Raw genomic sequence first — 57671 nt, forward strand, 5'->3', positions numbered from 1 at the left:
ACTGGTCAATCTCTTCGCGGTTGAGCTGGTCAAGGAACTCGTCGGTTGCGTGCTCGATGTCCTTGCTCGCGGTGATACCGCGGCCGACCACGAGGATATCTGCGCCTGCCTTGAGAGCGTCTTTCACGACTTCAACACGGATACCACCGGCAGTTGCAACCAGCAGTTTCCCGCCTGCTGCCTTCTTCATCGCCGCGATGTCTCCCCATGCGTGGGCGGTTTCTTCGGTGTCGATTGCACGGTGGAGCTCGACGATGTCAGGCTTCACTTTAAGCTTCTCGATGAGCTTTGCCGGGTTCTGCACGTTGAGCATATCGATGATCGAGTAGATGCCGACTTTGCGGGCTTCCGCAACCGCCTTCTCGATCGTGGAGGTCGGGGCGAGTCCCGATACAACGACCGCATCGGCGGTCGCATCGGCTGCCATCCGGGCTTCGAGGTTGCCGGTGTCGAGAATCTTCATGTCCGCGATGATGAACGCATTCGGGCGAAGCTTGCGGATCTCGCCGATGACACCGAGGCCGAACTTCTTGATGAGCGGGGTTCCCGCCTCGATGATCACGTGGTCGTTCTGCGGCACTTCCTTTAAGACCTGGGCGACCTTGCCCATGTCCACGAGGTCCATCGCGACCTGCAGGTACGGTGGGTCCCAGAGCCGGGTGACCTTGAATCCCATGATGCCGTGGGCTGCACGGTCTTTCTCGTACACGAGAGTCTTTTGGTCCGGGAACTTGTCGAGCGCCCGGTGGATGGCAAGCTTCGTCGCGCCGTAGTTGTACCGGTAGATCTTGTTGTAGTCCTTTGCGTCAGGGTGGACGAACGCGGACACCATGATGACCACGCTCTCGATGTCGAGCCCCTTGAACGCATCCTCCTCAACACAGTCTGCGACCGCCTTTGCGACCGCGGCCTGCACGGGGCCGAACATCTCGTTGACCTGGGTCATGTCCTTTAACGTGACCTTCGGGATAACGATCGTGGCCGGCTTCGTGAGCAGGTTCGGGCGGACAACCGCAAGAAGGGGCGTGTGCCCCATGGACAGCTGCGAGATTGAGTTTGCAAATGCTGAACCGACAGGACCTTCCTTATCTCCCATCAACAGGTCGATATGCGCCAGTTCCGCGCCATCGCCTATGAGTGCTTCTCCGACAAGATACATTCTAATCTTTTATCTCCTGTTAGATATGTGACCGTCAACCATGATAAGATTACGCGGGGCGCCCCGGCCGCCCGCCGTTCACACAAGCAGTTGTCCCGAGAAGACATGCACCGCGTGCCCGCCGATGTGCACCCGGTTGCCTTTGAGCGTGACCCTGACCGTCCCGCCCCGTAAAGAACACTGGAACCCGGAGAGTTCGGTCTTGTGGAGTTTCTCCCCCCAGAACGGCCCGAGGCAGCAGTGCGCGGAACCGGTCACCGGATCCTCCGGGACTCCCACGGACGGGGCAAAGAACCGGGAGACAAAATCAAAATCAGGAAGATCGGAAGCCGCAGTCACGATGATTCCCCGTGCAGGAATATCCGCGAGGGCGATCATATCGGGTTCGCAGTCGCAGACATCGGACGCGGCGGGAAGTTCCACGAGCAGGTCGAACCGGTTCTTCCCGGTAAAAACGGGCGTCGCCCCGAGCGCCCGGTCGAGGCCGGGGACCGGTGGGATGGCATGGGCAGGCTCGGCAGGAAAATCAAGGGTGATCAAGTCCCCGTGCTCGCGGGCGACAAGCGTCCCCGAGAGCGTCTCAAACGATACGGGCAAACCCTGGGGGACTCTCGCAGTCATCCAGAGCACAAATGCCGCGGCAAGTGTCGCGTGGCCGCAGAGTTCCACTTCTTTTGCCGGGGTAAACCAGCGCAGGTTCCAGACCCCTGCGGAACCGGGATGGAGAAACGCAGTTTCCGAATGGTTCAGTTCAGCAGCGACCTGCTGCATCCACCCGGGATCGGCCGGGCCATCCATAACGCAGACCCCGGCAGGGTTCCCCCGGAAGGGATGGCCGGTGAAGGCATCGACAACGTGCAGTTCGTGACCCATAAGAGTGGATTGGTATGCCGGTCGATAAAACATACGGGAGAACCGGGACCGACATAGATCAATCGGGCAACGCCGAGACTCTAAAAATTATGTGACAGGAAATTTTTTATGAGGGCTCGTGAGCCTCAGGGCCCCACACGGGGCACGGCGGGGCAGGAAGGTTTTTTTGATGAATCCAACGGTGTTCCTGTTGGCCGGCATCAGATCCGTTTCAAAGTATTTTTTGTCCCTTGCCCGCCGCGGGGGCGTCCCTTCGGGGGCGGCGGAATCCATCGTTCCTGTGAGGGAGATGCACGCATATTCATCATATCCCAGACAATTTTTCAGAAAACTACTCAAAAGTTAAGGTCTTGCCGGGACGCTCCGCTGCGGAGGGAAAATTCTTATGAGAAAACGTGGGGTTGGTGAGATTTGAACTCACGATCGACGGGTCTCTCCGACATGCGCATCAGTGCTCCAACGGGTCATCATCCAATTTCAGTCAGTAGACCCATTGTCATCATCTGCGAGCACGAAGAACGCAAAGACCGCTGGAGCCCGTCGCCATTCCGGGCTTGGCCACAACCCCGCTCGTCATGCTAACTGTGAATATGCCACAGCTGACTGTACAAGATCGTGCTGACGAAATTTAATTGTTTTCCTTTACCGGTCGTTTTTCCCCATGTTCCGCACGCCGGCGGCCGGGACTCCTCCGGTGCACAGGGCATCCCGCCCTTTCGCGTACAAAAATCCGCCCGGACTCCCGGTCATATCATCAGTAGTCATATATCCTGTGATTACTCCATACTTTACGATGGACAAGGGCAGTTATACGTGCGGGACTTCGGAATTCCCCCTGCTGGGAATGACGATGGGTGAGATGATCGACCACATCGCGGCAAAGTACCCTGAGAACGAGGCGATAGTCTCCGTCCACCAGAACATCCGCTGGACGTACCGGGAGTTCCAGGCAAAGGTTAACGAGGTCGCCCGGGCGCTCATGGGCCTTGGCGTGGAAAAAGGCGACCGGGTCGGCATCTGGGCGATGAACCACGCCGAGTGGATCGTGGTGCAGTTTGCGACCGCCAAGATCGGGGCGATCATGGTCAACATCAACCCCGCCTACCGCACGTACGAGCTCGAGTATGTCCTCAAGCAGGCTGAGATCCAGACCCTTCTCCTGCAGGGGCGGTTCAAGACCTCGGATTATGTCGGCATGTTCTACGAAGCCTGTCCCGAGGCCTACGAGCAGAAGCCGGGAAAAATTTCAAGCGAAAAGTTCCCTTTCCTAAAAAACGTCGTCTTCATTGGCAACATCCCGTACAACGGCATGTACACATGGGATGAATTTCTGGAAAAGGCTGAAGACATCACGATGGACGAGCTCATCGAACGGGGAGAAGCCCTCTCCTTTGACGACCCCATCAACATCCAGTACACGAGCGGCACGACGGGGTTCCCGAAGGGTGTTGTCCTCACCCACCATAGCGTGCTCAATAACGGGTATATCATCGGCGAGGGCATGGGCTTTACCGAGAAAGACCGGCTCTGTATCCCTGTCCCGTTCTACCACTGCTTCGGCATGGTCCTCTCCAACATGGCCTCCGCCACCCACGGGACGACCATGGTTTTGCCCTGTCCCACGTTCGATGCCGAGGAAGTCTTAAAGACCATCGAGAAGGAACGCTGCACCGCGGTCCACGGCGTCCCCACGATGTTTATCGCCGAACTCTCCCTCCCCAGCTTCCCCAGATACAACCTCACGTCCCTGCGGACCGGCATCATGGCCGGCTCGCCCTGCCCGATTGAAGTGATGAAACAGGTCAACCAGAAGATGAACATGCGGGACATCGTGATCGTGTACGGCCAGACCGAGACTTCGCCCGGCGTCACGATGACCACGACAAAAGACCCGCTTGAGCGGCGTGTCACCACCATCGGAAAGGCGTTTCCCCACACCGAACTCAAGATTGTCGACCCGAAAACCGGCAAGATCGTCCCGATGGGAGAGATCGGGGAGATCTGTGCCCGCGGTTACTGCGTGATGAAGTGCTATTACAACAACCCGTCGGCCACTCATGCAACGCTTGACAAGGACCACTGGAACCACACCGGCGACCTCGCCACGATGGACGAGGAGGGCTATTTCAGGGTCGTGGGCCGGTTAAAGGACATGGTGATCCGGGGCGGCGAAAACATCTACCCCCGTGAAATCGAGGAGTTCCTGCACCACCACGAGAAGATATCCGATGTGTACGTGGTCGGCGTGCCGGACATCAAGTACGGCGAGGAGCTCTGCGCATGGGTGAAGGTAAAGGATGGCCAGACGCTCACCGAGGACGAGGTAAAGAATTTCTGCAAAGGAAAGATCGCCCACTTCAAGATCCCCCGGTATGTCATGTTCGTGAACGAGTTCCCCATCAATATCTCCGGCAAGATCCAGAAGTACCTGATGCGGGAGGAATCGATAAAGAAGCTCGGGCTTGAAGCGGCGGAAAATATCAAGACTGCGTAATAGACCGGGCGGGTTTTTTACCCGGCATCGGAATCTTTTTTTGGCCTCTGTTCACGGTAACAAATCTTACCGTACTTCCGCACAAAAACCGGATAATTACAAAAGGGCGAAAGGGAAGTTACTCATGCACTATTCGTTGCGATGAGCCCGCCGCCTCCGAAGGGACGCCCCCGCGGCAGATTAATGACGATTTCATTTTGCGCTGATAAGCACTTGCCCCGCCGTGCCCCGGAGGGGCCCTGAGGCGGGGAGGCATCGCAATCAGGATGAATTGCCACTCTAGATTTCAAATTTAATGGACGCTCTTGTTACATTGCGATCTTAATTAAAAATGGAGCCGTTATCCCTCAACAGGCTTCTGCCCGCCCCGCTTCCCCCGGGCAAGGGATGCGAAAATCCCGATCACGCACATGATCGTGAAGAGGATAAACGCCCAGTGCAGGCTCTCTGTGAACTGCGGGTAATACGCGGGCGTGATCTCCACCTGGCCGATGATGATGGCAAAGAGCATCATCGCAATGCCCATGGAGAGCATCTGCCCCAGCAAGCGCATCGTCCCGTTAAGGCCGGACGCGACGCCGTAATACTTTTTCTCCACGGCGCTCATGATCGCGTTCGTGTTCGGGGACGAGAAGAGCCCAAAGCCGAGGCCGAGGATCATGAGCACCATGATGATGTACCAGAGCGGGGTCGTTTCAGTCAGGAAGATCAACAAAAAGAGCCCGAGTGCGGTAAATCCCATGCCGACCGACGATATGATCTGCGAGTCGTACCGGTCCGAGAGCCGGCCGGCAAACGGGGATACAATCATCTGGACAAACGGGGCCGCAACGATGATAAATCCTGCATATTCCGCCGAGAACCCCTTGGTGTACTGGAGATCAAGGCTGAGCAGGAAGGCAACCGCATAGGTGGCGGAATAGTTGATCAGCGCGGCGATATTCGAGAAAGCGAAGATACGACTCTTAAAGAAGAGCTGCATGTTCAGGACCGGATATGTCAGCCGCTGCTCGTACCAGATAAAAACGCCGATCAGAACGACCCCGGTAACCAGAAGGATGCCCCCCGTGATGTCAGGGAGTACGGAGAACCCGTACATGATCGCGACAAGCGCAACGCTGTAGAGGAGCGATCCCGGGATATCAAATTTCTCGCCGGTGCATTCCGCCCACTCGCCTTTGAGTTTCCAGAGGATGAGGATCGCAGCGGCGATCGCGATGGGCACGTTGATGTAGAAGATGCTCCGCCACCCGAAGACATCGGTGAGGATACCGCCGAAAAACGGCCCGAGAGTGAGCCCCAGGTACACGGCCGAGATATACAACCCGAGCGCTTTACCCCGCTCACCCGGGGGATACACCGCTGTCAGGATCGCAAGCGACGTACCGAAGATCATCGCAGCGCCTATTCCCTGTATTACCCGGACGCTGATCATCTGCTGTTCGGTCGCAACAAGGGTCATAACGAGCGATGCAGCGCCAAACAGGCAGATGCCGGAGAGGAAGATCTTTTTCCTCCCGTAAATGTCAGCAAGTTTCCCGAACGGGACAAGGAACAGGGCAGAAGCAAGGATATACGCGGTCGCGACCCAGGAAAGGGCGATCGCATCCATGTGGAACGCGGTGCCGATCGTGGGCAGCGCGATATTTACTGCTGATCCGTCAAACGGTGTAAGAAAACCGGCAAGGATCGCGATCAGGAGGACAATGCGTTTTTCCGTTGCGGTGACCGGCAGGGCAGGTACACGGCAGATCGCCGGATCCTGACGGCCGGCGTCAATAGTGGCAGGGACTTCCACAGGCATGATATACTCCCGGTGAAATCAGGGAACAAGTAAGTTTTTTTAGAAATTATGACGTGAACAGGTGGACCGGCAGGGCACCGGCACCCGTTGTTCCGGAGGTATCCGGCGGCGGGCTGTTCGTCCGCACCAGCCGGACCTGTTCCGTTATAACACGCCGAACCATGCGATATATGACATGACCACCATCACGACAACAAGTACGATCAGGATCTTATACCCGCACTTGTCGCAGATACCAAGATACGAGGGGTGGCAGTCGTGGCAGTACTCGGATTTGCAGACCTTACATGTCGTATTGTGGGTATGATCTGCGTGGTTCTCGCAAGTAGTCATAATTCAATTGTTCGGCGCGAAACGCTAAAGAAGTGTCGGATGAGGGATGGCCCGTTCAGGGGCGGTCTACTTCCGGATCAGGTCCGCGATGAGACGGGAGACCCGGGCCTGCGCTTCGTTAGTCGCAGCCTCATCCCGTTCGATGGAGATGGTGAGGATGTCACCCTCGCCGGACCCTGCCGGAAGGAGCGCAGAGGGGATATTGAGCCGGAGATTTTCCTTTTCCGGGATGACAATAACGGCGAAAGTCTCCCCGATACGATCGATAACGGCCTTCATGGACAACTGATCCGTTCACACGGGGGTCTGTGCCCGTCTGACAAGGCCGGTGGCTGCGTGTGCGGCATTTTTGAGGATATCAGCCTCACCCGGGATCTCATGGTCGAGCATCAGCACCCGGCCGTTGCAGATCGTGGTCTCCACAGCAGCCCCGTTACAGGCATACACAAGATTGGAGGCGGCGTTATGGAGCGGCGTGTTGCATGGCGTCCTGGTTGAGACAAGGATAATATCGGCAGGCGCCCCGGCAGTAAGGGTGCCGGTGCCAAAGCCCAGTGCCTTTGCACCGTTTGTGGTCGCCATCGCAAGCGCAGCCGGCGCCGGGAGCACGGTCGGATCGTTCCAGAAGAACTTCTGGAGGAGGGCGGCGATCTTCATCTCTTCGAACATGTCGAGGTTGTTGTTCGATGCACACCCGTCCGTCCCGAGGCAGATGTTTGCCCCGGCTGCCGCAAGCTGCGGGTACGGCATCGCCCGGTGGGTGGCAAGTTTCATGTTGCTTGCCGGGTTGTGGGCGACATGTGCACCCCTTTTGCCGAGAAGCGCACATTCCGCATCGTCCAGCCAGCACCCGTGTGCCGCGATGGTCCGGGGGGTCAGGATACCGCATTCATCCAGCAGGGCGGCCGGACGTTTCCCGTGCAGCGAGACGCAATCGTTCACTTCTTTTTCAGTCTCCGAGAGATGGATATGAATTGGGATCTGCTGGTCGCGGGCAAATTCGGCGCACCATTTCAGCCCTTCTGGTGAGACCGTGTAGGGGGCATGTGGGCCGGCCGCGGCGCGTATCCTCGGGTTGTCCATCTTTTTTATGTGGGCGGCAAGCGTTTCGGTCGCTTTGCACTCGTGCTCCCGTTTTTCTGCATCGCCAAGATCGATGAACCCGTAGCAGAGCAGGGCACGGATGCCGGCCTCGTCCACGGCCTTTGCGGCGGACTCCATCTGGAAGTACATGTCGTTAAAGGCCGTTGTCCCGGTCCGGATCATCTCAAGGCAGGCAAGTTTCGTGCCCCAGTAGACGTCATCAGCGGTCAGGTGGGCTTCGAGCGGCCAGATCTTCTGACTGAGCCAGTCCTGCAGGACCATATCGTCCGCGTAGCCCCGCAGGAGCGACATTGCCGCATGCGTATGTGTGTTTGAGAGGCCCGCGAGAGCGAGTGCGCCGTCGCCATCGATGATGAATTCGGCCTCGCCCCGGTGCCGTTTGCGGATATCCCGGCCGATATCAGTGATGGTCTCCGCCGCGTCGATGAAGATATCCACCGGCTTGTTGTCGGCGAGAACATTGGTGATGAGCACCGATTTTTTCTTCCCGAATATGTCTGCTGTCTCGTGTTTTTGTTCTGTCATGGTGGTATTCCCCGTGTTATCCCATCTGCTGAATAATCGCGCTGACAATCTCCTCGGTCCGGTGGCTGTAGGCTTTCGAGGTCGAGAGAATGTGGTCGTACGTGAGCACATCTTTTCCCAGACCGTTTGCGTAATTATCGATCGTGCAGAGCGCAGCAAAGTCCATACCGAGTTCGCAGGCAAGCGTCGCTTCCGAGGCGACCGTCATCCCCACGACATCGGCAACCTTTGCAAGCGCCGCCACTTCGGCGACGGTCTCGATCCGGGGCCCCCGGGTCTGAACGTAGACGCCCCCAAGCCGGGCTTCTGGCACCACCGAGGAAAGTTTCTCTGCAAGTGCCCGCGGGAGTTCCGGCCTGACATGCTCGATCTTGTGGTCGTGGATGGAGGGGATATCGGTCACGCTGATATAATCGGTCGGGATAAGGAGCATCCCCGGCGCGATCTCCGTTTTAAGCGAGCCCGAGGAACCGAACGCGATAATATGGTCGACACCGGCGATCGCCATCGCCGCGAGGTTTGCCCGGTAATTGATCCGGTGCGGCGGCCGGCCGTGCTGGTGACGCATCAGCATCACGATATCACCGCAGAGGAGGTCGGCGCTCCCAAAAGGCGTGGCGACACTCTCTTTTTTTAAGTCCGGCAGGGTCGAAAAGAGCAGGCTTGTCCCGCCGATGATACCAAGCATCAGGCAATGCCCCCTGCATCTTCGCAGGAAATCCTGCGGGAAAATGAATGCCACTCCATGGATCTTCGAAACAAAGGTTGTGTGCACCGGCACTAATACCTAGCGCACAGGAGACGTTGCGGGGCCTGGTATTTTCATACGACCACCATTAAACGTAAATTTGTCCCGGCACCAATAACATCCTATGGGCATGTTCGATACCGTCAGCGACGAGATGATAAAAAAGGGAGAGTGTACCGACATCTATTTTGTCCGCACCGAGGAGATCCTGGAAAAAGAGCAGGTCAACCCGGTCGTATCCATGGAGGTGACCGCGGTGGCGCTCCCGGATTCGTGGGGGATCGTCTGCGGTTTATCTGATGTGCTCGCGCTTCTCGAAGGTGTGCCCGTGACGGTCGATGCAATGCCGGAGGGGACGCTTTTTTACCCGGGTGAACCGGTCCTCCGCATCACCGGCCGATACCGGGACTTCTGCCGGTACGAGACCGCTATCCTCGGTTTCCTCTGCCATGCCTCCGGGATCGCATCGGCGACCGCCCACATTATGTGCGAGGCAAAGGGCAGGCCCGTGTATTCCTTTGGTTCCCGTCGGCAGCACCCGTCGATTGCTATGATGATCGAGCGGGCCGCGTGGATTGGTGGTGCTGACGGGGTATCGAACACCTGCGCCCCAAAGGGCATGCCGGTCGTCGGCACGATGCCGCACGCGATGGTGATGTGCTTTAAAAAACCGGAAGATGCCTGGCGCGCCTTTGACCGCGATGCCCCGACCGCAGTCCCCCGCATCATGCTCTGCGATACCTACTGCGATGAGAAGACGGAGTCACTGAATGCGGCCGAGTGTGGCGCGACGGCGGTCCGGCTCGATACGCCCCGCTCCCGGCGCGGAAATATGCGTGCGATCATCGAGGAGGTACGGTGGGAACTGGACTCACACGGGTATTCCCGGGTAAAGATTTTCCTCTCGGGCGGGGTGACAAAGGAGGATGTGATCGCCTACCGGGACTGCGTCGATGCATTCGGGATCGGGGGGGCAATCGCAAACGCCCCCGTGGTCGACTTTGCGCTGGATATTGTGGAGATCGAAGGAAAACCCAAGGCGAAAAGGGGAAAGCGGAGCGGGATCAAGCAGGTCTACCAGCTCGTGTGTGAAAAACACCGGACCCTGCCCGTGGGGCAGACCCCGCCCGCAAATGCCGCTCCGCTGATCCGCCAGTATATCGTGGATGGAAGGATCGTGAAGCAATCGGATATGCAGGAGGCACGTGAGCGGGTGCTCAAATGGATCCGCAGATCAACCGAAACAACCGAGGAGAAAAAGGAGCCGGGAAAAAAGAATGGGAAAAACGGCTCGCAGAAGAAGCCAACCGCCGTTCCGAAAGCCTGATGAGGCCCTCACGTGTTTTTCGTTTTTATGCTCCGGACCTTCCCCATGCCCGGGGGTATGGGCAGGAGCACCCAATTCTTTTAACCTATGCCGTGCAACAATGTTAGAGCGGGCCGGTAGATCAGTGGTAGATCGCTTCCTTGGCATGGAAGAGGCCGCGGGTTCAATTCCCGCCCGGTCCATTCGTTCATTCCCGTTTTTGCACATGTTTTTATATTCCCGGACAGACGATTAAGTCCTGATACCATGCGCATCCGCGACCTGATCCTGCCCGAAGACCAGATCTTCTTTACCCTCTTTAAGGACATGGCCGGTAAGATCAAAGAAGCCGCGACGACCTTAAACGAGATCACTCACGAGCTTCCCGAAGGAACGGAAAAATCCCACAAGGTGCGCCAGATCGAGCACCTCGGGGACGAGACGACCCGCCATATTTACGAGCGCCTCAACGAGTCGCTTATCACGCCACTTGAACCGGACGAGATCGCCCGGCTTGCCCCCGCATTTGACGACGTGCTGGACAAACTCGACTGGGTGACCCACCAGATCGCCACCTACGAGCTCCCGAAGTCAAACGACGTCTTAAAAGAATATTCATATCTGATTGTCATGACCTCAAATGAGATCGGCGATGCGCTGGATGCCCTTGCGACCTTAAGCCATCCGGCCGATGTCAGCAGCCACGTGGTCGAGATCAGCCGGCTCTACAACCTGTCAGGAGAACTGCTCTCACGGGCCGTGCTCGACCTCTTCAAGACCGAGGACCTGCTGCTGATCATCAAACTCAAGGATATCTACGAGAGCATGGCAAAGGTAATGGAAAAATGCAACGATGTGGGCCATGCCCTCTCTGATATTTCGATGAGTCACGCATGACCGGCTATGATCCTGTCATCCTGTTCGGCATCGTCCTTGCGCTCGCCCTGAATTTTTTTAACGGGCTTGCCGACGCCGCACAGGGTGTCGCAACGGTTGTCGCAACACGGGCCCTCTCCCCCGCAAAAGCTGTTTTCCTGACCGGGGTCTGTAATATGGCCGGGCCCTTTATCTTTACGACCGCGGTTGCCGCAACGATCGGGACCGCCATCGTCCATGCCGATGCGCTGACCCCGGAGACCATCATTGTTGCCATGCTTGCGTCAACGACGCTCGTGTTCTGTGCAACAAAACTCGGCTTCCCGGTTTCAAGCAGCCATGCGCTCATCGGCGGCCTTGTCGGGTCAAGTATCGCCGCATTCGGGCTTGCTGCGGTCATTTACCCCACCTGGAGCGTGATCGGGCAGATCGTTGTCTGGGGACTGCTCGGAGCCGTGATCGGGGCCGCTGCGGTCGGGGCTGTTGCCGCTGCATTTGAAGGTGACATACGGCTTGCTCTCATTATCGGGGCCATCGGCGGGGCTGCATTTGCCATTCCGGTCATGATGGTCATTGGCGTGCTCAAGATTACCGGGCTGCTTGTAGTTATCCTCTTCATCTTTATCTCGCCCGTCCTTGGCGCGGTCACCGCATTTCTTTTTGATGTGCTCATCTCGCACCTGTTCAAGAACTCCCGCCAGAACCGGATGAAGCGGATCTTTTCGCCGCTCCAGATCGTTGCCTGCCTCTTCCAGGCCACCAGCCACGGCGCAAACGACGGGATGCACGCGGTGGGTGTGATTACCGCACTTCTTGTCGCGGGCGGCATCCTTACCGTTTTTGCGGTCCCGACATGGGTGCTCCTGCTCTCCGCCATCGCCATCGGGCTTGGCACCTGTTTTGGCGGCTGGAAGGTCGTGGACCGGATGGCAAAAGGCATTACGAAGATCCGCCCCTACCAGGGGTTCTGCGCAGGGACGGCCGGCAGTACTACCCTTGCCCTCGTCACGATGCAGGGTATCCCGGTCTCGTCCAACCACGTGATCAGCGGCGCGATCGTCGGCGTTGGCGCGACCCGGGGCAAAAATGCAGTCCGGTGGAAGGTCGTACAGGAGATGATGACCGCCTGGGTTATCACGATCCCGCTCGCGGCGCTCTCTGCATTTGTCGGGTACCTTCTCTTTGCAACAGTATCTACAGTTCTCCTGTGAGTACTGTATTTCGCTATATTTTTCAGGTTGCTCGACTGATTACCAGTAGGTTTAGTGTATGGGACTCCGTGAATTGCTGATACCACAGGACAAGATATTCTTCGAGATGTTCGAACGCCAGGCTGCAACAGTACGGGAAGCGGCGTACCAGCTGGTGGCATTGAGCGAGGACTTCACTAATGTCAGGGACAAGAGGCATGCGATCGAGCTGCTCGAACACCAGGGCGACCAGATCACCCATGGCATCTATGAGCAGCTCAACCGTACCTTTATTACACCCCTTGACCCGGAAGAGATCTCCCGTCTCGCATCGGCACTCGACGATGTACTGGACTACATCGACAGCTCGGCAGAGAAGATGTTCTATTACGGCATCGACAACACGGATTCACACATGGTGGAACTCTCAAAGCTGATCCACCTCTCCACCATCGAGATCGAAGGGGCAGTAAAAGGCATCCGTTCGATCAAGGATCCGCGGTACATCGAGGAGCGCTGTATCGAGGTCAACCGGCTGGAGAACCTTGCAGACGATGTGCTTGCCCATGCGGTGACCGATCTCTTCAAGACCACTGACGCAATCTCGATCATCAAGCTCAAGGACATCTATGAAAATCTCGAAACGGCGACCGATTACTGCGAGGATGTGGCAAACATTCTCTCAGACATCGCCATCCGGCACTCCTGAGGCGATTCTTTTGAAGCAGAGGTGTAGTGGAGAAGGATACCCATGATTGCGGCGCCGCTGATCCTCATTATCGCGATCATTATCATAGCGCTCGTTTTCGATTTCACGAACGGGTTCCATGATTCGGCCAATTCGATCTCGACTGTGGTATCCACAAAAGTGCTCTCGCCCCGGAATGCCGTGGTGTTTGCGGCGTTTTTTAATTTCCTCGCGGCGTTCGGTTTCGGGGTGGCGGTGGCAGACACCATCAGCAATATCGTGGAACTCAACGTCGTTGCGACCGCGGTTATCCCCTATATCATCCTTGGTGCATTGACCGGCGCCATCAGCTGGAACCTGATCACCTGGTTCTTTGGCCTCCCGACATCGTCGTCCCACGCGCTTATCGGGGGTCTCGCCGGTGCCGGTATCTCTGCGGCGGGACTAGCCGCCATCAAATGGTCGACCGTTGGTCAGGTCGCGCTCTTTATGGTGCTCTCACCGATGATTGGCCTTACCTGTGGCTTTTTATTTATGGCTGCGATCCTCTGGCTCACCCGCAAATCCAACAAACCGACGGCAGAAGTGCATTTCAGGAGGCTTCAGCTCTGTTCTGCTGCCGCATACAGTTTCAGCCACGGGACAAACGATGCACAGAAGACGATGGGGATCATCGTCCCGCTCCTCTTTTCTATCGGGTACTTCAGCGCGGGTGTCAATACCAGCCACCTTCCAGTGCCGTTCTGGGTGATCATCATCTGTTATACGACGATTGCTCTTGGGACCCTCTCCGGCGGGTGGCGGATTGTCAGGACCATGGGGTACAAGATCACGAAGCTCCGCCCGGTGAACGGTTTTGCCGCAGAGACTGCCGGGGCTGCAACGATCCTCGGTGCATCTGCGGCCGGTATCCCGGTGAGCACGACGCACGTGATCTGTTCATCCATTATGGGCGTTGGTTCCACGATGGGCACGAGTACGGTAAAATGGGGTGTTGCGCGAAGCATCATGATCGCATGGATCCTTACCATCCCCATCAGTGCGCTGATCGGTTTTGCCTCATTCCAGCTGATCCGGATCTTCATCGGGTACTAACTTCTCTGGTTAGAATGGGATCTAAAAGAATAAACGAAAAAAACAATTTTTGTAATTTCTGATTTTTTTTTAGTTTTCCGGTTTTGTCTGATAATACCGGCAGAACGTGCGGATCACGCATGACGGGCACTGCGGCTTTTTTGCCGTGCAGCATGTCCTGCCGTGGGCGATAAACACATCCGTGAGGTCGCCCCACTCCGTTTTGGGGAACAGGGCCATGAGATCGCGTTCGATCACCGTAACGTCATCGGTATCCGAGAACCCGATCCTCTGCGCGAGCCGGCGCACATGGGTATCCACGGCGATCCCGTGATTCTTCCCAAAGCCATGGTAGAGTACGATATTTGCGGTCTTCCTGCCGACGCCGGGAATAGAGAGCAGCGCTTCCATGGTATCCGGCACGTTTCCGCCAAAATCAGACATCAGGGTCTGCGCGGCTGCGATGATGTGCCGGGCCTTTGCATGGTAGAAGCCGAGGCTGTGGATGATGGGCTCCAGTTTAAGGATATCAGCCCGGGAAAGGGCTTCGGGAGTCGGGTAGGCTGAAAAGAGCGGCTCCTTTACCATGAGCACGGCCCGGTCGGTGGTCTGTGCGGAAAGGATGGTCAGGATGAGCACTTCAAACGGCGTACCCCGGCAGACCGTTGTCGGGGATTCACGGGCATGCGGGTACTGTACGGAAAGCAAAGAATAGATCCGGGCCGCATCCTGTTTTTTCATAATGTATGGGGTAGGGCGGATTCGAACCGCCGTCAAAGCGTCCCAAACGCTCTAGGATGGACCAGGCTACCCTACTACCCCACGCGCTTTACAGTATTGTCCGTGGACGCTAAAAATACCTGCCGTTTGCCGGCCCATAAAAAAAATTTAGAGCGGGAGAATTTTTTTTCTTGTCTCGCTGACGATCGAACAGTCGCACTTCCCCTGAAGAATGGCGTCGGAAAGATTTTTTGGTGTTGTTCCATCGAGAACCACGAGCGGGATGTGACTGCGCTCCACCACCCGGGCGGCGATAATATCAAGGACATTGTGCGATCCGGCCCCAAGCCCGCCTTTTCCCACGATCCCGATCAGTTCTGACGGCGTGAGCGTTTTGAAATGCTTCGCACCGGTGAACCTGTTGGGGTCCTTATCATAGATGCCATTCACTGAAGTCACGTTGACAAAAACGTCTGCACGCACCCTCTCGGCAAGGACGGCGGCAACCGCGTCCGTCGTCTGACCCGGGGTGATCCCGCCCATGACCACGATCTTTTTTGACTCGGCAAATTTCTTTGCATCCGAGTGGCTCTCGGCAACCTTCGGGTAGGCCGACTCGCCGAGCGCGGAAATTAAGAGTGTCGCGTTGAGCCGGGTCACGAGAATCCCGATCTCGTCAGCGGTACCCTCATCGATGCCAAGACTTCGGGCGACCCCGATATAGTCCCGTGCGCCGCCCCCGCCTCCGACCACGACAAAGAGCCGGTGCTTTGCGGCAATCTTTTCAAGCACCGGAAGATAGGCCTGGATCCGGTTTTCCTTGAGTTTCGGGATCAGGATCGAGCCGCCAAGCGAGATAACGACCGTCTTCATTGCACTAGTTTTTGTACAGGATGCTCATATAGAGTTGTTCTAAGGAAGTCCCGACCATGTTGTGCTGTCCGGTCTGCAAGAGCCGCGATATCTTCCCGGTTGCCGGGGGATATATGGGCCAGGTGTATCTCTGCAAGAACTGTAAGTACCGGGGATCGTTTGTCCTTGAAGTGGATGACGATGCGGTTGATGGCGGGGGCAAAAAGGAACCGGAGAAATAATGGTATAAAGCGGCCACACCGGGAGAACAGGATATGCACGAGGCGCGCCAGTACGCAAAAAAAGAGAAAAATGCGGTGCAGTGCTCGCTGTGCAGCCACCGCTGCATAATTACCGATGGAAAACACGGGATCTGCGGGGTGCGGCAGAACGAGGGGGGGACCCTCTATGCCACCACGTACGGCCTCGTGAGTGCCGAAGCGGTCGATCCAATCGAGAAAAAACCGCTCTTTCATTACCTGCCCGGAACCCTGTCGTATTCGCTGGGTGGGATCGGGTGCAACTTCCGGTGCGAACACTGCCAGAACTACCAGATCTCGCAGGCGGATCTCACGAGCGCCCGCCTCTTCCCCCTCTCACCGGAAGAGGGCGTGGCCCGGGCCCTTGAAAGCGGGAGCGCGAGCATCTCGTGGACGTACAACGAGCCGACCATCTGGCACGAATACTCGCTTGATATGGGGACGCTCGCCCGGTCCCGGGGGCTTGGCACATGCTACGTGACAAACGGCTACATCACGGAGGAAGCCCTGCAGGACCTGGCCCCGATGCTCGGGGCATTCCGGGTCGACCTCAAGGCATTTTCTGACGATTTCTACCGGAAAATCTGCGGGGCGCACCTCCAGCCGGTGCTGGATGCAGCGGTACGTGCCCGCGAACTGGGTATGCACATCGAGACTGTGACTCTCGTCATCCCCGGGCTTAACGACAGCATGGAGGAGCAGGAGGCTCTCATCCGGTGGGTGATCGAACACCTGGGCCCTGAAACGCCGATGCATTTCTCCGCGTTCCACCCGGATTACCGGATGACGGATCGCGGTTCAACCCCCGTCGCGCTGCTTGAGAAGATCTGTACCCGGGCAAAAGAACTCGGGCTCCGGTTCCCGTACCTGGGAAATGTGGCCCACCACCGGTACGAAAACACGTACTGCCCTGCCTGCGGTGCGATGCTCATCGAGCGGCGGGGATTTTCGAGCCTTATTACCGGCCTTGACGACAGGAAGTGCACGAACTGCGGCGAGACCATTGAGATCGTGCGCTATGTCCCCTGAACCCTGCCCTCCTGAAACCCGGTTTATCGCGGACCGGATGCTCGGCACGCTCACCCGGTACCTCAGGTTCATGGGCTACGATACGATCAGCGCAAACGGGTTCCGGGAGGGAAATTCAAACGAAGATACCCTGCTGCTCGAACTTGCAAAAAACGAGCACCGGATCCTGCTGACAAAGGACCACGAGCTTGCCCGGAGAGGAAACGACCTCGCGGTGCTGGTGACTGACGGAGATGTGCTCACACAGGTGCAGCAGCTTGTCGGTCTGGGTCTCATCGAACGGCGGCTCCTCATGAGCCGGTGCTCTCTCTGCAACACGGTGCTGCGGGAGGCCCGGGAGGAGGAGATCGGTGCTGCCACCTATGCACCCCTTGACCGGACCGGCTATACATTCTTCTGGTGTGAGCAGTGCGGGAAACTGTACTGGAACGGCTCGCATGGGAAAAGCCTGTTGCAGAGGATCGATGCCGGGCTCAAATCCTGATCGGTCCCGAATATCAGCCCCCTTTTTTTAGCACGGGAAATATTTCGGGAGTATCCGGTACTATATCCCGTAGTACCCGGTTGTACCCTTCTTGATACCCGGACTTTTCCGGCGATCCTTTCCTGATCACTCCCTCAATGCAGGAACTGATATTTTTCTATTAAGGTCTGGTGCCGGGCGTACTGCATGCTGCCAGAACCGCCGCGAATTGTGGTGCTGATACACCCTGAATGACCCCTACCGGGGGTGCAGGAGGTCCGGATATAGTGAACTGCCCGGTTAAGGATATGCCGGTTATGGTACATAATTCGCCGGCTGTTATGGGGTGAATATAATATCTTCAACAGGAAGGGTGGTAGACATGACCTCTCCGTGAGGAATTATCGAACCGGAATACACGATCCTGTCATGTACGGGGATACCCCCAGAAAATGTTTGCAGGACGTGTATCCCCATGACATAATCCCGCAAACATGCGGTCAGGAATTGCACAAAAGTGACGGAGAATCTATGAAAATAAAAATGATGATTGGTAGTTTTATCCTGGTACTTCTGATGGTATCAGCGGTCTATGCTGACAGCACTACATCCGGCAGCACGACAAGTACCTCGACAAGCACTTCGACCAGTTCTTCTACGAGCAGTACTGCCTCGATCGATGCCGCGGCACTGGTCTATGTCTCAAACGTGACTATGGACCCGGAAACATTCTTCCCCGGGGATGAAGGCACCGTAACCGTGACCCTCACAAACGGCGGCACCACGGCGATAGGGCTTTCTCATCCGGATCTCATCAGTACCCACCTCAACGTTCAGGCAAATGACTGGGATGGCATGAGTTTTGTCGGTGCCGGATCAACCATCACGTACTCGGTCAGGTTCACCGTAAAACAAACCGAGGGGACCTATCCTGCGCTGTTTACCATTGGAACACAAAGCGGCAATGCCATCCATTACCCGGTAGAGATTGTGATAAGTTCGAACAGTCTCAAGGCCGCTGTCACGTCAAAGCCGACCTCGTTTGCACCGGAAGCAGAGCAGAACGTGACTCTCACCCTGATGAATACCCGTGACGGGGAGATAAAAAATGTCGTGATTACTCCTGAAGGTGCTGGTATCGAATCCGATCCGACCACGGACCTCATTTCCACCATAGATCCCTGCAGTTCCACCGATGTAACCTTCGGTATTACTCCTCACCAGGCATCGAACCTCACGTTTGTCATCAGTTACCAGAACGGCGATAACACCCATGCCACAAACGTCGTCCTGCCCATTGATATCGGCCAGGACAAAACAGCAGCTGTTCCCGTTCTCAACGACGTTGCCCTCACGACATCAGGCTCAGCGTACGACATCACCGGCGATATCACAAATGCCGGTATCTCGGATGCCTATGGCGTGGTTGTGACCGTGGGATCGCCGGCAGCCGGTACGGGGACATACCCTGAGTATGCGATCGGGAGTATTGCCTCTGACGATTCCGGCAGTTTCGAACTGACCTTTACCAGCAGTGATCTCTCGGCAGTCCCGGTCATTATCAGCTGGAAGGACGCTGACGGGAATGATTATAGTATTACAAAGACGCTCGATCTTTCCACCAGCTCAGGAACAGGCAGCTCAACTGCCACCAGCAGTTCAAAGACCTCAACCTCATCTGCGAGTTCCATGAGTGGCGGTCCCGGCGGGATGAGCGGTGGCCCTGGTGGCGATATGGGAGGCCCCGGTGGCAGCAGTAGCAGTACAACGTCGCTGTTCACGGGTGGCAAAGGCGCTGGTATCAGCTCGTTCTACCCGATCATCGGAGCAGTGATCATCCTCATCGCTGGCATTGTCCTGTGGAAAAAGCGGAAATGGATCTCACTTAAACTGAAAAAACAGCAGTGAGGGAGCGGATATGACCGATATCCCCCTTATCCAGCTTGTTGACGTGACAAAGACGTATCATCTGGAGAGCGGAGATTTTACCGCTCTCGATCACGTCTCCCTTGACATCATGGACAACGATTTCGTCGCGATTATGGGACCGTCAGGTTCCGGCAAATCGACCATGATGAACCAGCTGGGAATTCTCGATGTCCCCACATCGGGAAAACTGTCTATCTCCGGGAGAGATGTGGCTGAAATGTCAGCACTTGAGCGGACACATATGCGCAGGGATACGATCGGGTATATTTTTCAGAAATTCTACCTGATCCCCCTTCTCTCTGCGTACGAGAACGTGGAGTACCCGCTCATCCTGAAGTACAAAAAACGGGATACTACCGACAGGGCCCATATCCTCCTGGAACAGGTGGGCATTGACAAGGACATGGGTGAACACCGGCCCACCCAGTTATCAGGCGGGCAGCAGCAGCGGGTGGCCATCGCCCGGGCACTCGTCAACGAACCGAAGATCCTTCTCTGTGATGAACCGACCGGGAACCTCGACAGCAGGACCGGGTACCAGATCATGGACATCCTCTGCGGCCTGCACCGGGAAGGAAAAACGGTCATTCTCGTGACCCATGACCCGAAGATCGCAGAGTATGCCCGCCGCACCATCCGGCTCGTTGACGGGAGGATTGCAGAATCATGATCAAAGGAGATATATTCTTTAACCTCTCGGTCAGGAGCGTCCGGCTGAATTTCCTGCGGTCGATGCTTGCTGCAATCGGCATTGTGATCGGTGTTGTCGCCATTGCGTCAATGGGCATGCTTGGCACCAACATGCAGCTGGAAGTAAAGGACCAGCTCTCCTCAAGCGCAAACACGATTGTCATATCATCCGATTCTGTCAGGATGGGCCCGCCCGGATTCACCCCCTCCTCATCGACGGCTTCAGGAGTGACGAAAACTGAACTCACGAAGATTACCTCGGTCGTAGGAACAAACGGCACCGTCATTCCCGTTTACTCAACAAACGGCGAGTTTACGATCAATTCAGTCGCCGGGAGGGGCTCGATCTATGGTCTCGACCCGGGAGATATCTCCAAGTTCCTTGCCCTGAACCAGTCATATGGTAACGGAACAATGGACTTAGGGGTAAACGAGGTACTGGTAGGAGCGACTATCGCCGAAGAATTTAATCTTAAGGTGGGGACCCGCATCAAGATCGGGTCGTTCTCATCGACATCCCGGCCCGAGCTGCGTATTGCCGGGGTCCTCAAGGCACGGGGAACGGTTGCCGATGGTATTTCGACCGATAACGGGATCGTAGTGAACAGCAAGTGGTATACCAACCAGTACGGGGGGGAAAACAAGTTCACACAGGTAAATGTCATCGTCAAGGATGTTGACAACATCAGCGATATCGAAACCGCTCTCGATGCGAAGATCAACACGAATGCAAAAGTCCCCTCTGTCAGGATCACGGATGCCACATCGCAGCTGGAAACAGAAACATCCACGCTGAGTACCGTGACAACGTTCATTATGGCAATCGGCGGGATTTCCCTTCTGGTTGCAGCCGTGAGCATCTTCAATGTGATGATGATGTCGGTGAGTGAACGGATACAGGAGATCGGTATCCTGCTCTCCATCGGGACAGAGAAGGGCGAAGTACGCCGGATGTTCATCTATGAAGCATTTATCCTCGGTCTCCTGGGAGCAGGAATCGGGGGGATCAGCAGTGTGATTATAGGATACTCTGTCGTGGATGCGATGATTGGTACAACGGCGTATTTCTTCCAGCCGGCAAGTATCCTATACGTCCCGGCAGCCATGCTCATCGGTGTGGTGGTCTGCGTTATATCCGGAGTATATCCGGCATGGCGGGCATCGAATATGGATCCGATCGATGCACTGAGGAGTGAATAAGAAAATGGCCTGGCTGATTCGAGGTGGCCACATGCGGGGAAGACCTTGTCCGTGCTGCTGAAGTATTATGTCCAGCGGGTCATTTCAAAAATCGTCGTGCCAAACCTGGCACGGATAAACCGGGCAAAAGTGCGAAAAGAGCACCGCTCCCGTTAATTTTTTTTCATGGCAGGCATTTGTTGTCACCGCACTCTTTTTTAAGACGATCGATTATTAACCGGATATCTTACACCCCGAGGTTTAACCAATCCCCACAAAGGGTACATAATTTCACTCCATCGATGAGGGCAATATAAGACCGTCCACATCCATCGGCATGCTGGTGAGTACCGGTAAAGGTAGTCACCGGTGGGGGTGAACCGTACAAGACGAAAAACAACCACATACATGAACCGTTTACGATAGTACCCCAACGTGAGGACTTCTCGTGTTTGGGAAAGGAACACAGGAAACACCGGGATATCCGGTAACACTTCGCGTCCGGCACTGCGGGTGATTCATGGACTTTGAGCAGGTAAAAAAGTCCGGTTGATGGAATACAGTTGAGAGCACACAATCAGGAAAGGCACAGATAACCGGTACCACAAAAGGGTATCACTATCCAGGCAGCGATGATATACCAGAACAGTGAGACCTTACCCGAGGATCTCATTCACGTTCCGACAGTTAAACGACCGGTTACCGGTTTTTTACCCGGTGGGGGCAAAACCTGCAGTGCCCACCGGGTTTCCCGGACCTCAAAAGGATCTTAAATCCCTCATCTACCTTTTTTATATAGTTGTATACAGGATGCGGGTCACGCAGGTTACACAGATATCATTCACCCGCCGGTTCAAATAATCATTTTTTAATTCAGGGTATCACGTTCCCCATGCAGCGAATATAATACCCCGAATGATCAGGAGAATAGAGAATGCTTTCCACCTTTTAAGGGGAGGTATCCGGAGATTAAGGAGATTTATTCCATGAAAAAAAGCAGCATAGTCATGTTGATTGCATCCGCAATCCTCATCGCAGGGATCATGATCGCGGGTTGTACGCAAAGTTCCACAAGTACAGCTACGCCATCCAGTGACAACTCGGTTTCGTCAACCACTCAGGCCCCGACGGACACCCAGCAATCCGGCGGGAGCAGTGCGGCGCCGTCCGGCACGCCACAGTCGGGTGCACAGACAAACAGCACCGCACCTTCAGGTACGCCACCGGGTGGACAGATGAATGGTACAGCGCCATCCGGTGCTGCACCCTCGGGAACAATGCCATCAGGTACGCCCCCATCTGGTGGCACCCCCCCGGCACAACAGTAACGAAGACAGGAATGAAACAGTGGCAGATGGCGGTAGGGAAAAATCAATTCCCTTTTTATTGAACCTTGCCGGTCACCCTGCCAAATCCAATCCTTCGAGATCTTTGAGAAGTTCTGCGACCGAGGTGTACCGGTCCTGCGGCCGTTTCCGGAGGCATTTTTCGATGATCGCATTAACAGCGTCCGCATTCCTTCCTTCCGATATCGCCGGTGCCGGTTCATCGTGCAGGATCGCATGTGTGACCTCACCCATGCCGTCCCCGGCAAACGGTACATGCCCGGCCAGCATCTCGTAGAAGAGAACACCCATCTGGTAGATATCTGTCCACGGCCCCGGCTCACCGTAGATGTTGGGGGCCAGCTGTTCCGGCGCGGCATACTCTAATGAGAACCCGATGAGGCCGGACTGCTTGGTCCCCTGTGCCTTGGAGAGCCCCCAGTCGGTAATTTTCGGCATCCCTTCAGGAGTAAGAAGGATATTTCCGGGTTTGATATCCCGGTGGACGATCCCCTGGTCATGGGCATACCGGAGGCCCTCTGCAATACCGGTAATGATCACCGCCGCCTTCTTTTCATCGATGGGAAAATGCATCTCCGCCAGGGATGATGCAACATATTCCATCTCGATATACGGACGGGGGAAGATATTTGCTCCATAGAGTTCGACAATATTTTTGTGATGGAGCCCTTCCCAGATCGTGAGTTCTTTTGTGAACTGGGTTCCGGTCACCTCGTCGAACCTGATCGGGACTTTTACCGCGACATAGCGGTTGTTTGTCTCGTCCCATACCCGGAATACGCGGGAAACTCCGCCCTCGGCGATATATTCCGCATCCGGGTATTTTCTCTCAAGCGCTGCTGGCAGGTGAATGGCATAGTCCTGACCGTGTTCACCGGTAAGTGATGCATCAGCCGGTTTTTTTACAACTGTCGCATTCCGTGACTCATACGGGTTTTGATCGGCAAGGGGATGATCCTGCCCTTTTCTGCGGTACCGTTCAAACCAGATCCCGCCTGCTGCAGAGATCAAAAGGGCGACCGGGATCAGCCACCAGAACTGGATCAGGAAACCCACCAACGGGTTGGGTGGTTGTCCCTGCGGATTTTTTCCTGACTGGAGCGCACCGGTGAACGGTGACTGGGATGAGCCGGAAGTGACGGATGCCTGCGCGTTATCCGGCTGGAGGGAGGATTGAAATCCTGCAGGGGGTTCAAGACCGCCCAGCGGAGATGCGTTGACTGCCAGTGCAGATTTTGTGAGTTTATATGACAAAGGAGGACTGACAAGCGGTGCCGGATCCGTTATCCCCACGGCACCACCGGGACTATTCTTGCCGGCCGATGCGATGGTAAATAGCTCATCTCCGACTCCGTCGCCGGTACTGTCAGTCTCACCGGCTCCGGCCCAGAAGTTCCCCAACGGGCCGGAGAAATCCTTGCCCTGGTACTGGTAATCCTGCCGGGCCGAGAACCAGGCAGTACCTGCAGACTGGCTGATGGCATCGACCGAATTATTGAATGAATTAAGGAAAAATGTATTGGACTGGGACATGCGGTCCACATCGACGCCAACGCTGTTACCGGTGATGGTGTTGTCAGAGAAGATATTATTGGATGCAGATTTCAGTTCGAGGCCATGGTCATGTCCCACCACCGTGGTAGAACTGATCCGGTTGTTGTTCGACAATACGAGGATGCCGTAGGATGCATTGCCGGCGATGGTCACGCCATTTATGGTGATTCCGTCAGCGGAAAGAGTGAGACCCGCACCGGACCCGCTGGATACCATAATGGGGGGATCGTCTGAATCAAGCGCGCCAAATACGAGGGATCGGTCAATGACGAAATTCCCGTAATAGGTTCCCCCGGCAAGGAAGATGCTGTCGCCGTTCGTTGCGTTATTGATCACGTCCTGGATCGTCCCTGCAGAACCTTTTCCGTCGTACGTAACCACTTTTGCCGAAACCGGTGAAACGACGATGACAAGCGCAAAGAGTATGCATAAAAAAACAGCGATACATCGTGCCTCCGGCATCTTACTCCTCCACATGTCAGAACGGGCATCCCCGGACCCGTGAACTATTCATTACTTATCTGCGATAAAAAGGAACCGGGCTGCGCTCTCTCCCAGAGCACAGTCAATGATATCCCCGTCTTTGAGGCCGGTCTTGTGCATGGGGGCGATGAGATCTGAGTTCACGTACGTACCCCCGGAACTACCACGATCCTCGACCTGCCAGCCATCTGCGGACCGGGAGATGATCGCGTGGGGTTTTGTAATTCGGGTAACCATCATATACTCTTCGGGAAGGACAATATCACTCTCACCGCTCCGTGAAGGGATATCTGGATCGATCCGGCCTACAGCGATATGATCTTTTTTCAGGAGAAACGTCTGGCCTGCCTTGCTCCCGTTCATAAGGTGAAGTGCCGGGCAATTCGTGCCCGATTCTTTTATGACCGCCGCCCGCACCGATTCGAGTTTTTGCTGTATTTCGCCAAACCCAATCGGGATGTTCACCCGGGAAAAGACACCGAGATTCCTGATCAGCATCTCGAGGCTGCCCTCGGCAAGGGAAAATTTCCAGACCGGGTGGATGCCCTTTACGGTTTCCCTCCCAAAGCCAGCCTCTTTTTTTACAAGGCCGATATGGACGAGCTGATCGATGTGCTTTTTGGTATTTGCGTAGCTGGTGTCGATACGAGAGGAGATCTCGCTTATCTCCTTTGGTTCCCGTTCAATTACCTTGAGAATTTTGAGCCGCACCGGGTTGGAGAGGACTTCAAGGTATTCGGATAATTCCTGGATAAACTCCGGATCTGTTGAAACACTCACCGTCTTTTTCTCTGCCATGCCAGATTACCCCGGATATTTGTATGACGTACACAGGAACGACAGGTACGCTTTAGCATACTATCATTTCGTGGAATAAAATAGGTTGGCATTTTTGTTGCCTTGGGTGCAACTCAAGGGAAATCCCCTTCTGACTCTCTTCAACTGGGGTGGGAAATACGGGACGGCCCGTTACAGAGCGTGATGGATGATCCCGAGGAGTTCAATATATATCTTTCAGGGAGGTTGCTTCTACCGGCGCCATCTCATCAATATATCCATCGCAATGCGAAGGAATCTGCAACAGAACAGAGATCCCGGGAACGTACCTGCAGGAATTGTCCCGGTATGCCGGCCCTGCAATTCCGTTGCCGAAGGGGGTAAAATTCCGCGATGCCGAAAAGGAGATGAACTCCTTTTCCGGCCCGGATGCAGGAGCGAATAGCCATGACAGGTGCCGGATGTTCTGTCCGGATAAATACCAGAGGGAGCCACAGAAAATGACGCCCGGACACGAGTGGTTTATTAAATCATTCACGTTCCAGGATTCGGGCCGGAAGACGGCCACCCAGTTTGCGACCTTTGTGGCGATCTCCGTTTCCTGTCTCATCGTCAACCTCGGGATCGTCTGGCTGGCGGTCACCTTCCTCTCATTAGCCCCTCTCGTGGCAAAGGTCATTGCCACCTGCTGTGCGTTCCTCAGGAACTACCACGGGCAGAGCAGGTTCACGTTCCGGTCCGGAGAGGGAACATGAAGGGCGACACAAATCCAGAAGGTGACGGGAATGCTGCACAGGCTCCCGGGCCTGAAAAGAGAAGCCTTGCATCGAAGGAGAACCTGCCTTCAATCCGGGAGCTTATGCAGAGCATCAGAAAAGAGAAGGAACATGAGGCCATCGTTCAGGGAGTCATCATTATGAGATTGCAGGCACTCTTTTTCCCGGGTTCAGGTGCACCTTTTGGGCGTTCAGATTTTTTTTGCGATCCACCTTGAGTGCATACTATCATTTTTAACCGTGATCTACCCGGTCATTGTTTCCCGATAAGATTCTCGATAAGAGGAAGATCCGTTTGCAGAATAAAAAAATCCGGACACGTTGTTGAACATTTTAAAAAAGTACAACAAGGCTATCGAAATTTTATAAAAAAATCCGGTAAGGTTGGTGACATTTTCAAAAAAATCCAAACCGTGAGGGGGCGCCCACAATCCCTGCGTGAGGGCTCAAGGGAAACCACTAGTTTTTGCGTACAATGTCGCGGGGATCATGGTTTCCCGGCAGGGTTCGATCCATTCAATCTGGAAACTAATCCCGGGAGAAATTATCACCGATCACCACCAACCCGGTACTCCCATGATTCTTGTGGACTGGCAGCTCCGTGACCGCATCGCCCGGGGCCATATCAAAATCGATCCCTACGATCCAAACCTGGTACAGCCCAACTCAGTTGACATCCGGCTCGGGAACCACTTTGTCTGGTACAACCCGGGCACGCAGGTTATCGACCCGTACGACAAGGCGAGCGTAACCGCCGATGTGGGCGAAACTCACGCCGACTCTTTTGTCCTCGTACCGGGTCAGTTCGTACTCGCTGAGACCCTTGAATGCATTAGTCTCCCGGATAACATTGTTGCCACCATCGAGGGCAAGTCAAGCATCGCCCGGCTCGGTGTCACCCTGCACCAGACCGGCGGTTGGATCGATGCCGGGTTCCGGGGCACGATTACCCTTGAGATGGCGAACGTAAATGCACGGCCGGTCAAGGTCTACACCGGTATGCCGATCGGCCAGCTTGTTTTTTACACGACCGAGCGGGCAGAAAACCCGTACGACAAAAAGACCGATGCAAAGTACCTCGACCAGCGTCAGGCAACTCTTTCCCGGTATCCCGGGAATAAACAATCGGGTGAATCCTTATGGAAAAGCCCGGAGTCAGCAGGGTGCCGGGGGCAATGAGGGTATATACCTTAAGATCCCATTTTATACGAATAACCGTTCCGGATTGGAGATGAAGCAATGCGACTTCTTCTGATACATTCAGATTACATCGAATACGAAGCAAAAAAGAAGACAAAGATGGCAGAGGAGGGAGCCGTCCTCGCGGATCGCGAAGAAGACGCGCTTACGGTCTTTTCTGCGGTTGAGTCCATCGATGAAGAGGACATGGAGGGCGTCATCCTCCAGGCCATCGAAGAGGTAAAGAAGACCGCCGGGCAGGTGCACACGGACAAGATCGTCATCTACCCGTACGCCCACCTCTCAAGCGACCTTGCACGGCCCGACGTGGCAGTACCGGCCTTAAACGCTCTTAAGGAAGGCCTTGCCGCTGAAGGCTTTGCCGTGAAGCGTGCGCCGTTTGGCTGGTACAAGTCCTTCAAGATTTCCTGCAAGGGTCACCCGCTCTCTGAGCTCTCAAAGACCATTGTGCCCGGCGGAGAAGAAGGTGAAGCGGTCTCGAAGAAGCCGGGCAAAAAAGAGGTCACCCACGACTGGTTTGTCCTGACCCCTGACGGAAAGTCCCACGACTACCACCAGTACCTCGACAACACACCGTTTGGCTGCCTCGTGAAAAAGGAGCTCGGCGTCGCAGAACCGACCGGCGGCGAACCGGCCCACGTCGACCTGATGCGCTCAAAGGAACTCGTCGACTACGAACCGGCAAGCGATGTCGGCTGCCTGCGCTGGCTGCCTAAAGGCAAGCTCGTCCGTGATCTTCTCGCCGATTATGTCCTTGCCCTCGTGCTCCCCTATGGGGCGACCCCGGTTGAGACCCCGGTCATGTACGACCTTGGCGATAAGGCGATCTGCGAGCACGCGGCAAAGTTCGGCGAGAGGCAGTACCGGTTCAAGAGCAACAACCGGGACATGATGCTCAGGTTTGCCGCCTGCTTTGGCATGTTCTCGATCATGCGGGACATGCACATCTCGAAAAACACCCTCCCCATGAAGATGTACGAGCTCTCCACCTACTCCTTCCGGCACGAACAGAAGGGTGAAGTGATCGGGTTAAAGCGCCTGCGCTGTTTCACGATGCCCGACATGCACTCGCTCTGTACTGATATGCCCGAGGCGATGAAGTGCTTCGAGGAGCAGCTTGCCATAGGCTGGCAGACCGGCCGGGACTTCGAGACGAAGCTCGTCGCCGCGTTCCGGTGCACGAAGAAGTTCTACGATGAGAACGAGGCATGGGTTAAGAAGATCGTAAAGGAGTCCGACTGCCCGATGCTCATTGAGATTTTATCCGAACGTGTCCATTACTGGGAGGCCAAGATCGACCTTGCGGCCATCGATGGCCAGAACCGCCCGATCGAGAACCCGACCGTCCAGATCGATGTCGAGAGCTCGACCCGGTTTAACATCAAGTACTTCAAGGATGACGGCACGCCCGTTTTCCCGCCCATCCTCCACTGCTCCCCGACTGGGAGTGTCGAGCGGGTGATCTGTGCGATCCTCGAGAACATCTCGACCCAGAAAGTTCCGGCCCTGCCGACCTGGCTCTCGCCGACCCAGGTACGTGTCGTGCCGGTTGCCGAGCGGCACACCGCGTATGCACAGGAAGTCTGCGACGCTCTCAACGTGCAGAGCATACGGTGCGATATCGATGACCGCGAAGAGAGCGTCGGAAAGAAAGTCCGTGAGGCAGGTATGGACTGGGTGCCCTACGTGATTGTTATCGGTGACGAGGAAATGGCAAATAAGAAACTCACCGTTACCATCCGCCGGAAATCTGAGCCAAACAAGCCCTTCAAGGAGCAGATGACCGCAGACGCCCTTGCCGCTGACGTAAGAAAAGAGATCGCAGGTAAGCCGTTCCGTCCGCTCTATACCCCGCGCAAGCTCTCCTTAAAAGCGCGGTATATCTGAATTCCTTTTTCATTTTTTATTGAAGCAATGTCCTGAAGCGATCATCAGTCTTTTATCAGGTGCAGTGATCCGGATCGTAAAGGATCACGTGGGATGAATCAGTCTTACCCCCGCAATCACCAAAAACGGAGGTATCAGTATCATGGAAAAACGGGTTCTCCATTCAGGATTCCTTTGTGTAAAAATAAGCCTGTGGTTACTCCGCCGGCCCGCATCTCCACTTCCCCCGGGGAATAACCATCTCGAACCGCGAGCCTGCCCCGGGCACACCGGTCTCTTTTATGGAGATGCCGGTGATGGCAAGAATGTCCCGGACCAGAAACAGGCCAAGGCCGGACGACTTTGCAGAACCGGATGACGTGGTAAACCCGCGCTCGAAAATTAGTTCCTTCTTGTCCTGCGGGATTCCTACGCCGTCATCCTCATAAATGAGGGTGCATCCGGTATCGGCAGGTGTGCACCGTATCCGTATGTGCCGGACATGCACACCGTGACGCAGCGAATTGTCGCAGAGGTTGTACAGCACTTTCCCGAACATCGGGTCGGCAAAAACGGCAAAACCCGGTGCCGGTTCCTCAAATGCGATCTCCCCCACATCAAAGTGCGATCTCACATTCGCAAGTATGGGTGTGATCTCCTGCCAGACCGGGGCTGTACCCCCGAGAGACTCATAATCTTTGGTAAAATCGATGTGGTGCCGGATGGCGTTTGCCGACGTTTCTGCCTTGTCAAGGAATCCGATCAGCTGGGGGTCACGCAGGGAACTCCGTATTAGGTCGAGATATCCGAGCACACCGGTAAGTTTGTTCTGGATGTCGTGGCGGGTGATACTCGTGAGGATGCCCAGTTTATGGTTGGCATACGCAAGCGCTTCCATTGCCTGTATCCGGTCGGTAATATCATAGGCATAGATCCTGAGGGAATTGGGTCCCGGGGCAAAGGAGATCGATTCGTTAAACGAGCGCTCCTTGAGGTGCACGATGCGATTGATCATGATCGGCTCCGCCGGATTGAGTGTTTTTACAACTGCATCGAAGTCCGCCGGCAGGAACGCAGCCGGGTCATCCGGGAGCCCGAGAGATGAGAGCACCGCAGCGGTTGCCGGGTTGGTATAGGTTATGGTCCGGTCCGGCCGGACCTCGATGACCGGGTTCGGGTTCATCTCCGGGTAGGAGACAAGCCTCTGGATCTCGTGTTCTGCCTGTTTTTTTCCCGTCAGATCCACGAAGACGACAAGTACCTGCTCTTCTCCATGGATCGAGAGCGTGGTCAGGGTGACATGGGTCTCGCGGGTCGTCCCATCAGTTCTCAGGGAGACCCAGGGAAATGTCTGCGGCGTTTCCCGTGCTGCCTCAAGATACTCCCGTGCGGCATAGGCAGATGCCCTGCCGTCCGGCTGGTACCGGGGAAAGAAGTCCTTTATGTCGTGCCCGATGAGATCCTCGCGGGTGCCGGCAAACAGCCGCATCGCCGCTGCGTTACAGTCAAGGATCCTGTCGCTTACAAGGAGGATGGCATCGGCAGTGTTTTCAGACACGGCCCGGTACAGCCCCCTTTCTTCCTCAAGGGCCTCTTCTGCCAGCCGGCATTCGTGGATATCGAAGCAGGAGTACGTGATCCCGGTCTCCGTCCCATCCGGTGCAGGGCCGGGTATACGGACTTCGCGGATCCACCGGTATTCGCCGGCATTGTTCCGGAGACGGTACTCCACTTCTGATGGCCCCTGGTGATTGTCCTGCGTCCTCGCGATTTCCCGGTAACGGTCGCGATCGTCGGGATGGATGCCCTCCATCCAGCCATCACCTGTTTCATCTGCAGGAACTCTTCCGGTGAACGCGAGCCATGCTTTGTTGAAAAAGATACATTCACCATCAGGATTGGACCTCCTGACAGGATTTGGCAGGCTGTCGAGGATGGAAACAACACAGTTCCGGTCATGCTTCAGTGCGGCCCCGGCCTTTTTTTGTCCGGTTATATCCCACAGGGTAAGGTTCATGGCACCCTGACCGTCCCGGTTTTTGATCCACACAGCCCGGACCGCCGCATCGAACTGTATCCCCTCCTCACGGATGAGCCGCAGTTCTCCCTGTGCGGTCCCGTTCTCTTTGCATGTCCGCGCGAGCTCGACAAACCGGGGATCTCCTGTGCCGGCAAGACCGCCGCCCTCTGCTGAGCGCAACGCCTCTTCTGTCCGGCCGAACAGCCGGCATGCCGCCGGGTTTGCGGCAAGGACCGATCCCTCTGGCGTTGTTACCACGATCGCTGCGCTTGCCGTCTCAAAGAATACCAGGTACTGCTGCCGTTCTTCTTCGAGGCGGTCCATCCGCCGCTTGCGGTCTGCGACATCGGTGATAAACGCGTAAGTGCAGGGCTGTCCGCTGGTCTCATCGGTCATGGCCTGAAGGAAGCACTCGACCGGCAGGATGGTGCCGTCTTTTGTGCGGATGGTGCTCTCGTAACGCTCCGGTATTTTTGTGGTCATTACCCGCAGGAACCGTTTCTCATCAGCAGTTGTACCGCCAAAAAAGAGGCTGGTCAACGGGAGCGCAAGCAGTTCATCCTCAGTGTATCCGAGCATGGCGCAGAGGCTTGAGTTTACCGCTCCGGTGCTCCCGTCAGGGAAGACCGCGGCAAAGGGAACAGATGAGGACTCTATCCCCCCGGCAAGGAACCGTGTGCGTTCCCAACTGCCGTGGGAGCCCTTCCCCGCCCTGCGCTGGAGCGTTTTTTTGTCAAGCTGGTCGAGCGCCGATGAGAGCGTGGTGCCAAGGAGCGCGAGCTGCTCCGACTCATCATCAGAAAATGCATACGGCTCACCGGAACAGAGGGTGAGGACCCCAACGATCTGGCCTTTGAGCCGGAACGGTACGGCAGCCAGTGACCGGTACCCCTGACGGTGTGCCTCTTCCATCCATGGTTTTGGATCCGTTGTGGTATCGTGGCATGTTACCGGTATTCCCGAACGGATGGCGTCACCGACAAGTCCTGTGCCCTGATCTGCGTCGGCGATCCGGAATCCCTCTTTTGGCAGGCATTCCCCGTCCCCGGCGTGCGCTACCGGCCTGATGATGCCGGCGGCGTGATCGAAAAGTCCAATCCACGCCATCCCGATCGCATCTTCATCAGCAGCGATCCGGCAGGTGCCGGCGAGCAGTGATTCAAGATCCCGGGCTTGTGCGACGGCTGCACTGACCCGTGAACTGATTGCATAGAGCCGGTTTGCCGCCCGTATCCGCCGGGCGGCAGTTGTGCGGAGGGTGACCTCCTGCACCACTCCGATGATCCCTTCCACCTCACCGCGTGCGTCCCGCAGAGGGGAGAAGATCGCCCGTGCCCAGCCGCATTTCCCGGAGACGGGATACTCGTACCGGGAATCCGGGGTGGCAACGATCTCACCGGCCATCGCCCGAACCGGTGGGGAATCCGGTCCTGTCCCGTGCAGGAATGGCAGCATGTCGGCAAGCGGTTTTCCGCAAGCGTCCCGGCTCGCAATCCCGGTGATATCCTCCATTGCCGGGTTCCACCGGGAAAGAACCAGTGCCGGGGTGCAGACAAGGATCCCTTCCCGGGCACCGGCAAGTATGCCCTCTGCGGATGCGCTTGTTGCCTGCAGCATCGTGGCCTCCCGTACCTGTTCGGTGATGTCGGTCAGCGTGACAAACAGCAGACTGGAATTTCTCCCGGGATCCTGGACAACCGAGCCGTCCAGTGAGACAACCGTTGTGCAGCCCCCGTTTCGGGCGAGGGCAAATCGCTCTGCATGGATACTGCCGGAGTGTTTAAGTTCCAGGAGACCGGCAGAAAACCGCGCCTGATCTTCCCCGATGATAAACCCGGCAAGGTCTCTCCCGGTTACCGTGTCTTCGGGACAGCCAAGCAGCACCAGGGCGGCCCGGTTGATGTCTGTAATAAGTCCGTCTTTGGAGAGCGTCAGGCAGGCAAGCGGTGCCTGTCTGAATGTCTCCTCAAAGAGGGCAGCACGTCTGGTATGGGTTTGATGAGTTTCGTTTTTTTCTGCGACCTCGTGCCCCCCTGACGTATCACCCTCCTTTTTGTCGTCCGGGATTTCGGTCAGCAGGCCCTGCACACCTGTGCACATTGCCTGATCCATCTGCGGGCGGCACGAGGCACACACCCGGCAGGACTGCCTGCTCTTACTGGTCAGCCTGAACTCAAACCGGGAGGTCATGCCTTGTTTTACCCGTGCAAAATGGTGGGCGACGAGTGGGATATCTTCTGCACAGACCAAGATGGCAAAGTCCTTTCCTGTCACATCTTTTGGATCGTACCCGAAACGGCTTATACGGGAACTGGCATAGGTGAGGATCCCTTCATCGTTGACGGTAAAAACGATACCGGTGAGATTTTCAACGAGCGAACGGTATGCCTTTTCAGACTGGCGGAGTGCCTGCTCGCTCTGCCGCCGTGCAACGGCAGATCGTATTTTTGTCTCGAGCTCCGCAAACCGGGCCCGGGGCAACTCCCCTTTCTGGACGTAAAAGTCCGCGCCGGCATTGAGAGCCTCGATCGCAACATCTTCCCCGCCTTTGCCGGTAAAGAGGATAAATGGCATCCCTTTACAGCGGGGACGGAGGTATTTTAAGAACCCGATACCGTCCATCCCCGGCATCTGGTAATCGGAGACCAGCGCCTCATATCTCTCTTTTTTAAGTTTCCCGATTGCCTCCTCTGCCGATGCAGCGGTTTCGACCCTGAACTCACCGCCCCGCTCCAGAAAAATTTTGGTTACTTCAAGGAGTGCAGGTTCATCGTCAACCAATAAAACCGGGATCATGGCTACCTCCAGCGGCACCAGGTCAGAAACTTAGTATATTCCCATCGTTTTTCAGAATAAATAATGGTATATGTCTCATCCTGCCTGCCCGACAGCATAGCAACCTGAAACTATGATAAACAGTGCACAGATAATCAAATTTAAAAAAATCGTCGGATCTCACGCCAGTGTCCGATACATTATCCAAGAAATTGTTGTATGGCGGTTTTGAGTTCGTTGAAGGTGACCGGTTTCTGGAGGATGCCCAGTTTCGGGTCATGAAGTTCTGCCATCTTCCCGGGCACCGTGGGCGATGCGGTAAAGAGGATCACCGGGATCTCCCGCTGGTTATATTCCGTCCGCAGCCGATCCAGAAATTCCCAGCCTGAAAGGGGTGACATCATGATATCAAGCAGGATCAGGGCAGGCGGCTGGGATCTGACATAGTTCAGTGCATCGAGTCCGTTGGGGATAAGTACTGGCTCGTATCCCAGTTTTTTCAACAGGATCTCCATAAGGTCGAGGATAGGCTGGTCATCTTCGACAACTACAATCTTACGCGTCATGGTTATCACCTTTGTCTGGCCGTTTTTTGGGGATATGAATGGTAAATGTGCTCCCAATGTTCATGATACTGTCAACGCTGATGTATCCTCCGTGCAGCTGGACATATTTTTTTGCAATCGCAAGGGACCGCCCGGGCACACCGGTGCTCTGCCCAAGAGACCCGGTGCCCCCATCGTTTTTGGGTTTGAATATCTCATCGAGCTGGGTCTCGGTGATACCCACACCGTTGTCCTGTATGGCAAGCCGGTGGAACGGGAGGGTGGGCGAGCCCCGGTACGTAATCCAGATCTTTTTTGGCGGTTTGGAGTAGGTCATCCCGTTTGTAAGCAGCACATCGAGGACATAGGATAGTTTCTGGCGATCGGCCTCAAAAACAAGGTCAGGCGGGATATCGATTGCAACCTCTGCCTTAATCGCATACCCACCGTTTGCGATGACGGCATTGACCATTCCCCGCACGGAGAAAACAGAATAGTCAAGGCCGGTCTCCTCGACCTCAAGGACCGAGAGTTCCAGCATCTGGTTGATGATCTGGCGCTCCTGGTCGACACTTTTGGCGCACCGCTCAAGGATCTGCCGGGTCTCCTCGGTCACTCCAAAAGACTTCGGGTCCTGGAGAAGCAGGTTGAGGTACCCAAGGACCGGCTGGAGCGGCGTCCTGAGTTCGTGGGCAACGGCACGCATCATCTCGCGCCGGCGTTCTTTGGTCTGCTCCACCCGTTCACGGTATTCCTCCCATTCGGTATTATCGATGACATTGATGAGTCCGGCGGGCCGGTTGTTGCGGGTGATGGGAGTAAAATAGAGAACTGCCCGCCGGATCTCACCACTCTTTGTGATAAACCGGAACTCCGCCCGGTCCGGGACCGGTGCCACTGTATCCCATCGGCCGGCAAAAGCCGCGAACCGTTCCCTGTCCTCAACAATGACACTGTCCGCAAGATCCTTTCCGGTGCATTCGTCCGGTGTGTACCCGGAGAAGATGGAGAATGCAGGGTTCGCAAAGAGGATTCTCGTGCGATCGGTGATCACCATGCCGGTGGGCGAGTTCTCGGTCACCTGCCTGTACTGGGTTGAACTGTCGACTGCCTCCTGTCGGACAAGTTTTTCGGTATTGATATCGATAACCGAACAGCTGACAACGGTGTCGTCGATCCGGCTCCAGGAGAGGTTGACCCAGTGGGGTTCCTTTGTTTTTGTGGCAAAGCAGGTCTCGAAATTCCTGATGTCCTCCCCGGATCCGAGGTGTTCAAAGAACCGGCGCTGGAAATCGTGGGAGGAGAAGAGTTCAGCAAAGGTCATCCCGCTGAGTTCTTCAACGTTATAGCCGAGCATCCCTGCGACCTGCTGGTTGGCAAGCCGGATTTTAAAATTGTTCTTCTCAAAAAGGATGACTCCGAGAAGTGAGTTCTCAAAGATGCTGCGGTACCGGGCCTCTGAGACCCGGATGAGGTTCGTGAAGTACACAACTGCGAGCGCGACGCAGACAAAGAGCACTGCCTGGCCGGTGGCCGACCAGAGAGCGAATGTATCCGGGAAGAGCGAGAAGTACACGAGACACTCATACACGATCCCGCAGATGCCGGCGAGGATGATCCCGCGCCGGGGATAGAAATAGGTCGCATACAGGATGGGGAAGTAGAAGAGCTGGGGATAGAGTGCACCGATATTCTGGGCGAGAGTGATCGCCGTAATCAGGATGGAGGAGAGTGTCAGGGACGCAATAACCGTGAAGCGGACAATATCCGTATGAGTGAACCTGTGTCCCCAAAGGGCGATCTGCCGTTCCATTACCAGTGTGAATTAACCCTGGTAACGTATAAATCTGTCATTATTGTTCCCCCTCTTCTTTATAAAATAAAGTACGGGGATTACAGGACAAGGGGTCTTAATTTCTCAATTACCCGGTTGACCTGCGCAACTGAGGTGCCGATGTAGGCATCCGGTGCGAGGAGAGTAACGAGATCGTCCCGCGAACAGAACCGGATCACTTCGGGGTCAGCTCCAAGCACATCGGCAAGCGGCCGGCTCTCGGCAAGTGCCTGCATGCTTGCCATCCGCACGCGTTCATGGGCATCCTGACGGTTCATGCCGCGCCGGGTGAGTTCGATCATAACGGATTCTGCCATGTTGATCCCGTGGAGGAACGCGAGGTTGCGCCGGATCGCGGCACGGTTGATCACCAGTTTGTCGAGCACGGTTGTCATGAGCCGGAGACAGTGATCGGTAAGGATGGATGCTTCCGGGAAAATCACCCGCTCGCAGGAAGAGTTGGTGAGGTCCCGCTCGTCCCAGAGCGTGTTGTTGAGGAGCGCCGGCTCAACTGAGGAACGGATAATCCGGGCAAGGCCGCAGACCTGTTCGGATTTTATGGGATTTCTTTTATGCGGCATCGTGGACGAGCCCACCTGCTTTGCGCCGAATGCCTCCTCAACCTCCCCGATCTCGGTGCGCTGGAGCGAGCGGATCTCAATCCCGATCTTGTCGAGCGTTGTTGCGACATTGGCAAGGAACATGAAGTACTCCGCATACCGGTCGCGCGAGATCACCTGGTTTGAGACATCCACGGAAGAGAGGTGGAGCCGCTGCATCATCGTGGCCTGAACGTCCATCCCCATTGGCCCGATCGCTGCCTGCGTCCCCACCGCACCGGTCATCTGCCCGACCGCGACCCGGGGGCGCAGCTGTTCCAGCCGTTCGATATGCCGGCCCACCTCGCTTGCCCAGATGGCGAACCTGAGGCCGTACGTGATCGGCACTCCCTGCTGCCCGTGCGTCCTCCCCACTGCCACAAGGGTCGTTGTCTCTTCGGCCCTGTGTATCAGCACCCGGAGGAGGTTGCGCAGCTTTGTATCGATAAGGTCCATTGCCTGCGCCAGCTGGAGGCCGGTCGCTGTATCGAGGATATCGTTTGAGGTGGCGCCGTAGTGCACCCACCTTCCGGAATCGCCGCAGACCTCGGTGATGGATTTTACGATCGCCATCATGTCGTGGCTGATCTCTGCTTCGATCTCTTTTGCCCGGGCAAGGGACGCCGTCTGTGCGTTCTGTGCGATCTCCCCGGCCGCAGCCTCGGGGATCAGGCCATGCGCTGCCTCTGCCTGTGCGAGCGCGACTTCCGCGGCAACAACACAGGAGAAGCGGTTCTCCTCGCTCCAGATGGCTCGCATCTCCGGTGTGCCGTACCGGTACTCGATGGGGTGGACTGCCATAGGAACAGATGGGTTGTGCGGGAATATTAGCATTGAGCCTGTTTGCCTGCGGAACCATGCAGGTCCTATCCGACGCCCATAAAACCCTATAGCGCCAAACGTATTCCGACAATGGAAAGTTTCGATCCCTTCTTCCCGTATGCGGAATACCGCCCCCACCAGCGCGAGATGCTCGCATTTGCCGCAGAGGTCGCCCGCGAGGGGGGTATCGGTATGATTGACGCTCCGACCGGGAGCGGGAAGTCGAGCGTGGTTGCATCCCTTCTTGCCGAACGCAAAGACCGGAAACTTGTGATCGCTGTCCGCACGGTCAGCCAGCTCACCACCTTTATACGGGAACTCGCGCTTGTCAAAAAGAAGCAGCCGAAGTTAAAGACCGTGTACCTTGTCGGAAAAAAGAGCATGTGTCCCCTGGGCGGCGAAGGAGACGTGTACCGGCGCTGCGAGGGTGTCAAGACATTTTCATCCTCGCTCATGCGCGACCGGGCTGAGAAAGGTGCCCTTGTCCCGATAAAAGATCCGTTTATTGTCCAGCAGATCCGGAGAATGGACCGTGAGCACCCGCTTCTCTGCCCGTATTTTATCGCGAGCAAAATGTTCGTGTCCGGGGATACCGGCGGCCTCAAGATGGTGCCTTCGACTACGGTGCGCTCGAAATCAGATCGGGTGCTCACCGATCCCGTCCGGCCGCAGGAACTGGCCGGTTTTGCCGGTGACATCTGCCCGTACGAACTGATGATGCACGCGGCAAAGAACGCGGACGTGATCATCCTCAATTACCACCACCTCTTCGACCGTGAGATCCGGGAGCAGCTGTACGCGAACCTCAATGTCGAGTCACAGGATGTAATGCTCCTGATCGACGAGGCCCACAACTGCGGGGACACGATCCAGTCGATCGAGAGTGTCGGGCTTGCACAAAAGGATCTTGAGCAGGCAATCCGCGAACTCTCGGGCATGAAACGCCACCACAAGGGGGCAGAGGCAGTGCAGCACGTCCTTCCCCGGCTCACCGAGTTTATCCGTGGCCTCGCAAACTCGACCGAACCCGAGGACTGGTTCGATCCAGGTATCTTCGACCGGATGGTAGTCAAAGGTTCGCTCTGGAAGGACATGGATGATATCGTCGACGAACTCATGGGCCTTGCCGAGACGATCCGGGACAGGAACCAGAAGGCCGGCGAGTTCCGCGAAACTGCAATCGAGCGCCTGACCGTTTTCCTGTACCGGCTCTCGCAGTCCTCCCATAACCCCGCGTACCTTACGATCTACAAAAAAACCGAGGAGGGGATCCTCCTTGAAGTGCGAAATATCGACCCGTCCGCCCCGCTCACCGAGATCTGTTCCCAGCATGCCTGCTGCATCCTGATATCAGGTACGCTCTCGCCGGTCGAAAGTTACCGGCGCCTCTATTTCAACAACGCGAAGGTCGCCACCCTCGCGCTGCCTAATTCTTTCCCAAAGGAGAACCGGCTCATCTGCTGTGCGACCGACATCACCACGGCCTATTCCCTCAGGCAGAACAAGGAGAATACGGATCGGGTTGTGCGGTACATCACCTCGTTTGCTGCACTCAAAAAGAACCGGGCGATCTACTTTCCCAGTTACCAGATCCTCGAAACCTACGCTTCGCTTGCCGCCGATGCGATCAGCAGGCGCAAAATATATGTCGAGCCCCGGGACGCGGCAGGAGCCGGCGCCGCGCTCAACGAGTTCCTCTCGCTTCCTTCGCAGGGTGAGTCCGGGATCATGTTTGCCGTGTGCGGTGGGAAGTGGAGCGAGGGACTGGACTACCGTGGCGAGATGCTTTCCGGGGCGATGGTGATCGGCCTCCCGCTTGCCCCCTTTAACCGGGTACGAAAGATGGTCATCGAGTACTTCCGGCATAAGTATGGCGAGGAGGGTGAGTTCCTCTGCTACACGCTGCCGGCGATAAATAAAGCACTCCAGGCGCTCGGCCGCGTGCTGCGCACTCCCGAGGATCGCGGTGTGCTGGTGCTCGGGGAGCGCAGGTTCCTTGAAAAACGGGTGAAATCGGCGCTGCCGGCATGGATTCAGGAAGAGATGTTCGAGTGCGACATCACGCAGTTCCGCGAGGTGATCGCGGGATGGAAGTGACCGGGGGATCGTGCCGGCTCGGTCTCTGGTATGTCCATGTCTGGTGGAGCGGGGAGACGATCCGCCGGGTCAGGTTTGCGCAGACGGGCATCCCCGGTCCGGTCCCGGCTCCGATCCTGAAATACTGTGCCGGCCACATGGTCGATCTTTCGGAGCTCGCCACCATTGCATGCGAAGGAGAGAGTGTCTCCTCCCGGATCTACCGGGCCGTGCGGGAAGTGCCGTACGGCAGCACCGCGACGTACGGGCAGATCGCGGCGCTGGTCGGCACATCGCCACGCGTAGTGGGGCGTGCGATGGCACACAATCCGACGCCGCTTGTCGTGCCCTGCCACCGGATCGTGGCAGCACATGGCATTGGCGGTTTTTCCCCGGCACTCGAAATCAAGGAACAACTTCTCGCGCTGGAACAGAAAGGCAAAAAACGGGCGGGGAAATGAACGGTATGTGCGTCCATCAGCCGGCATCTTTCGGTATCTCTAATTGCCATCCGGAAAAATACAGTACTGGTTCCGGAGATATGCGATGAAGATACTCGTGCTTGGAGCAGGAGCGGTCGGCCTCGCGGTCACCGCAAAACTCTCCAGCGTCTGCGACGTCCATGCGGTCACCCGGAAGCGGACCGCCGATGCCATCAATGCCGGGGGATTACGGCTTACCGGCATCTGGGGTACGGGCACATTCCGTTTCAGCGTTTCTGAGGGCATCCCGGAGGGTGCCCGTTATGACTATATCCTCATCACCTCCAAGTCCCGCGATACCGAAGCGATCTGCCGGCAGTACGCGGATACCCTCCTTGGAACCGAAACTGTCAGTCTCCAGAACGGGATCGGGAACGAGGAGATCATCAGCCGGTTTTCCGACAAGGTGATCGGCGGGATGATCATCACCGGTTTTGAATGGCAGGGGGATGCCGGGGTGCACGTCTCGGTCGAGGCCGGGCCGGCAAAACTCGGCAGGTTCCCGGCAGGTCTCGATGCGCCGGTGAAAATGCTTGTGGACTGCATGAATCAGGCAGGTATCCGGACCGGGGGAAGTGCAGAGATACGTGCGGATCTCTGGGGAAAGACCCTCTATAACTGTGCCCTGAATCCTCTTGGTGCCGTGATGGGAGTGCCGTACGGGAAACTCGCGCAGCCGGCAGCCTGGCGGATCATCGACCAGATCGTCCGCGAGGGTTTTTTGGTCATCCATGCCGAAGGGGTCGGCCTGCCGTGGGAGAGCGCCGATGAGTACCTCACGTACCTCCGCGATGTCCAGCTGCCGGCCACCGCCCTCCACCACTCCTCGATGCTCCAGGACATCACCCGGGGACGACTTACCGAAATTGATTTTTTGAACGGCGCCATCGTGGCAAAAGGAACGGCCCATGGTATCCCGACACCGGTCAATGCCTGTATCGCTGACCTTGTAAAATTCCGTGAATCCTTAAACCGGACCGGGGTGCCGTGATGAGGTCCGCGGTCATCCTTGCGGGCGGCGAGGCACGGCGGGCAAATGGCAAGGAAAAATACTTCTTTACGTACAAGGGAACGACCTTCATTGAACGGCTGGTTGGATCGCTCTCCGGGGTTGTTGATGAAATTGTTATCGTCGCCCGCGATACAGCGCAGTGTACCCGTTTCCGGGAGCTGCAGGGCGTTACTTGTATCAGCGACATCCGTCAGGGACTTGGCCCGGTCGGCGGGCTTCATGCCGGGTCCCTTGCAGCAGGTGGGGATTTTATCTTTGTATCGGCCTGCGATATGCCCTGCATTAATGCCGCGGTGGTCTCGTATCTCTTTGATGCTGTAGGTTCATACGATGCGGTCATCCCCCTGTGGAACGAGCGGATGCTTGAACCCCTGCATGCGGTCTACCGGCGGCCCGCCCTCCTCGCCTATCTTGAAAGTCACACATCCCTCTCGCTGCGAGCTATGGTCCAGTCCCTCAACACCCGGTACGTTCCAGTAGATGAACTGCGTGCATTCGACCCTCAACTCAGGACATTTACGAATATCAACAATCTCGAAGAACTGGAGCACATAAATCGCTTATGAATCAGAAGAGTACAGACAATCGGGCCCTTAAAATGCCCAAAAGTGGCCGGGCGGAACCCTGCAAATTTTTTGGTGTTCCCGGATTTTTCCCCCTATCATTATATGCATTAAGATCCACTGTAAAATAATGAATATGCGAGTGGCAGGGATGTACCACCCTTGTCATTCGGGAGCATACCTGTAACATGGGCCAGTTGTCGTGTGATATGGAGGAGATGCTCCGTCTTTTAATTGTAACCGTGGCATCGGTCAGTGCGATCCTTGGCACAATCTTCTCCCTCACCCACGGGATTTCGGCAGTCTTCCCGTTCCTGTATATCCTTCCCATCATCTGTGTCGTCTATTTCTATCCACGGCATGCGGTCCTTTTCGCGCTTGCTATCAGTGTCATCTATATCGCTCTTGTGTACGTGCTCGGGGCGTTTGATCCCATGCTCGTCGCCGTATCGACCGCATGGTTTGCCATATTTATTGCTCTCGCCGTTGTTGCGTCATCCTATGCAAACGGGATCCTTGAGGAAAAAGCGCGGATCCGGCATATCATGGACAATACCCGTGATGGCATTTTCTGTTTTACTCCCGGCACCATGCGCATCAGGATGGTTAACCAGAAATGTGCAGATTGGCTCCTGTATTCCCGGGATGAACTGGAAGGAGCTCCGGTCAGTACGGTATGGGCTGACGCAGATGCACAAAAACGGTTTATGGACGAGATAAAAACGGGAAAAATCGGCGTGATGTCCGAAGCCATTTTCCGTCAGAAAACGGGGGGTATGCTTCGGTTCATCATCTCTCCACTCTTCCCATCGAAAGATATGATACTCTGTTCGGTCGCGAACGTTACTGATGCACATATCGCCGACGAAGAGATCCGCCAGACTCTTGAAGATCTTGAACGGCAGGTACGGGAACGCACCGCACACCTCGAAAAGATAAATGAGGAACTCAGGGCCGAAATCCTGGAGCGCCGCAAACTTGAACATAACCTCCTGTCCGGTGAACTCAAGGATGAGTACGGGCATAAAGAGGAGAAATAACCATGATCGCGCAGATATCTCCGGTAAAAAAACAGCAGATATACTGGACGGTTACGATCCTCGTCGCGATCATTATCACCCTTTCATCAACCATTTATTCCCTCTCCCACGGTATTTACGAGGTCTTCCCGTTCATCTATTTCCTCCCCATCATCCTTTTTGTCTATTTCTACCCGAACCGGGGCGTCCTCTTCTCGCTTGGGATCAGCGCGGTGTACATCCTGCTCGTTTACCTGTACAGCAATTTCGATCCTCAGGCCGTGGCAGTCTCGACTGCATGGTTTGTGGTTTTTGTCACCATCGGCGTTGTCACGTCATCGTTTGCTACCGGATTACGGGAAGAGGAACGGAAATACCGGGGTATCTTTGAGAACTCGCAGGCCGGAATCTTTACGTTCGAGCTGGATACCCTGCGACTCACCGAGATCAATGGAAAATGCATCCAGATGCTCAGGTACGAGCGTTCCGAACTTATCGGTGTGAACCTGTCGCTAATCATACCCGATGCAGAAAGTCGTGACCGTTTCATCCGGCAGGTCCGCGAGAGCAGGGAGACCGGGGATCTCGAACTGCTTTTTACCGCCCGTGACCGATCGATACGCCAGTTCCTTATCTCTGCATCAGTTACCCCGGGGAATGTGGTGATTTGTTCTGCCATTGATATTACCGCCCGCAAACTGGCAGAACAGGTTATCGAGAGAGCAAATGAGGACCTGGAGCGCCGGGTTCACGAACGGACTGAGGAGCTTATGCGCGCAAACAAGGAGCTCATGGCCGAGATCCAGGAACGTAAACGTTTCGAAGCAGCGATCAGGCTTGCCAACCATAAGCTCAACACCCTTTCTGGCATCACCCGCCACGATATCCTCAACCAGATTACCGCAGTCGTCATGTATCTCTCGCTTATTCAGGAGTCGGAGACGGATCCGGTCATCAATGGATACCTCAAAAAGATTGAGGATGTCACCCAGATGATCCAGAAACAGATAAGGTTCACGCACGATTACCAGGACATCGGTGTGAACGAGCCGCGCTGGCATAACATCACTGCAGCAGTGAACGACGCGGTTGCCGGGCTTGTTCTTGAAAATGTGGGGATCAAACTGCAGGTGGATGATCTGGAGATCTTTGCAGATGCGAATTTTTCGAAAGTATTTTCTAACCTGCTCGAAAACGCGCTTGTTCACGGGAAATACGTAACAGAAATCCGGTTCTTTTATTCGGAAACCGAAAACGATCTCGTGCTCTCATGTGAAGACAACGGGGTTGGCATTCCCGAAGAATCAAAGGAGCGTATATTCCGGCGCGAATATTTCCGCAATACGGGGTACGGATTGTTTTTGATCGTGGAGATCCTTGGTATTACCGGTCTTTCAATCAGGGAGACCGGCACACCCGGGAAAGGGGCCCGGTTCGAGATCCATGTTCCCAAAGGAAGTTACCGGTTCGTTAAACCGACGGGCGATCATGTCCCGATGCATTAAACCGATGAAAATTCTTCGGGACCGTTTATACTGAATTTAAAATAACATACTATGTTGGGCCTGGGTTTTTCGTATACCGGGCATGAGATGAATCCCTGTATCAGATATTCTTCTTCCTGCCGCTTGCGTCCCGCAGGTAGTGCCCGAACTCGCTTTTTTTCAGTTGATCCCCGGAAAAGACCGGGCCGTCCCGACAGACCCGCAGACCATCCGGGTCGATACAGCAGGAACCACAGACTCCGACGCCGCATTTCATGTACCGGTGGAGTGAGAATTCTGTTCTCGAAGCAAACCCAAGGCCATCGATCTTTGCAAGTACCGCCCGCATCATCGGTTCCGGCCCGCAGACCGCGATCCGGTCGTAGGTTGCAAGGCTGATGTCGTTTGTGAGGTCCGTAACAAACCCCTTCTGTCCCAGCGTCCCGTCGTCGGTTGCGATCAGGACATCGGTGCTTTCGTCCAGCTGGTCAATAAAGAGGAGTTCTTTCTCGGTCCGTGCGCCAAGGAGCATCGTCATTACACAATCTCCGCGGGCGAGCGGCAGGAGGGGAGCTGCTCCGACTCCCCCGGCGATGGCAAGCATCTTCTCGCCTTTGGTAAACCCGTTCCCGAACGGACCCCGGATACCAAGTGCTGCACCCGCTGCCAGATCAAACATGGCCCCGGTCGCGTCGCCGACTCTCTGGACCGTGATGCTGTTTGCCGAAGAGAGTGCCATGGGCACTTCGTCCACACCCGGCACCCAGACCATGACAAACTGCCCGGGCTCAAAGGCGAATTCGCGGTCAAAGAAGAATGTTTTCACCGAGGGCGTCTCGTTTTTGATCTCTGTGATGGAAACCTGCACCGGTAACTGGTCACTCATGGGCACACCCCACGATCTCTCCGGGTTCGATGCCCTTTTTTGCGTATAACTCGTTTGTTATGGTCTCAAAGATCCCGATATCCCGCTGCACCGCGCTGCCGATCTCGACAGCCTGAGCGCCTGCCATCATCATCTCTACTACTTTATCGGCAGTCGAGACTCCCCCGCACCCGATAATGGGGATTTTGCAGGACTCGAAGAGCTCATAGACGCAGCGGACTGCGACCGGGAAAATTGCGTCTCCCGAGAGCCCGCCATACCGGTTGCCAAGAACAGGGCGCCGTAGTGCTGTCGAAATGCGCATGGCTTTTACCGTGTTAATGGCGACGATCGCGGTTGCCCCGCCGCGTTCCGCTGCCTTTCCGATCGCGGTAATGTCAGTCACGTTCGGGGTAAGTTTCACCCATGTCGGCATCCCGAGCGTACTTACCGCCCGAGTACATGCCTCTACGAGCACGGGATCGACTCCGATTGCCGCCCCGTACCCTTCTGCGTGGGGGCAGGAGAGGTTAAGTTCAAAACCGGCAGCCGTCCCTTTAAACCACCCGGCGACTTCGGCAAACTCCTCCGGTGTCCCTCCAAAGATGCTGACGATCACGGGTTTCTGGCCAAGTGATCCCAGTTCCCCGGTAAAATCCTGTGACGGGTTCGGGAGCCCCATGGCGTTTAAGATCCCGTTGTCGAGCACCGCAACGCAGGGGCCGGCATGTCCGTTCTTTGGCTCGGGGCCGATCGATTTGGTCACCACGCCACCGGCGCCCCGGGCAAGCATCCGTGAAAGAGACGCCCCGGTTGTCCCGAGAACCCCGGCGGCAAGGATAAGGTGGTTGCCGAGTGTCACGCCACCGACCGCTACCGGGCCCGTCCTGAGTACGACCATCCATCACAAGATGGACGCGATGAATAATAAAGAGCATCTTTTTTCAGGTATACCCTCTGCTGGTCGGCATCCACTTAAATTCAGGAGATTCATACCTACTACTGGAAGAGAAATGGTCAGGCTTGCGGTGCTTGGTGTCGGAAGGATCGGCGGGGAAGTGGCATACCTTGCCGCTGCCCTGGGTCTTGTCGATGAGCTTACCCTGTATGACCAGAACACGAGCCTGCTTGAGGCGCAGGTGCTTGATATCCGGCATACCGGCCTCCCGGTCACCGTCAGTACTGAGATCCGCGACATTCCAAACGCCGATATCTGCATCTTTGCGGCCGGCAATCCCCGGACACCGGACGTGAAGACGCGGGCTGATCTCCTTGGTGTCAACTTTCCCGTGACACGGACATGTGCCCGGCTGCTCGATGGATTTTCCGGTCTCTTAATTACCGTGACAAACCCCATGGACGTGAACAATTTCCTTCTGCACCATCTCACCGGCATTCCCCGGGAGCGGTGTATCGGATTTGGCGGCCAGCTGGACAGTGCACGCTTTGCACTTGCCCTCAAAAAACATGATATGGGTGGCCCGGCGTTTGTCCTCGGCGAGCACGGGGAATACCAGGTGCCGGTATTTTCCCGGCTCCCAAAGCCGGTTACCGCCACACAGCGCGATGGGATCCTTCAGGAGCTCCGTGGCGCAAGCATGGAAGTGATCAAGGGAAAAGGCGGGACGGTCTTTGGCCCTTCATATCACATCATCTCCCTCATACGGATGCTGCTTTCCGATACACGTGATACCCTGCCCTGCTCCGCTGTTCTTGATGGTGAATACGGGCTTACCGGGTGCTCGCTTGGCGTGCCGGTCCGGGTCGGGCATGCCGGCATCTGCGGTATCGAAGAGTGGAAACTCGATGATTCGGAAGAAGCAGGGATCGCACAGGCCGGGGCATTTGTCCGGGACCTGTGCCAGACGGTGGTGCCATAGACCATGCCCGCACAGGTTATGAGATCCCCGGAAACACTGACCGTCATCCGCACCCTTGAAGAGTCCGCCACTCTGACAATCGCTATCAACCAGGTGGAGTACAGCAACAGTCCCGACGGGCCGATCATTCACATCTTCGGGCGGGATGTCGGGGGCTCGGCGCACCGGATTGATGTGACCGGCTTTCTGCCGTATTTCTATGTGCCCGAAGAACAGGTCGGGCAGTCTCACCCACCTCAGGTAACGATCGAACCCGACACAATATACCGTTCGATCCGGGGCGAGAAACTCAAACGGCTGTATACTGTCCGTCCGGGCGATGTGCGGGAGATGAGAGAACGATACCGGCATTTCGAGGCAGATATCCCCTTTGCGACCCGGTTCATGATCGACTGCGGACTTACCGGGGCCGTTTCAGTACCCGGGACGACCGTGGAATATCATTCACTTGTGCCTGCTGAGGTCGATGCACCGGCCCGGGTCTGTATGATCGATATCGAGTGTGAAGACGAACGGGGCTTCCCGGATACCCAGCGGGACGCGATCACCTGTATCACCTGCCATGACTCGTTCGATGACGATTACATCACCTTTTTGTTCGGGGGTGCATCGATGCCGGCCGGGATTGCGGATAAGGAGACTGCCGGCGGTCTTGTAAACGGCTGCTTCCGGAAAGGCACCCATACGATCTGCACGTATGCCGATGAGGTTTCTCTGCTCAAAGCGTTTGGTGCCTATATTGTCGAGCGCGATCCCGATGTCCTTTCCGGGTGGAACTTTGTCGATTTCGATATGCCGTATATCACCGGGAGGATGGAGAAACTGGGTCTCTCACCGGTCATGCTCGCCCGCCTGCCCGGTATGACCGAGAGAAACGCGCTCCGCGGCCGGGCACTCTTCGACCTTCTCACCGGCTACAAGAAGATGCATTCGACCCAGAAAGAGTCTTACCGTCTCGATGCGATTGCGCAGGATGAGGTGGGGGATAGTAAGGTACGGTACACCGGCACGGTCTCCGATCTCTGGAAGAAGCAGCCGGAACTTCTTGTCGAATATAACTTCAAGGATGTAGAGCTCTGCGTTGCGATCAACAAGAAGGATAACATCATCGGGTTTTACCGGGAGATTGCCCGCTATGTCGGCTGTCCTCTCGATAAGACGCTGAATTCCTCAAGCGTGATCGATGTTTACATTTTAAGGAAAGCACACGGGAAGTATGTCCTGCCTTCAAAGGGCTTTGCGAATGCCGAGGAGTTCGAAGGCGCGACGGTCTTTGAGCCGAGCCGGGGGGTGCGGGAGAACGTGGTGGTGCTCGACTTAAAATCGCTCTACCCGATGGCGATGATGACGATCAACGCCTCGCCCGAGACAAAAGATCCTGAAGGCGAACTGGTGGCCCCGAATGGAATACGGTTTAAAAAACAACCAGACGGGCTGACCCGGAGTATCCTCTCGGAACTGTTAAAAGAGCGCGACGCCCGAAAAAATCTCCGTAATACGTTCCCTTACGGCTCACCGCAGTACCTCCTCTATGACATGCAGCAGAATGTGCTCAAGGTGATCATGAACACGTACTATGGTGTCTCGGGATATACCCGGTTCCGGCTCTTCGACCGGGAGATCGGTGCTGCGGTCACCTCGGTGGGTCGGGCGATCATCGAGCACACCAGGCGCGTCATCGAGGAGCATGGCTATAAGGTGATTTACGGGGATACTGATTCCTGCATGGTGCAGATCCCGCCGCTCGACCGGGAAAAGACCATCGAAACTGCCCGGATGCTGGAAAAACAGCTCAATGCGAGTTACCAGGCATTCGCAAAGCGTGAACTTAACGCTGACACCCATTACTTCTCGATCAAGTTCGAAAAAATCTATGCCCGGTTCTTCCAGGCCGGAAAGAAGAAACGGTACGCGGGACGACTCGTCTGGAAGGAAGGAAAAGACGCCGACCAGATCGATATTGTCGGGTTCGAGATCCGGCGCAGCGACACGCCGCAGATCACAAAAACCGTCCAGTCGAAAGTGATGGAGATGATCCTTGCTGGTACAGACTATTCCGAGATTAAGGAATATCTCGGAGGTATCATTACCAGGTACCGGGCCGGGAAGTTCACGCTTGACGAGACCGGAATACCGGGTGGGATAGGCAAATCGCTCGACGATTACGAGACCGATGATGTCCAGGTGCGGGGCGCCCGGTACGCCAACCAGTACCTGCACACGGAGTTTGGCAAGGGCAGTAAGCCAAAGCGCATCTACATAAAAGCCGTGACCGGGAAATATCCCAAGACCGATGTGCTCTGTTTCGAGTACGCCGATCAGGTACCAAAGGAGTTTGTTCCCGACTGGGAACTCATGCTTGAAAAGACCATCGAGCAGCCGATCGCCCGGATCATCGAAGCACTCGGCTGGAACTGGAAAGATGTCGATCCATCTCATACGACGCTTGCCCAGTGGGGCTTTGGGTAATCTCGTAACAGCGAATGAACGGATCGGTACCCTTTTTTAAGATGCTTGTAGAGTGACCGGCCAAATGGCGCTGTGAACCGCTGAAACGGCCGGTCTCGTCCGACAATCAGGCAAAAATCCAAAAATACCGCATTTTATCAATCCCCTGTCCAAATACCGCTCTCAACATTTGTTGTTGAGAATCATCAGACCAAAACTTATTAATGTCAATTTGTGCAATGTGGAATCATAGACGGGGTGGGAACGGGAGAATCATACGGAGTGGTTCCCACGTCAGAATTCTTATCCAAGGATGCAGATCAATGACAGGACCGATAAATCTCTCTGGGGAACGTGAAGAAAGTTTTGTGGATCTCTGGCTGTTTATTATTGTCACCACAACTGTTCTCGCGATTCTCGTCAACATTCTTGCGCTCCATTTTGGCACCGCGGCAGTTGCCACGAACCTCCTGTATATCCCGATCGTGATCGCGGCCTACTGGTATCCCCGCTGGGGCATCTCCTATGCGGCGGCGGTTGCAGCCTTTTATATCGGCATGGTGGCGGTTATCACGGGGGGAGCTCTGGAAGAGCTTGCTGCCGCATTTGTCACCTGCATTGTCGTTATCGGTGTTGCTGCTGTTGTCGCAAGCCTTGCCATCCATATGCGCAGGAATGAAGTAAAATACCGGGGCATCTTCAACCACTCTGAAGCCGGGATCGGTCTTGTGAACAATTCCGATCGCATGATAAAGGAAGTAAACCGGCGATTCGCGGACACCTTGGGCTATACTCCCGCAGAGATTGCAGTTATACCCTTTACTCAAATCTGGACCGACACTGCAGCTCGTGACCGGTTTTTCGAAATCCTCACCACGCAGGGGAATGTGGAAAATTTTGAGACCCGTTTTGTGACAAAGTCCGGTGCATCCCTGTGGGTACTGCTCTCTGCGGGAATGCTCCCTGATGACCAGTTTGTCTGTACTATCATTGATATTACGAAAAGAAAACAGGCAGAGGAAGCACTCATTATAAAAGATCATGCAATCAGTTCCTCTATCAATGCGATCGCCATCATGGATCTCGATTTTGCGATCACCTACGTGAATACCTCCCTTTTGACGATGATGGATTACCATGACCAGCAGGAGTTTTCTCATAAAGGCCTCTGGGAATATGTGGCCTCAAGTGATGGAATTGATAAGATTAAGGACGCCCTCCACAGGAAAGGGAGCTGGTTCGGGGAAATCCCCCTCTTTAAAGCCAACAAAACTCAGTTTTATGTCCTGCTCTGGATTAATCTCGTGAAAAATGAACAGAACAATCCCGTCTGCATCATGGCCTCGTTTATTGATATTACCGACAGGAAGCAGATGGAGGCAGTGAAGAGATCGGCACTCGAGCAGATAGAAAAAAATATCGAGCAGTTTGCTGTTCTCGGTGACCATATAAGAAATCCCCTTGCCGTGATCGTGGGCCTCTCAAGCCTCGCCCCCGGTGAAGTGACCGACAAGATAATCCTGCAGGCCCGGGAGATCGACCGGATCGTGACACAGCTTGATATGGGGTGGATCGAATCGGAGAAAGTCCGGGAATTTATCAAGCGGTACTACATGGTCGGGGCTCTGGACGGCAGCGAAAACGGGGTTGTCGGGAGTATGGCCCGATAGCGCCATGCTGTCTTTTTTGGGATTTTATCAGTGCTTCACGAACCCTGAATCCGGGTGAGTCCCGCCGTGTTTCAGCCGTTCGTGGAGTTTTTTTACCTGGTCGCGGAGTGCGATCGCCCGCTCGAAGTCCAGGTTATCAGCCGCGTCCCGCATCTGCTTTTCAAGTTCGATGACAACATTCGGGATCTCGGCCCTGGGCACGTGTTTTGTATCCTTGATTTCGACCTCTTTTTCTTTAACCGGTTTTATAATCGTCTGCGGGACGATGTGGTGCTCCTCGTTATACGCGATCTGCATCTCGCGCCTGCGTTTTGTTTCGGAGATCGCGGCCTTCATGGAATCGGTCATTGAATCTGCGTAGAGCACCACTTTTGCGTTCACATTTCGTGCCGCCCTTCCGATGATCTGGATCAGGCTCCGTGTATCCCGGAGGAACCCTTCCTTGTCTGCGTCGAGGATGCCAATGAACCCTACCTCAGGAATATCCAGTCCCTCCCGCAGGAGGTTGATCCCGACCAGCACATCGAATTTCCCCAGCCTGAGTTCCCGGATGATCTCCGTGCGTTCCAGCGTCTGGATCTCCGAGTGGAGGTACCGGGTCCGGATACCATGGTCGGCAAGGTAATCTGAAAGTTCCTCGGCGAGTTTTTTCGTGAGGGTGGTCACGAGCACCCGGTCGCCGCGTGCGATGGTTTTATTGACCTCGCTTATCACATCGAGTGTCTGTCCCTCGATCGGCCGGACTTCGACTGCCGGGTCGATAAGGCCGGTCGGCCGGATGATCTGCTCAACGAGCTGTGTTGAGTGTTTTAATTCGTAGGGCCCGGGAGTTGCCGAGACAAAGATGACCTGGCTCATGTACTGCTCGAATTCGTGGAATTTCAGGGGTCGGTTGTCGAGTGCCGAAGGGAGCCGGAACCCGTAACTGACAAGCGTCTCCTTCCTAGACCGGTCTCCGTTGTACATCCCGTGGAGCTGTGGGATTGTCTGGTGGCTCTCATCGATAATCATCAGGAAATCCTCCGGGAAGTAGTCGAGCAGGCAGTACGGTTTCTCGCCCGCTTTCCTGCCGTCGAAATGCCGCGAGTAGTTCTCGATTCCCTTGCAGGAGCCGGTCTCCTGGATCATTTCGAGGTCGAAGTTTGTCCGCTGCCGGAGCCGGTGCGCTTCGACGAGTCCGAGCGTGGGAAGTGTCTCGTCGAGTTCCTCTTTTATGGTTGCAATGGCTGCTTTCTGTGCACTCTCCGTAGTGACAAAGTGACGTGCAGGGTAGACATAGAAATATTTCATCGCCTCTTTTCTTGCCCCGGTGTTCTTGTCGACCTCAGTGATACGTTCGATCTCGTTTCCGAAAAGTTCGATCCTGATGATGTCGTTATAGTACCCCGGCACAATATCGATGGTGTCTCCCTTGACCCGGAACCGTCCCGGGGAGAGATCGATATCGTTTCTCTCGAACTGGATGTCCAGGAGCCGGCTCATGATATCGTTCCGGGTGATCTTCTGGCCGACGGAGAGATCAAAACCGAGGTTGCGGAAGTTTTCCGGGTTCCCGAGGCCGAAGATGCAGGAGACCGAGGCAATGACGATCACATCGCGCCGGCACGAGAGCGAAGCGGTTGCGGAGAGCCGGAGCATCTCGATCTTGGGGTTGATCGCGGAGTCTTTCTCGATATACTGGTCTTTTGCCGGGATATATGACTCAGGTTGGTAGTAATCGTAATACGAGACAAAGTACTCGACCCGGTTTTTCGGGAAAAAATCACAGAACTCCTGGTAGAGCTGGGCGGCGAGTGTTTTGTTGTGTGCGATGACAAGCGTCGGTTTGTTTGCCGCTGCGATCACGTTTGCCATCGTGAATGTTTTCCCGGAGCCGGTGACTCCAAGAAGCGTCTGGAGCCGGGCGTGATCCGCCAGTCCGTCATTGAGCTGTGCTATCGCTTCCGGTTGCGAGCCGGCCGGGGGAAAGGTGGCAACGAGCTGGAAATCTGTCACGTGCTTTAAGTGTTTTTGCCGGGATATAAAAAAGAATGGGGATGCGGCATGAAGGTAATGCCGTCACTTCGGTTTATAGTAACCCCATTTCGCAAGGGCTTCCTTAAGATCCTTTGCCTTTTTTGCCTTCTCGTCAAGCGTTACTCCTTCCTGCCACGCCTCGATTGCCTGCATGGTTGCCCGTGCCCCGGCCCGGGTGCCCTTCGGGTGGCCGTGGATGCCACCCGAGACCAGCAGGATGAGATCCGTACCGTAGATGTCGAGCACATCGGGAACAAGGCCCGGGTGCAGCCCACCTGATGAGACCGGGAATGCTGTCTTTATCGAGCCCCAGTCCTGCGCAAGGCACTGGTGCGGGACCTCGGCAATCTTTTTCTTCCGCAGCAGGTCGGCAAGCAGGATAGATTCGGTCTTTGTGCCGGTCAGTTTTCCCACGGCAGTACCGGTGTGGATCTGGGAGACACCGATAAGACGCATGAGTTTTGCGAGGAAGTACATCGTCATCCCGTGCTTTTTGTTCCGGTCGAAGGTTGAATGGAACGCCCGGTGCGCATGGATCGCAAGGTCCAGGTCCGAGCAGTAATCCCTCATGGTCATGACGCTTGCTGTTCCTGCGACCACGACATCGATCATCGCGTAGTTCCAGCCATACTCTGCGAGCAGATCGGCACGCTTTTTCATGGTCTCGACATCGGCAGAGATGTTCAAGAACGCGGACTTCTTCTCGCCGGTCTCCTGCTCGGCCTTGTCCCGTAGTTTTGTCATATATTTTACGCGGTCGTCGAACCGGTTGAACGATGTCGAGGTGAGATTCTCATCATCCTTCACAAAATCAAAGCCGCCCATCCAGGTTTCATATCCCACTTCGGCGTGCTCTTTTGCGGAAAACCCGATCTTCGGTTTTGGTACAGCACCGGTCAGAGGCCGACCGTAGACCTTCATCATCTTCCGTATCCCGTCCATGCCAAAATGGGGTCCTGCAAAGCCACGGAGATACGCGGGTGGGAGCGTAGCGTCAATGAGGCGCAGGTTTTTAATTGCCTTCATCCCGAAGATATTCCCGGCAATCCCGCTCATCAGCTGCACGGCGTTTCCCTCTTCCCAGAGCGCGAGAGGGTAGGCGACCTTGACAAAATGCTTATCGAATGCAAATGCTTTCGCCTCCAGTTTCTTCATCCTCGGGGGCATCGTAAAAAGTGTTGTCCAGGTGCCGGTCGAACTCTCGGATGCGATCCGGCCTGCGGCCTCGTTATCCGTGATCCCCGCAGCCGGTTCAAAGTAAAAAAGACAGACAAGATCGTCTTTTGACGGCTCGTAATTCTTATCAACAAACTCGTTGTACCAGTCGATTGCCATAGTTCTTCCCGTACCTACCAATGCGTGCATGATTCAAAAATCTTCAGATCGGGAATGGGAGGGCAGTCATATCTACTATCCGTCATTATGAACGCGCGCCTTTTTTTCGTGAACCACGGATGCACAGATTTTCATTCTGGTACATTGCCGGGCAGAGCCCCAAAAAAGATTGATCCAAATAGAAATGCTCAATATCATCATTTGTCATATAATTGTTGAGAGTATTTTACGTTCGAGATGCCCGGATGATCTTCCAGTACTCACCGTTTTTCCTCCCGCTGGTTCTATCAGCAATACTCACCGGTGTATTGGCATACTACGGGTGGCGGTACCGTACCAATCCGGTCTCGGCACCCTTCACCCTCCTGATGACTGCCGTCACGCTCTGGACTGGCGGTTATGCCTTCGAACTGATCTGCGTGGATCTTCCGGTAAACCTGTTCCTGAATACGATCGAGTACATAGGGATTGTCACGGTGCCGGTGGCCTGGTTGCTTCTGGTCCTGTGCTATACCGGAAGGACGCAGTATATAACCCGTCGGAATCTGGCCCTCCTTTCGGTTGTTCCGGTACTGGTCGTCCTGCTGGTTGCCACGAATTCCTATCATTACCTCTATTATTCAGCAATTATCCCTCAGACGATCTCCGGTTCGGTGATCTGGGTCTTTGTCCGTGGGCCGCTTTTCTGGCTGCACGTGACGTATTCGTACCTGCTGCTGCTGATTGCCCTGATCCTTCTTGCATCCCGTTATTCCGGCGCCCCGGCAATTTACCGTCGGCAGATCATCATTCTCGGGATCGCCGCTATCATTCCTGTTCTTGTGAATATTCTCTATGTCACATCCATGAATCCTGTACCGGGTCTGGATCTTACTCCCTTTACCTTTACCTGCGTCGGCGTGATCCTCGCAATAGGGCTGTTCCGGTTCCAGCTTTTTTTTATGCTGCCGGTTGCGTACCCGCAGATCTTCTCTGCGATAAGTGACGGGATCATAGTCACCGATACCAAAGACCGGATCCTGGATCTCAATCCGGCTGCACGAGGGCTCGCCGGTGACCCGGGATCTGAACTAATTGGCAGTCCCCTTACGGGGTCCTTCCCACAGTTATCCCGGTTCATTGCCGGAAATGAGTGCATAACAGAGGACCACCTGGAAGTCATGATCCCCCGGGACGGGACCCCGCGATTTTACGATGTGGTCTGCCAGCAGCTCCGCGTACCCGGTCAATCGCCGACCGGCAACCTCTTCATCATCCGCGACGTCACCGAGCGGCACATGGCACTTGTCGTGCTCGATACAGCCCATAAAAAACTCAACCTTCTCTCCATCGTGACCCGGCATGATATGATGAACAAGTTTACCGGGCTCCTGGTGTATGCCGACCTTGCAAAGATCCAGAGCGATCCGGAAAAAATTACCCTGTATCTCCAGAAAATCGATGAGATCGCACGGATGATCCAGAAGGAGATCGCATTCACCCATGATTACCAGGAAATGGGCGTGAAGTCCCCGGTCTGGCAGGATCTCTCAATGTGTATTGCTGACGCGAAAAGTCAGGTGGATATAGGGGGAATTGTGGTAACGGATGCCTGCGCCGGTCTCGAAATATACGCGGATCCACTTTTTGTAAAAGTGCTTATTAACCTTCTGGATAATGCCGTACGCCACGGAGGAATCCGGCTTACAACCATCCGGTTTTCGTACGAGAAAAACGATGATTCGCTTGTTGTCACCTGCTCAGATGACGGGAACGGTATAAATGAGTCAGAGAAAACCCGTCTTTTCACGCAGGGTTTTGGAAAAAATACCGGGCTTGGCCTGTTCCTGGTCCGGGAGATCCTCCTGATCACCGACGTTACGATCCGTGAGAACGGGGTACCGGGTACCGGGGCCCGGTTTGAGATCACGGTGCCCCCGTGCGCGTTCCGGTTTTCCGGCAGGATGTGACGCGGACGTCCCTTGTCACCCGGCTGGTTTACCGGGTGTCTGAGGGCACATGAGAATTTTTATCCATGAGCTCCAGCGCAAACGAGATGTCGTCGACCAGTTCCTGCAGGAGATGGATCTCCTGGTCGCTGAAAAAACCGGGTTCTGCCGCGTAGAACCGCATGGCGCCGATACAGGCTGATCCGTTCCGGATCGGGATACCTGCGGAAGAACGGTACCCCCTTCTTGCAGCCTCGTGCCGGTATTTTTCCATACGGGGATCTGACTGGATCTCGTTACAGATTGTCGGGTGACCCTCCCGTATCGCCAGGCCGGTCAGTCCCATGCCCTGTGGTACGTTGTCCACCGTGATCGAGAGCTGGCTTAAGTACCCGTCATCATATCCGCAGGCTGCGACCGGGCGAACCTGCCGTGTTTTTTGGTCCACCATGCCGATCCACGCCATCAGGAACTTCCCCTCCTCGACCGCGATATGACAGGCTTCATCGAGAAGTTCCTGCCGGTTTCTGATATGGATAACAGCTCTGTTCGTCCGGGAGATGACAGAGTACAGCCGGTTGAGGTGCAGGATCGCATCGGTTGCATGTTTGCGTTCGACAGCCCGCCGGATGGTATGGTTCAGTTCGGCAAATTGCGCTTTGGGAGCGCCTCCTTTCTGGATATAGTGATCCGCCCCGCTGTTGAGGGCTTCGATCACGACGTCCTCCCGCCCTTTCCCGGTAAAGATGATAAATGGCAGGTCTGGATACTCAGACCGGATTATTTTGAGCAATGCAATCCCGTCCATCACTGGCATCTGGTAATCGGAAATGATCACATCATACTGGGTTGACCGGATTTTTACAAGGGCCTCGGGTGCTGACAGGGCCGTGTCAATCTGGATATCTCCGGCACGTTCAAGAAAGATCTTTCCGAGATCAAGCAATGCAGGTTCGTCATCGATGTACAGAGCGGAGATCATGGCAGGTATTTTCCCGGA

The 57671-nt window shown here is 55.6% G+C and carries 48 protein-coding genes and 3 tRNA genes; 26 read left to right on the plus strand and 25 right to left on the minus strand.

Annotated elements, in window-relative coordinates:
* The 4 genes from WCE46_RS10900 to WCE46_RS10915 form a co-directional block, all read right to left on the minus strand.
* On the minus strand, positions 1–1159 hold a 1159-nt coding region (locus WCE46_RS10900), incomplete at its 3' end, for a bifunctional 5,6,7,8-tetrahydromethanopterin hydro-lyase/3-hexulose-6-phosphate synthase (RefSeq protein WP_424733748.1).
* Between the two features lie 78 nt (positions 1160–1237).
* The gene (locus tag WCE46_RS10905) at positions 1238–2032 is read right to left on the minus strand and encodes a PhzF family phenazine biosynthesis protein (protein WP_424733749.1); all 795 of its coding nucleotides are present in this window, start codon (positions 2030–2032) and stop codon (positions 1238–1240) included.
* 396 nt (positions 2033–2428) lie between these two features.
* Positions 2429–2600, minus strand: a tRNA-Trp gene (locus tag WCE46_RS10910).
* 74 nt (positions 2601–2674) lie between these two features.
* Entirely contained in the window at positions 2675–2797 is a 123-nt protein-coding gene (locus WCE46_RS10915) for a hypothetical protein (protein WP_424733750.1), read from the minus strand.
* Between the two features lie 28 nt (positions 2798–2825).
* Here WCE46_RS10915 and WCE46_RS10920 point away from each other — a divergent pair, with 28 nt between their 5' ends.
* Positions 2826–4526 (plus strand): AMP-binding protein, encoded by a 1701-nt coding sequence (locus WCE46_RS10920; RefSeq protein ID WP_424733751.1) that lies wholly within the window; start codon positions 2826–2828, stop codon positions 4524–4526.
* A 340-nt stretch (positions 4527–4866) separates the two neighbouring features.
* Here the strand turns inward: WCE46_RS10920 and WCE46_RS10925 are convergent, their stop codons facing one another.
* The 5 genes from WCE46_RS10925 to WCE46_RS10945 all read right to left on the minus strand — a co-directional run bounded on the left by WCE46_RS10925 (position 4867) and on the right by WCE46_RS10945 (position 8980).
* Positions 4867–6330 (minus strand): MFS transporter, encoded by a 1464-nt coding sequence (locus WCE46_RS10925; RefSeq protein ID WP_424733752.1) that lies wholly within the window; start codon positions 6328–6330, stop codon positions 4867–4869.
* Positions 6331–6474: 144 nt separating this feature from the next.
* The gene (locus WCE46_RS10930) at positions 6475–6663 is read right to left on the minus strand and encodes a hypothetical protein (RefSeq protein ID WP_424733753.1); all 189 of its coding nucleotides are present in this window, start codon (positions 6661–6663) and stop codon (positions 6475–6477) included.
* Positions 6664–6729: 66 nt separating this feature from the next.
* On the minus strand, positions 6730–6942 hold the full coding sequence (locus WCE46_RS10935; RefSeq protein ID WP_424733755.1) for a DUF3006 domain-containing protein: 213 nt from the start codon (positions 6940–6942) through the stop codon (positions 6730–6732).
* A gap of 15 nt (positions 6943–6957) precedes the next feature.
* Complete coding sequence (locus WCE46_RS10940; protein WP_424733756.1) at positions 6958–8292, minus strand: amidohydrolase; 1335 nt, start codon at positions 8290–8292, stop codon at positions 6958–6960.
* A 16-nt stretch (positions 8293–8308) separates the two neighbouring features.
* On the minus strand, positions 8309–8980 hold the full coding sequence (locus WCE46_RS10945) for an MTAP family purine nucleoside phosphorylase (protein ID WP_424733757.1): 672 nt from the start codon (positions 8978–8980) through the stop codon (positions 8309–8311).
* 190 nt (positions 8981–9170) lie between these two features.
* On the opposite strand from WCE46_RS10945, the gene WCE46_RS10950 reads away from it, so the two are divergent.
* The 6 genes from WCE46_RS10950 (at position 9171) to WCE46_RS10975 (ending at position 14195) form a co-directional block, all read left to right on the plus strand.
* Positions 9171–10367 carry a nicotinate phosphoribosyltransferase gene (locus WCE46_RS10950; RefSeq protein ID WP_424733758.1) on the plus strand — a complete coding sequence of 399 codons (1197 nt, stop codon included), beginning with the start codon at positions 9171–9173 and terminating at the stop codon, positions 10365–10367.
* Positions 10368–10477: 110 nt separating this feature from the next.
* Positions 10478–10549: transfer RNA gene (locus WCE46_RS10955), tRNA-Ala, on the plus strand.
* A 64-nt stretch (positions 10550–10613) separates the two neighbouring features.
* Positions 10614–11243 carry a DUF47 domain-containing protein gene (locus tag WCE46_RS10960; RefSeq protein WP_424733759.1) on the plus strand — a complete coding sequence of 210 codons (630 nt, stop codon included), beginning with the start codon at positions 10614–10616 and terminating at the stop codon, positions 11241–11243.
* Positions 11240–12433: an anion permease gene (locus WCE46_RS10965; RefSeq protein ID WP_424733760.1), complete on the plus strand. Its 1194-nt coding sequence runs from the start codon at positions 11240–11242 to the stop codon at positions 12431–12433. The genes WCE46_RS10960 and WCE46_RS10965 overlap by 4 nt, the downstream gene beginning before the upstream one ends.
* 58 nt (positions 12434–12491) lie before the next feature.
* Entirely contained in the window at positions 12492–13121 is a 630-nt protein-coding gene (locus WCE46_RS10970) for a DUF47 domain-containing protein (protein ID WP_424733761.1), read from the plus strand.
* Positions 13122–13163: 42 nt separating this feature from the next.
* Positions 13164–14195: an anion permease gene (locus tag WCE46_RS10975; RefSeq protein WP_424733763.1), complete on the plus strand. Its 1032-nt coding sequence runs from the start codon at positions 13164–13166 to the stop codon at positions 14193–14195.
* Between the two features lie 69 nt (positions 14196–14264).
* Here WCE46_RS10975 and WCE46_RS10980 read toward each other — a convergent pair whose 3' ends face one another.
* The 3 genes from WCE46_RS10980 to pyrH form a co-directional block, all read right to left on the minus strand.
* Positions 14265–14915, minus strand: a complete 651-nt coding sequence (locus WCE46_RS10980) for an endonuclease III domain-containing protein (protein ID WP_424733764.1) — start codon at positions 14913–14915, stop codon at positions 14265–14267.
* A gap of 6 nt (positions 14916–14921) precedes the next feature.
* Positions 14922–14996, minus strand: a tRNA-Pro gene (locus tag WCE46_RS10985).
* Between the two features lie 66 nt (positions 14997–15062).
* Complete coding sequence (gene pyrH / locus WCE46_RS10990; protein WP_424733765.1) at positions 15063–15767, minus strand: UMP kinase; 705 nt, start codon at positions 15765–15767, stop codon at positions 15063–15065.
* 56 nt (positions 15768–15823) lie between these two features.
* On the opposite strand from pyrH, the gene WCE46_RS10995 reads away from it, so the two are divergent.
* The 6 genes from WCE46_RS10995 to WCE46_RS11020 all read left to right on the plus strand — a co-directional run bounded on the left by WCE46_RS10995 (position 15824) and on the right by WCE46_RS11020 (position 21317).
* On the plus strand, positions 15824–15988 hold the full coding sequence (locus WCE46_RS10995) for a hypothetical protein (RefSeq protein WP_424733766.1): 165 nt from the start codon (positions 15824–15826) through the stop codon (positions 15986–15988).
* A gap of 33 nt (positions 15989–16021) precedes the next feature.
* Positions 16022–17035 (plus strand): AmmeMemoRadiSam system radical SAM enzyme, encoded by a 1014-nt coding sequence (amrS, locus tag WCE46_RS11000; RefSeq protein ID WP_424733767.1) that lies wholly within the window; start codon positions 16022–16024, stop codon positions 17033–17035.
* A complete protein-coding gene (locus tag WCE46_RS11005) occupies positions 17025–17519 on the plus strand; it encodes a Mut7-C RNAse domain-containing protein (RefSeq protein WP_424733768.1) in 495 nt (164 codons plus the stop codon). Before amrS ends, WCE46_RS11005 begins: the two co-directional genes overlap by 11 nt.
* A gap of 510 nt (positions 17520–18029) precedes the next feature.
* Positions 18030–19406, plus strand: a complete 1377-nt coding sequence (locus WCE46_RS11010; protein ID WP_424733769.1) for a hypothetical protein — start codon at positions 18030–18032, stop codon at positions 19404–19406.
* A gap of 10 nt (positions 19407–19416) precedes the next feature.
* Positions 19417–20097 (plus strand): ABC transporter ATP-binding protein, encoded by a 681-nt coding sequence (locus WCE46_RS11015; protein WP_424733770.1) that lies wholly within the window; start codon positions 19417–19419, stop codon positions 20095–20097.
* A complete protein-coding gene (locus WCE46_RS11020) occupies positions 20094–21317 on the plus strand; it encodes an ABC transporter permease (protein ID WP_424733771.1) in 1224 nt (407 codons plus the stop codon). The genes WCE46_RS11015 and WCE46_RS11020 overlap by 4 nt, the downstream gene beginning before the upstream one ends.
* 958 nt (positions 21318–22275) lie before the next feature.
* Here the strand turns inward: WCE46_RS11020 and WCE46_RS11025 are convergent.
* From WCE46_RS11025 to WCE46_RS11040, 4 genes are all read right to left on the minus strand, one after another.
* The gene (locus WCE46_RS11025) at positions 22276–22413 is read right to left on the minus strand and encodes a hypothetical protein (RefSeq protein ID WP_424733772.1); all 138 of its coding nucleotides are present in this window, start codon (positions 22411–22413) and stop codon (positions 22276–22278) included.
* A complete protein-coding gene (locus WCE46_RS11030; protein ID WP_424733773.1) occupies positions 22414–22605 on the minus strand; it encodes a hypothetical protein in 192 nt (63 codons plus the stop codon). It abuts the gene before it with no gap.
* Between the two features lie 91 nt (positions 22606–22696).
* Positions 22697–24658 carry a protein kinase domain-containing protein gene (locus WCE46_RS11035; RefSeq protein WP_424733774.1) on the minus strand — a complete coding sequence of 654 codons (1962 nt, stop codon included), beginning with the start codon at positions 24656–24658 and terminating at the stop codon, positions 22697–22699.
* Positions 24659–24709: 51 nt separating this feature from the next.
* A complete protein-coding gene (locus WCE46_RS11040) occupies positions 24710–25477 on the minus strand; it encodes an FHA domain-containing protein (RefSeq protein WP_424733775.1) in 768 nt (255 codons plus the stop codon).
* Between the two features lie 479 nt (positions 25478–25956).
* On the opposite strand from WCE46_RS11040, the gene WCE46_RS11045 reads away from it, so the two are divergent.
* The 3 genes from WCE46_RS11045 (at position 25957) to WCE46_RS11055 (ending at position 29319) form a co-directional block, all read left to right on the plus strand.
* Positions 25957–26211: a GtrA family protein gene (locus WCE46_RS11045; protein WP_424733776.1), complete on the plus strand. Its 255-nt coding sequence runs from the start codon at positions 25957–25959 to the stop codon at positions 26209–26211.
* A gap of 597 nt (positions 26212–26808) precedes the next feature.
* Positions 26809–27411: a dCTP deaminase gene (gene dcd, locus WCE46_RS11050; RefSeq protein ID WP_424733777.1), complete on the plus strand. Its 603-nt coding sequence runs from the start codon at positions 26809–26811 to the stop codon at positions 27409–27411.
* Positions 27412–27471: 60 nt separating this feature from the next.
* Entirely contained in the window at positions 27472–29319 is a 1848-nt protein-coding gene (locus WCE46_RS11055) for a threonine--tRNA ligase (protein ID WP_424733778.1), read from the plus strand.
* A 196-nt stretch (positions 29320–29515) separates the two neighbouring features.
* On the opposite strand, the gene WCE46_RS11060 is transcribed toward WCE46_RS11055, so the two are convergent.
* The 4 genes from WCE46_RS11060 to purB form a co-directional block, all read right to left on the minus strand.
* Positions 29516–34114 carry a PAS domain S-box protein gene (locus WCE46_RS11060; RefSeq protein ID WP_424733779.1) on the minus strand — a complete coding sequence of 1533 codons (4599 nt, stop codon included), beginning with the start codon at positions 34112–34114 and terminating at the stop codon, positions 29516–29518.
* A gap of 179 nt (positions 34115–34293) precedes the next feature.
* Positions 34294–34659, minus strand: coding sequence for a response regulator (locus WCE46_RS11065; protein ID WP_424733780.1), 366 nt, complete (start codon positions 34657–34659; stop codon positions 34294–34296).
* A complete protein-coding gene (locus tag WCE46_RS11070) occupies positions 34649–36451 on the minus strand; it encodes a PAS domain S-box protein (protein ID WP_424733781.1) in 1803 nt (600 codons plus the stop codon). The genes WCE46_RS11065 and WCE46_RS11070 overlap by 11 nt, the downstream gene beginning before the upstream one ends.
* Before the next feature lie 80 nt (positions 36452–36531).
* Entirely contained in the window at positions 36532–37872 is a 1341-nt protein-coding gene (gene purB, locus WCE46_RS11075) for an adenylosuccinate lyase (protein ID WP_424733782.1), read from the minus strand.
* Positions 37873–37983: 111 nt separating this feature from the next.
* Here purB and WCE46_RS11080 point away from each other — a divergent pair, with 111 nt between their 5' ends.
* From WCE46_RS11080 to WCE46_RS11105, 6 genes are all read left to right on the plus strand, one after another.
* Positions 37984–39990 (plus strand): ATP-dependent DNA helicase, encoded by a 2007-nt coding sequence (locus WCE46_RS11080; RefSeq protein ID WP_424733783.1) that lies wholly within the window; start codon positions 37984–37986, stop codon positions 39988–39990.
* The gene (locus tag WCE46_RS11085; RefSeq protein WP_424733784.1) at positions 39981–40430 is read left to right on the plus strand and encodes a methylated-DNA--[protein]-cysteine S-methyltransferase; all 450 of its coding nucleotides are present in this window, start codon (positions 39981–39983) and stop codon (positions 40428–40430) included. The genes WCE46_RS11080 and WCE46_RS11085 overlap by 10 nt, the downstream gene beginning before the upstream one ends.
* Positions 40431–40515: 85 nt before the next feature.
* Entirely contained in the window at positions 40516–41442 is a 927-nt protein-coding gene (locus WCE46_RS11090; RefSeq protein WP_424733785.1) for a ketopantoate reductase family protein, read from the plus strand.
* On the plus strand, positions 41442–42029 hold the full coding sequence (gene mobA, locus WCE46_RS11095; RefSeq protein WP_424733786.1) for a molybdenum cofactor guanylyltransferase: 588 nt from the start codon (positions 41442–41444) through the stop codon (positions 42027–42029). Before WCE46_RS11090 ends, mobA begins: the two co-directional genes overlap by 1 nt.
* A 215-nt stretch (positions 42030–42244) precedes the next feature.
* Positions 42245–43066, plus strand: coding sequence for a PAS domain-containing protein (locus WCE46_RS11100; protein WP_424733787.1), 822 nt, complete (start codon positions 42245–42247; stop codon positions 43064–43066).
* Between the two features lie 2 nt (positions 43067–43068).
* Complete coding sequence (locus tag WCE46_RS11105) at positions 43069–44550, plus strand: ATP-binding protein (protein WP_424733788.1); 1482 nt, start codon at positions 43069–43071, stop codon at positions 44548–44550.
* 100 nt (positions 44551–44650) lie between these two features.
* Here WCE46_RS11105 and WCE46_RS11110 read toward each other — a convergent pair whose 3' ends face one another.
* Complete coding sequence (locus WCE46_RS11110; RefSeq protein ID WP_424733789.1) at positions 44651–45415, minus strand: dihydroorotate dehydrogenase electron transfer subunit; 765 nt, start codon at positions 45413–45415, stop codon at positions 44651–44653.
* Positions 45408–46295 carry a dihydroorotate dehydrogenase gene (locus WCE46_RS11115; protein WP_424733790.1) on the minus strand — a complete coding sequence of 296 codons (888 nt, stop codon included), beginning with the start codon at positions 46293–46295 and terminating at the stop codon, positions 45408–45410. Before WCE46_RS11115 ends, WCE46_RS11110 begins: the two co-directional genes overlap by 8 nt.
* A gap of 112 nt (positions 46296–46407) precedes the next feature.
* Here WCE46_RS11115 and WCE46_RS11120 point away from each other — a divergent pair, with 112 nt between their 5' ends.
* The 3 genes from WCE46_RS11120 (at position 46408) to WCE46_RS11130 (ending at position 51392) form a co-directional block, all read left to right on the plus strand.
* Complete coding sequence (locus tag WCE46_RS11120) at positions 46408–47274, plus strand: malate dehydrogenase (protein WP_424733791.1); 867 nt, start codon at positions 46408–46410, stop codon at positions 47272–47274.
* 18 nt (positions 47275–47292) lie between these two features.
* Complete coding sequence (locus WCE46_RS11125; protein ID WP_424733792.1) at positions 47293–49743, plus strand: DNA-directed DNA polymerase; 2451 nt, start codon at positions 47293–47295, stop codon at positions 49741–49743.
* Positions 49744–50045: 302 nt separating this feature from the next.
* Positions 50046–51392, plus strand: coding sequence for a PAS domain S-box protein (locus tag WCE46_RS11130; protein WP_424733793.1), 1347 nt, complete (start codon positions 50046–50048; stop codon positions 51390–51392).
* Positions 51393–51419: 27 nt separating this feature from the next.
* Here WCE46_RS11130 and uvrB read toward each other — a convergent pair whose 3' ends face one another.
* Together uvrB and rbcL are read right to left on the minus strand one after the other, a co-directional pair.
* Positions 51420–53387, minus strand: coding sequence for an excinuclease ABC subunit UvrB (uvrB, locus tag WCE46_RS11135; RefSeq protein WP_424733794.1), 1968 nt, complete (start codon positions 53385–53387; stop codon positions 51420–51422).
* A 63-nt stretch (positions 53388–53450) separates the two neighbouring features.
* Positions 53451–54743, minus strand: a complete 1293-nt coding sequence (gene rbcL, locus WCE46_RS11140) for a type III ribulose-bisphosphate carboxylase (protein ID WP_424733795.1) — start codon at positions 54741–54743, stop codon at positions 53451–53453.
* A gap of 245 nt (positions 54744–54988) precedes the next feature.
* Between rbcL and WCE46_RS11145 the strand changes: the two genes are divergently transcribed.
* Positions 54989–56692 (plus strand): histidine kinase N-terminal 7TM domain-containing protein, encoded by a 1704-nt coding sequence (locus WCE46_RS11145; protein ID WP_424733796.1) that lies wholly within the window; start codon positions 54989–54991, stop codon positions 56690–56692.
* Positions 56693–56720: 28 nt separating this feature from the next.
* Here the strand turns inward: WCE46_RS11145 and WCE46_RS11150 are convergent, their stop codons facing one another.
* Entirely contained in the window at positions 56721–57653 is a 933-nt protein-coding gene (locus WCE46_RS11150) for a GAF domain-containing protein (protein WP_424733797.1), read from the minus strand.
* Between the last annotated feature and the right edge of the window lie 18 nt (positions 57654–57671).

The organism is Methanoregula sp. (assembly GCF_049690535.1).
Taxonomy (GTDB): domain Archaea; phylum Halobacteriota; class Methanomicrobia; order Methanomicrobiales; family Methanospirillaceae; genus Methanoregula.

Excerpts from the sequence above, each read along its gene's own strand:
- WCE46_RS10905 (WP_424733749.1), bottom strand. The coding sequence starts at position 2,032 with ATGGGTCACGAACTGCACGTTGTCGATGCCTTCACCGGCCATCCCTTC.
- WCE46_RS10915 (WP_424733750.1), bottom strand. The coding sequence starts at position 2,797 with ATGACTACTGATGATATGACCGGGAGTCCGGGCGGATTTTTGTACGCG.
- WCE46_RS10920 (WP_424733751.1), top strand. The coding sequence starts at position 2,826 with ATGGACAAGGGCAGTTATACGTGCGGGACTTCGGAATTCCCCCTGCTG.
- WCE46_RS10925 (WP_424733752.1), bottom strand. The coding sequence starts at position 6,330 with ATGCCTGTGGAAGTCCCTGCCACTATTGACGCCGGCCGTCAGGATCCG.
- WCE46_RS10930 (WP_424733753.1), bottom strand. The coding sequence starts at position 6,663 with ATGACTACTTGCGAGAACCACGCAGATCATACCCACAATACGACATGT.
- WCE46_RS10935 (WP_424733755.1), bottom strand. The coding sequence starts at position 6,942 with ATGAAGGCCGTTATCGATCGTATCGGGGAGACTTTCGCCGTTATTGTC.
- WCE46_RS10940 (WP_424733756.1), bottom strand. The coding sequence starts at position 8,292 with ATGACAGAACAAAAACACGAGACAGCAGACATATTCGGGAAGAAAAAA.
- WCE46_RS10945 (WP_424733757.1), bottom strand. The coding sequence starts at position 8,980 with ATGCTTGGTATCATCGGCGGGACAAGCCTGCTCTTTTCGACCCTGCCG.
- WCE46_RS10950 (WP_424733758.1), top strand. The coding sequence starts at position 9,171 with ATGTTCGATACCGTCAGCGACGAGATGATAAAAAAGGGAGAGTGTACC.
- WCE46_RS10960 (WP_424733759.1), top strand. The coding sequence starts at position 10,614 with ATGCGCATCCGCGACCTGATCCTGCCCGAAGACCAGATCTTCTTTACC.
- WCE46_RS10965 (WP_424733760.1), top strand. The coding sequence starts at position 11,240 with ATGACCGGCTATGATCCTGTCATCCTGTTCGGCATCGTCCTTGCGCTC.
- WCE46_RS10970 (WP_424733761.1), top strand. The coding sequence starts at position 12,492 with ATGGGACTCCGTGAATTGCTGATACCACAGGACAAGATATTCTTCGAG.
- WCE46_RS10975 (WP_424733763.1), top strand. The coding sequence starts at position 13,164 with ATGATTGCGGCGCCGCTGATCCTCATTATCGCGATCATTATCATAGCG.
- WCE46_RS10980 (WP_424733764.1), bottom strand. The coding sequence starts at position 14,915 with ATGAAAAAACAGGATGCGGCCCGGATCTATTCTTTGCTTTCCGTACAG.
- pyrH (WP_424733765.1), bottom strand. The coding sequence starts at position 15,767 with ATGAAGACGGTCGTTATCTCGCTTGGCGGCTCGATCCTGATCCCGAAA.
- WCE46_RS10995 (WP_424733766.1), top strand. The coding sequence starts at position 15,824 with ATGTTGTGCTGTCCGGTCTGCAAGAGCCGCGATATCTTCCCGGTTGCC.
- amrS (WP_424733767.1), top strand. The coding sequence starts at position 16,022 with ATGCACGAGGCGCGCCAGTACGCAAAAAAAGAGAAAAATGCGGTGCAG.
- WCE46_RS11005 (WP_424733768.1), top strand. The coding sequence starts at position 17,025 with ATGTCCCCTGAACCCTGCCCTCCTGAAACCCGGTTTATCGCGGACCGG.
- WCE46_RS11010 (WP_424733769.1), top strand. The coding sequence starts at position 18,030 with ATGAAAATAAAAATGATGATTGGTAGTTTTATCCTGGTACTTCTGATG.
- WCE46_RS11015 (WP_424733770.1), top strand. The coding sequence starts at position 19,417 with ATGACCGATATCCCCCTTATCCAGCTTGTTGACGTGACAAAGACGTAT.
- WCE46_RS11020 (WP_424733771.1), top strand. The coding sequence starts at position 20,094 with ATGATCAAAGGAGATATATTCTTTAACCTCTCGGTCAGGAGCGTCCGG.
- WCE46_RS11035 (WP_424733774.1), bottom strand. The coding sequence starts at position 24,658 with ATGCCGGAGGCACGATGTATCGCTGTTTTTTTATGCATACTCTTTGCG.
- WCE46_RS11040 (WP_424733775.1), bottom strand. The coding sequence starts at position 25,477 with ATGGCAGAGAAAAAGACGGTGAGTGTTTCAACAGATCCGGAGTTTATC.
- WCE46_RS11045 (WP_424733776.1), top strand. The coding sequence starts at position 25,957 with ATGACGCCCGGACACGAGTGGTTTATTAAATCATTCACGTTCCAGGAT.
- dcd (WP_424733777.1), top strand. The coding sequence starts at position 26,809 with ATGATTCTTGTGGACTGGCAGCTCCGTGACCGCATCGCCCGGGGCCAT.
- WCE46_RS11055 (WP_424733778.1), top strand. The coding sequence starts at position 27,472 with ATGCGACTTCTTCTGATACATTCAGATTACATCGAATACGAAGCAAAA.
- WCE46_RS11060 (WP_424733779.1), bottom strand. The coding sequence starts at position 34,114 with ATGATCCCGGTTTTATTGGTTGACGATGAACCTGCACTCCTTGAAGTA.
- WCE46_RS11065 (WP_424733780.1), bottom strand. The coding sequence starts at position 34,659 with ATGACGCGTAAGATTGTAGTTGTCGAAGATGACCAGCCTATCCTCGAC.
- WCE46_RS11070 (WP_424733781.1), bottom strand. The coding sequence starts at position 36,451 with ATGGAACGGCAGATCGCCCTTTGGGGACACAGGTTCACTCATACGGAT.
- purB (WP_424733782.1), bottom strand. The coding sequence starts at position 37,872 with ATGGCAGTCCACCCCATCGAGTACCGGTACGGCACACCGGAGATGCGA.
- WCE46_RS11080 (WP_424733783.1), top strand. The coding sequence starts at position 37,984 with ATGGAAAGTTTCGATCCCTTCTTCCCGTATGCGGAATACCGCCCCCAC.
- WCE46_RS11085 (WP_424733784.1), top strand. The coding sequence starts at position 39,981 with ATGGAAGTGACCGGGGGATCGTGCCGGCTCGGTCTCTGGTATGTCCAT.
- WCE46_RS11090 (WP_424733785.1), top strand. The coding sequence starts at position 40,516 with ATGAAGATACTCGTGCTTGGAGCAGGAGCGGTCGGCCTCGCGGTCACC.
- mobA (WP_424733786.1), top strand. The coding sequence starts at position 41,442 with ATGAGGTCCGCGGTCATCCTTGCGGGCGGCGAGGCACGGCGGGCAAAT.
- WCE46_RS11100 (WP_424733787.1), top strand. The coding sequence starts at position 42,245 with ATGCTCCGTCTTTTAATTGTAACCGTGGCATCGGTCAGTGCGATCCTT.
- WCE46_RS11105 (WP_424733788.1), top strand. The coding sequence starts at position 43,069 with ATGATCGCGCAGATATCTCCGGTAAAAAAACAGCAGATATACTGGACG.
- WCE46_RS11110 (WP_424733789.1), bottom strand. The coding sequence starts at position 45,415 with ATGAGTGACCAGTTACCGGTGCAGGTTTCCATCACAGAGATCAAAAAC.
- WCE46_RS11115 (WP_424733790.1), bottom strand. The coding sequence starts at position 46,295 with ATGGTCGTACTCAGGACGGGCCCGGTAGCGGTCGGTGGCGTGACACTC.
- WCE46_RS11120 (WP_424733791.1), top strand. The coding sequence starts at position 46,408 with ATGGTCAGGCTTGCGGTGCTTGGTGTCGGAAGGATCGGCGGGGAAGTG.
- WCE46_RS11125 (WP_424733792.1), top strand. The coding sequence starts at position 47,293 with ATGAGATCCCCGGAAACACTGACCGTCATCCGCACCCTTGAAGAGTCC.
- WCE46_RS11130 (WP_424733793.1), top strand. The coding sequence starts at position 50,046 with ATGACAGGACCGATAAATCTCTCTGGGGAACGTGAAGAAAGTTTTGTG.
- rbcL (WP_424733795.1), bottom strand. The coding sequence starts at position 54,743 with ATGGCAATCGACTGGTACAACGAGTTTGTTGATAAGAATTACGAGCCG.
- WCE46_RS11145 (WP_424733796.1), top strand. The coding sequence starts at position 54,989 with ATGATCTTCCAGTACTCACCGTTTTTCCTCCCGCTGGTTCTATCAGCA.
- WCE46_RS11150 (WP_424733797.1), bottom strand. The coding sequence starts at position 57,653 with ATGATCTCCGCTCTGTACATCGATGACGAACCTGCATTGCTTGATCTC.